At 70.0% G+C, this 54179-nt stretch carries 69 protein-coding genes (2 of these 69 running past the window's edge); 46 read left to right on the forward strand and 23 right to left on the reverse strand.

Annotated features, from left to right (window positions below; genetic code table 11):
• Positions 1-48, forward strand: the 3' end of a protein-coding gene (locus H4696_RS42085) for a Uma2 family endonuclease (RefSeq protein WP_225958024.1). Its footprint begins 411 nt before the window's first position; 48 of the gene's 459 nt are visible here — the last part of the coding sequence; its start codon lies beyond the left edge, outside the window; it ends in the stop codon at positions 46-48.
• 1 nt (position 49) lies between these two features.
• On the opposite strand, the gene H4696_RS42090 is transcribed toward H4696_RS42085, so the two are convergent.
• Positions 50-643, reverse strand: a complete 594-nt coding sequence (locus H4696_RS42090) for a TetR/AcrR family transcriptional regulator (RefSeq protein WP_086865191.1) — start codon at positions 641-643, stop codon at positions 50-52.
• A 45-nt stretch (positions 644-688) separates the two neighbouring features.
• On the opposite strand from H4696_RS42090, the gene H4696_RS42095 reads away from it, so the two are divergent.
• Genes H4696_RS42095 through H4696_RS42105 form a run of 3 tightly spaced genes read left to right on the forward strand, consistent with a single transcriptional unit; the run spans position 689 to position 3166 of the window.
• Positions 689-1168 (forward strand): nuclear transport factor 2 family protein, encoded by a 480-nt coding sequence (locus tag H4696_RS42095; RefSeq protein WP_338078738.1) that lies wholly within the window; start codon positions 689-691, stop codon positions 1166-1168.
• Entirely contained in the window at positions 1161-1979 is an 819-nt protein-coding gene (locus tag H4696_RS42100; protein WP_192782821.1) for an NmrA family NAD(P)-binding protein, read from the forward strand. The genes H4696_RS42095 and H4696_RS42100 overlap by 8 nt, the downstream gene beginning before the upstream one ends.
• Positions 1976-3166 carry an alpha/beta hydrolase family protein gene (locus H4696_RS42105; RefSeq protein ID WP_086862016.1) on the forward strand — a complete coding sequence of 397 codons (1191 nt, stop codon included), beginning with the start codon at positions 1976-1978 and terminating at the stop codon, positions 3164-3166. Before H4696_RS42100 ends, H4696_RS42105 begins: the two co-directional genes overlap by 4 nt.
• On the opposite strand, the gene H4696_RS42110 is transcribed toward H4696_RS42105, so the two are convergent.
• From H4696_RS42110 to H4696_RS42120, 3 genes are all read right to left on the reverse strand, one after another.
• A complete protein-coding gene (locus H4696_RS42110) occupies positions 3163-3501 on the reverse strand; it encodes a LysE family translocator (protein WP_086862034.1) in 339 nt (112 codons plus the stop codon). The genes H4696_RS42105 and H4696_RS42110 overlap by 4 nt on opposite strands.
• Before the next feature lie 198 nt (positions 3502-3699).
• Positions 3700-4323 carry a LysE family translocator gene (locus tag H4696_RS42115; protein WP_086862017.1) on the reverse strand — a complete coding sequence of 208 codons (624 nt, stop codon included), beginning with the start codon at positions 4321-4323 and terminating at the stop codon, positions 3700-3702.
• Positions 4323-4949 (reverse strand): LysE family translocator, encoded by a 627-nt coding sequence (locus H4696_RS42120; RefSeq protein WP_086862035.1) that lies wholly within the window; start codon positions 4947-4949, stop codon positions 4323-4325. The genes H4696_RS42115 and H4696_RS42120 overlap by 1 nt, the downstream gene beginning before the upstream one ends.
• Positions 4950-5089: 140 nt before the next feature.
• On the opposite strand from H4696_RS42120, the gene H4696_RS42125 reads away from it, so the two are divergent.
• The 3 genes from H4696_RS42125 (at position 5090) to H4696_RS42135 (ending at position 8294) form a co-directional block, all read left to right on the forward strand.
• Positions 5090-5611, forward strand: a complete 522-nt coding sequence (locus tag H4696_RS42125) for a YdbT family protein (protein ID WP_086862018.1) — start codon at positions 5090-5092, stop codon at positions 5609-5611.
• A gap of 58 nt (positions 5612-5669) precedes the next feature.
• Positions 5670-6194, forward strand: coding sequence for a hypothetical protein (locus tag H4696_RS42130; protein ID WP_086862019.1), 525 nt, complete (start codon positions 5670-5672; stop codon positions 6192-6194).
• A gap of 84 nt (positions 6195-6278) precedes the next feature.
• Entirely contained in the window at positions 6279-8294 is a 2016-nt protein-coding gene (locus H4696_RS42135) for a protein meaA (RefSeq protein ID WP_086862020.1), read from the forward strand.
• Here the strand turns inward: H4696_RS42135 and H4696_RS42140 are convergent.
• Positions 8287-8829, reverse strand: a complete 543-nt coding sequence (locus tag H4696_RS42140) for a cysteine hydrolase family protein (protein ID WP_086862021.1) — start codon at positions 8827-8829, stop codon at positions 8287-8289. The genes H4696_RS42135 and H4696_RS42140 overlap by 8 nt on opposite strands.
• Positions 8830-8900: 71 nt before the next feature.
• On the opposite strand from H4696_RS42140, the gene H4696_RS42145 reads away from it, so the two are divergent.
• From H4696_RS42145 to H4696_RS42160, 4 genes are all read left to right on the forward strand, one after another.
• Complete coding sequence (locus H4696_RS42145) at positions 8901-9881, forward strand: GlxA family transcriptional regulator (RefSeq protein WP_086862022.1); 981 nt, start codon at positions 8901-8903, stop codon at positions 9879-9881.
• The gene (locus H4696_RS42150) at positions 9863-10630 is read left to right on the forward strand and encodes an enoyl-CoA hydratase-related protein (protein WP_086862023.1); all 768 of its coding nucleotides are present in this window, start codon (positions 9863-9865) and stop codon (positions 10628-10630) included. Before H4696_RS42145 ends, H4696_RS42150 begins: the two co-directional genes overlap by 19 nt.
• Before the next feature lie 68 nt (positions 10631-10698).
• Positions 10699-11199 (forward strand): TetR/AcrR family transcriptional regulator, encoded by a 501-nt coding sequence (locus tag H4696_RS42155; RefSeq protein ID WP_225955957.1) that lies wholly within the window; start codon positions 10699-10701, stop codon positions 11197-11199.
• A complete protein-coding gene (locus tag H4696_RS42160) occupies positions 11196-11660 on the forward strand; it encodes a DUF2867 domain-containing protein (protein WP_086862025.1) in 465 nt (154 codons plus the stop codon). Before H4696_RS42155 ends, H4696_RS42160 begins: the two co-directional genes overlap by 4 nt.
• Here the strand turns inward: H4696_RS42160 and H4696_RS42165 are convergent.
• Positions 11632-12177, reverse strand: coding sequence for an NUDIX domain-containing protein (locus tag H4696_RS42165; protein ID WP_086862026.1), 546 nt, complete (start codon positions 12175-12177; stop codon positions 11632-11634). The genes H4696_RS42160 and H4696_RS42165 overlap by 29 nt on opposite strands.
• Before the next feature lie 36 nt (positions 12178-12213).
• Here H4696_RS42165 and nucS point away from each other — a divergent pair, with 36 nt between their 5' ends.
• The gene (gene nucS, locus H4696_RS42170; protein ID WP_163046839.1) at positions 12214-12873 is read left to right on the forward strand and encodes an endonuclease NucS; all 660 of its coding nucleotides are present in this window, start codon (positions 12214-12216) and stop codon (positions 12871-12873) included.
• Here the strand turns inward: nucS and H4696_RS42175 are convergent.
• Together H4696_RS42175 and H4696_RS42180 are read right to left on the reverse strand one after the other, a co-directional pair.
• Entirely contained in the window at positions 12825-14213 is a 1389-nt protein-coding gene (locus H4696_RS42175; RefSeq protein ID WP_211299740.1) for a site-specific integrase, read from the reverse strand. The two genes, nucS and H4696_RS42175, sit on opposite strands and share 49 nt — an antisense overlap.
• The gene (locus tag H4696_RS42180; protein ID WP_143265182.1) at positions 14206-14796 is read right to left on the reverse strand and encodes a hypothetical protein; all 591 of its coding nucleotides are present in this window, start codon (positions 14794-14796) and stop codon (positions 14206-14208) included. Before H4696_RS42180 ends, H4696_RS42175 begins: the two co-directional genes overlap by 8 nt.
• Positions 14797-14867: 71 nt before the next feature.
• On the opposite strand from H4696_RS42180, the gene H4696_RS42185 reads away from it, so the two are divergent.
• The 13 genes from H4696_RS42185 to H4696_RS42245 all read left to right on the forward strand — a co-directional run bounded on the left by H4696_RS42185 (position 14868) and on the right by H4696_RS42245 (position 24205).
• The gene (locus H4696_RS42185; protein ID WP_211299741.1) at positions 14868-15071 is read left to right on the forward strand and encodes a helix-turn-helix transcriptional regulator; all 204 of its coding nucleotides are present in this window, start codon (positions 14868-14870) and stop codon (positions 15069-15071) included.
• Between the two features lie 74 nt (positions 15072-15145).
• Complete coding sequence (locus tag H4696_RS42190) at positions 15146-15508, forward strand: hypothetical protein (RefSeq protein ID WP_086862029.1); 363 nt, start codon at positions 15146-15148, stop codon at positions 15506-15508.
• The gene (locus H4696_RS42195; protein WP_086862030.1) at positions 15505-15759 is read left to right on the forward strand and encodes a hypothetical protein; all 255 of its coding nucleotides are present in this window, start codon (positions 15505-15507) and stop codon (positions 15757-15759) included. The genes H4696_RS42190 and H4696_RS42195 overlap by 4 nt, the downstream gene beginning before the upstream one ends.
• Positions 15756-15971: a hypothetical protein gene (locus tag H4696_RS42200; RefSeq protein WP_086862031.1), complete on the forward strand. Its 216-nt coding sequence runs from the start codon at positions 15756-15758 to the stop codon at positions 15969-15971. Before H4696_RS42195 ends, H4696_RS42200 begins: the two co-directional genes overlap by 4 nt.
• Positions 15968-16318, forward strand: coding sequence for a hypothetical protein (locus H4696_RS42205; RefSeq protein ID WP_086862032.1), 351 nt, complete (start codon positions 15968-15970; stop codon positions 16316-16318). Before H4696_RS42200 ends, H4696_RS42205 begins: the two co-directional genes overlap by 4 nt.
• Positions 16319-16508: 190 nt before the next feature.
• A complete protein-coding gene (locus H4696_RS42210) occupies positions 16509-17639 on the forward strand; it encodes a hypothetical protein (RefSeq protein WP_143265184.1) in 1131 nt (376 codons plus the stop codon).
• Positions 17636-17842, forward strand: coding sequence for a hypothetical protein (locus tag H4696_RS42215; RefSeq protein WP_143265185.1), 207 nt, complete (start codon positions 17636-17638; stop codon positions 17840-17842). The genes H4696_RS42210 and H4696_RS42215 overlap by 4 nt, the downstream gene beginning before the upstream one ends.
• A 265-nt stretch (positions 17843-18107) precedes the next feature.
• Positions 18108-18332 (forward strand): hypothetical protein, encoded by a 225-nt coding sequence (locus H4696_RS42220; RefSeq protein ID WP_192782822.1) that lies wholly within the window; start codon positions 18108-18110, stop codon positions 18330-18332.
• A gap of 16 nt (positions 18333-18348) precedes the next feature.
• Entirely contained in the window at positions 18349-18672 is a 324-nt protein-coding gene (locus H4696_RS42225; RefSeq protein WP_086862630.1) for a hypothetical protein, read from the forward strand.
• Positions 18673-18692: 20 nt separating this feature from the next.
• The gene (locus tag H4696_RS42230) at positions 18693-19271 is read left to right on the forward strand and encodes a hypothetical protein (protein WP_086862631.1); all 579 of its coding nucleotides are present in this window, start codon (positions 18693-18695) and stop codon (positions 19269-19271) included.
• Positions 19272-19566: 295 nt separating this feature from the next.
• Positions 19567-19932, forward strand: a complete 366-nt coding sequence (locus H4696_RS42235; protein WP_143265227.1) for a hypothetical protein — start codon at positions 19567-19569, stop codon at positions 19930-19932.
• Positions 19929-20219 (forward strand): hypothetical protein, encoded by a 291-nt coding sequence (locus H4696_RS42240; RefSeq protein WP_086862633.1) that lies wholly within the window; start codon positions 19929-19931, stop codon positions 20217-20219. The genes H4696_RS42235 and H4696_RS42240 overlap by 4 nt, the downstream gene beginning before the upstream one ends.
• Positions 20220-21007: 788 nt before the next feature.
• Entirely contained in the window at positions 21008-24205 is a 3198-nt protein-coding gene (locus H4696_RS42245) for a hypothetical protein (RefSeq protein WP_143265228.1), read from the forward strand.
• Between the two features lie 578 nt (positions 24206-24783).
• Here H4696_RS42245 and H4696_RS42250 read toward each other — a convergent pair.
• From H4696_RS42250 to H4696_RS42265, 4 genes are all read right to left on the reverse strand, one after another.
• Positions 24784-25092, reverse strand: a complete 309-nt coding sequence (locus H4696_RS42250; RefSeq protein ID WP_192782823.1) for a hypothetical protein — start codon at positions 25090-25092, stop codon at positions 24784-24786.
• A gap of 384 nt (positions 25093-25476) precedes the next feature.
• Positions 25477-26193: a DUF2637 domain-containing protein gene (locus H4696_RS42255; protein WP_143265229.1), complete on the reverse strand. Its 717-nt coding sequence runs from the start codon at positions 26191-26193 to the stop codon at positions 25477-25479.
• Positions 26194-26257: 64 nt separating this feature from the next.
• Positions 26258-26467 (reverse strand): hypothetical protein, encoded by a 210-nt coding sequence (locus H4696_RS42260; RefSeq protein WP_086862637.1) that lies wholly within the window; start codon positions 26465-26467, stop codon positions 26258-26260.
• On the reverse strand, positions 26464-26643 hold the full coding sequence (locus H4696_RS42265) for a hypothetical protein (RefSeq protein WP_143265230.1): 180 nt from the start codon (positions 26641-26643) through the stop codon (positions 26464-26466). Before H4696_RS42265 ends, H4696_RS42260 begins: the two co-directional genes overlap by 4 nt.
• A gap of 150 nt (positions 26644-26793) precedes the next feature.
• On the opposite strand from H4696_RS42265, the gene H4696_RS42270 reads away from it, so the two are divergent.
• Positions 26794-27024: a DUF1653 domain-containing protein gene (locus H4696_RS42270; protein WP_192782824.1), complete on the forward strand. Its 231-nt coding sequence runs from the start codon at positions 26794-26796 to the stop codon at positions 27022-27024.
• A gap of 3 nt (positions 27025-27027) precedes the next feature.
• Here the strand turns inward: H4696_RS42270 and H4696_RS42275 are convergent, their stop codons facing one another.
• On the reverse strand, positions 27028-27696 hold the full coding sequence (locus tag H4696_RS42275; RefSeq protein ID WP_086862639.1) for a ribosomal protein L7/L12: 669 nt from the start codon (positions 27694-27696) through the stop codon (positions 27028-27030).
• Positions 27697-28112: 416 nt separating this feature from the next.
• On the opposite strand from H4696_RS42275, the gene H4696_RS42280 reads away from it, so the two are divergent.
• The 8 genes from H4696_RS42280 to H4696_RS42315 all read left to right on the forward strand — a co-directional run bounded on the left by H4696_RS42280 (position 28113) and on the right by H4696_RS42315 (position 36387).
• On the forward strand, positions 28113-28889 hold the full coding sequence (locus H4696_RS42280) for a hypothetical protein (RefSeq protein WP_086862653.1): 777 nt from the start codon (positions 28113-28115) through the stop codon (positions 28887-28889).
• 199 nt (positions 28890-29088) lie between these two features.
• On the forward strand, positions 29089-30786 hold the full coding sequence (locus H4696_RS42285; protein WP_086862640.1) for a sodium:solute symporter family protein: 1698 nt from the start codon (positions 29089-29091) through the stop codon (positions 30784-30786).
• Positions 30787-30796: 10 nt separating this feature from the next.
• Positions 30797-31081, forward strand: a complete 285-nt coding sequence (locus H4696_RS42290) for a hypothetical protein (RefSeq protein ID WP_086862641.1) — start codon at positions 30797-30799, stop codon at positions 31079-31081.
• 47 nt (positions 31082-31128) lie between these two features.
• The gene (locus H4696_RS42295) at positions 31129-32136 is read left to right on the forward strand and encodes a DUF3558 domain-containing protein (protein ID WP_249027099.1); all 1008 of its coding nucleotides are present in this window, start codon (positions 31129-31131) and stop codon (positions 32134-32136) included.
• A gap of 67 nt (positions 32137-32203) precedes the next feature.
• Positions 32204-33205, forward strand: coding sequence for a dihydroxyacetone kinase subunit DhaK (dhaK, locus tag H4696_RS42300; RefSeq protein WP_086862643.1), 1002 nt, complete (start codon positions 32204-32206; stop codon positions 33203-33205).
• Positions 33205-33834: a dihydroxyacetone kinase subunit DhaL gene (dhaL, locus tag H4696_RS42305; RefSeq protein WP_086862654.1), complete on the forward strand. Its 630-nt coding sequence runs from the start codon at positions 33205-33207 to the stop codon at positions 33832-33834. The genes dhaK and dhaL overlap by 1 nt, the downstream gene beginning before the upstream one ends.
• The gene (gene dhaM / locus H4696_RS42310) at positions 33831-34502 is read left to right on the forward strand and encodes a dihydroxyacetone kinase phosphoryl donor subunit DhaM (RefSeq protein ID WP_086862644.1); all 672 of its coding nucleotides are present in this window, start codon (positions 33831-33833) and stop codon (positions 34500-34502) included. Before dhaL ends, dhaM begins: the two co-directional genes overlap by 4 nt.
• A gap of 118 nt (positions 34503-34620) precedes the next feature.
• The gene (locus H4696_RS42315; protein WP_086862645.1) at positions 34621-36387 is read left to right on the forward strand and encodes a 3-hydroxyacyl-CoA dehydrogenase family protein; all 1767 of its coding nucleotides are present in this window, start codon (positions 34621-34623) and stop codon (positions 36385-36387) included.
• On the opposite strand, the gene tsaA is transcribed toward H4696_RS42315, so the two are convergent.
• Genes tsaA through H4696_RS42330 form a run of 3 tightly spaced genes read right to left on the reverse strand, consistent with a single transcriptional unit; the run spans position 36388 to position 38056 of the window.
• Positions 36388-36798 carry a tRNA (N6-threonylcarbamoyladenosine(37)-N6)-methyltransferase TrmO gene (gene tsaA / locus H4696_RS42320; protein WP_086862646.1) on the reverse strand — a complete coding sequence of 137 codons (411 nt, stop codon included), beginning with the start codon at positions 36796-36798 and terminating at the stop codon, positions 36388-36390.
• On the reverse strand, positions 36795-37220 hold the full coding sequence (locus tag H4696_RS42325; RefSeq protein ID WP_086862647.1) for a nucleoside deaminase: 426 nt from the start codon (positions 37218-37220) through the stop codon (positions 36795-36797). Before H4696_RS42325 ends, tsaA begins: the two co-directional genes overlap by 4 nt.
• On the reverse strand, positions 37217-38056 hold the full coding sequence (locus H4696_RS42330) for an LLM class flavin-dependent oxidoreductase (RefSeq protein ID WP_086862648.1): 840 nt from the start codon (positions 38054-38056) through the stop codon (positions 37217-37219). Before H4696_RS42330 ends, H4696_RS42325 begins: the two co-directional genes overlap by 4 nt.
• Before the next feature lie 93 nt (positions 38057-38149).
• On the opposite strand from H4696_RS42330, the gene H4696_RS42335 reads away from it, so the two are divergent.
• On the forward strand, positions 38150-38614 hold the full coding sequence (locus tag H4696_RS42335; protein ID WP_086862649.1) for an Lrp/AsnC family transcriptional regulator: 465 nt from the start codon (positions 38150-38152) through the stop codon (positions 38612-38614).
• Complete coding sequence (locus H4696_RS42340) at positions 38598-39122, forward strand: P-loop NTPase family protein (RefSeq protein WP_086862650.1); 525 nt, start codon at positions 38598-38600, stop codon at positions 39120-39122. The genes H4696_RS42335 and H4696_RS42340 overlap by 17 nt, the downstream gene beginning before the upstream one ends.
• A 2-nt stretch (positions 39123-39124) precedes the next feature.
• On the opposite strand, the gene H4696_RS42345 is transcribed toward H4696_RS42340, so the two are convergent.
• Positions 39125-39601 carry an Lrp/AsnC family transcriptional regulator gene (locus H4696_RS42345; RefSeq protein ID WP_086862651.1) on the reverse strand — a complete coding sequence of 159 codons (477 nt, stop codon included), beginning with the start codon at positions 39599-39601 and terminating at the stop codon, positions 39125-39127.
• 58 nt (positions 39602-39659) lie between these two features.
• On the opposite strand from H4696_RS42345, the gene H4696_RS42350 reads away from it, so the two are divergent.
• Positions 39660-40778: a trans-sulfuration enzyme family protein gene (locus H4696_RS42350; protein WP_192782825.1), complete on the forward strand. Its 1119-nt coding sequence runs from the start codon at positions 39660-39662 to the stop codon at positions 40776-40778.
• Here the strand turns inward: H4696_RS42350 and H4696_RS42355 are convergent.
• Positions 40775-40984: an FmdB family zinc ribbon protein gene (locus tag H4696_RS42355; RefSeq protein ID WP_086864953.1), complete on the reverse strand. Its 210-nt coding sequence runs from the start codon at positions 40982-40984 to the stop codon at positions 40775-40777. The two genes, H4696_RS42350 and H4696_RS42355, sit on opposite strands and share 4 nt — an antisense overlap.
• Before the next feature lie 103 nt (positions 40985-41087).
• Here H4696_RS42355 and H4696_RS42360 point away from each other — a divergent pair, with 103 nt between their 5' ends.
• From H4696_RS42360 to H4696_RS42370, 3 genes are all read left to right on the forward strand, one after another.
• Complete coding sequence (locus tag H4696_RS42360; RefSeq protein WP_086864952.1) at positions 41088-42212, forward strand: alkaline phosphatase family protein; 1125 nt, start codon at positions 41088-41090, stop codon at positions 42210-42212.
• Between the two features lie 96 nt (positions 42213-42308).
• The gene (locus H4696_RS42365) at positions 42309-43409 is read left to right on the forward strand and encodes an NAD/NADP-dependent octopine/nopaline dehydrogenase family protein (protein ID WP_192782826.1); all 1101 of its coding nucleotides are present in this window, start codon (positions 42309-42311) and stop codon (positions 43407-43409) included.
• A gap of 290 nt (positions 43410-43699) precedes the next feature.
• Positions 43700-44008, forward strand: a complete 309-nt coding sequence (locus H4696_RS42370) for a hypothetical protein (protein WP_192782827.1) — start codon at positions 43700-43702, stop codon at positions 44006-44008.
• Between the two features lie 36 nt (positions 44009-44044).
• On the opposite strand, the gene H4696_RS42375 is transcribed toward H4696_RS42370, so the two are convergent.
• The gene (locus tag H4696_RS42375) at positions 44045-44584 is read right to left on the reverse strand and encodes a GNAT family N-acetyltransferase (protein ID WP_086864589.1); all 540 of its coding nucleotides are present in this window, start codon (positions 44582-44584) and stop codon (positions 44045-44047) included.
• On the opposite strand from H4696_RS42375, the gene H4696_RS42380 reads away from it, so the two are divergent.
• From H4696_RS42380 to H4696_RS42400, 5 genes are all read left to right on the forward strand, one after another.
• Complete coding sequence (locus H4696_RS42380; RefSeq protein WP_086864591.1) at positions 44583-45344, forward strand: alpha/beta fold hydrolase; 762 nt, start codon at positions 44583-44585, stop codon at positions 45342-45344. The genes H4696_RS42375 and H4696_RS42380 overlap by 2 nt on opposite strands.
• Before the next feature lie 429 nt (positions 45345-45773).
• Positions 45774-47561 (forward strand): aa3-type cytochrome oxidase subunit I, encoded by a 1788-nt coding sequence (gene ctaD / locus H4696_RS42385; protein ID WP_086864588.1) that lies wholly within the window; start codon positions 45774-45776, stop codon positions 47559-47561.
• A gap of 116 nt (positions 47562-47677) precedes the next feature.
• Positions 47678-48907 carry a phosphoserine phosphatase SerB gene (gene serB / locus H4696_RS42390; protein ID WP_086864587.1) on the forward strand — a complete coding sequence of 410 codons (1230 nt, stop codon included), beginning with the start codon at positions 47678-47680 and terminating at the stop codon, positions 48905-48907.
• Positions 48904-49683: a peptidyl-tRNA hydrolase gene (locus H4696_RS42395; protein ID WP_192782828.1), complete on the forward strand. Its 780-nt coding sequence runs from the start codon at positions 48904-48906 to the stop codon at positions 49681-49683. Before serB ends, H4696_RS42395 begins: the two co-directional genes overlap by 4 nt.
• Positions 49684-49699: 16 nt before the next feature.
• Positions 49700-50104: an OsmC family protein gene (locus H4696_RS42400; protein WP_086864222.1), complete on the forward strand. Its 405-nt coding sequence runs from the start codon at positions 49700-49702 to the stop codon at positions 50102-50104.
• On the opposite strand, the gene H4696_RS42405 is transcribed toward H4696_RS42400, so the two are convergent.
• From H4696_RS42405 to H4696_RS42415, 3 genes are all read right to left on the reverse strand, one after another.
• Positions 50101-50442: a hypothetical protein gene (locus H4696_RS42405; protein WP_086864223.1), complete on the reverse strand. Its 342-nt coding sequence runs from the start codon at positions 50440-50442 to the stop codon at positions 50101-50103. The two genes, H4696_RS42400 and H4696_RS42405, sit on opposite strands and share 4 nt — an antisense overlap.
• Positions 50443-50501: 59 nt before the next feature.
• Complete coding sequence (locus H4696_RS42410) at positions 50502-52553, reverse strand: ATP-dependent DNA helicase (protein ID WP_086864224.1); 2052 nt, start codon at positions 52551-52553, stop codon at positions 50502-50504.
• An 81-nt stretch (positions 52554-52634) separates the two neighbouring features.
• Positions 52635-53222 (reverse strand): biotin transporter BioY, encoded by a 588-nt coding sequence (locus tag H4696_RS42415; protein WP_086864225.1) that lies wholly within the window; start codon positions 53220-53222, stop codon positions 52635-52637.
• A gap of 207 nt (positions 53223-53429) precedes the next feature.
• Here H4696_RS42415 and H4696_RS42420 point away from each other — a divergent pair, with 207 nt between their 5' ends.
• Positions 53430-54047 carry a choice-of-anchor P family protein gene (locus tag H4696_RS42420; protein WP_086864226.1) on the forward strand — a complete coding sequence of 206 codons (618 nt, stop codon included), beginning with the start codon at positions 53430-53432 and terminating at the stop codon, positions 54045-54047.
• Between the two features lie 67 nt (positions 54048-54114).
• On the opposite strand, the gene H4696_RS42425 is transcribed toward H4696_RS42420, so the two are convergent.
• Positions 54115-54179, reverse strand: partial view of a bifunctional 4-hydroxy-2-oxoglutarate aldolase/2-dehydro-3-deoxy-phosphogluconate aldolase gene (locus H4696_RS42425; protein WP_086864227.1) — the 3' portion only. 580 nt of this gene lie beyond the right edge of the window; 65 of the gene's 645 nt are visible here — the last part of the coding sequence; its start codon lies beyond the right edge, outside the window; it ends in the stop codon at positions 54115-54117.

The raw sequence follows: 54179 nt of genomic DNA on the forward strand, positions 1-54179 counted from the left end.
GTCTCGGATCCGTTCGACTTCGCGATCGATCTGGCCGACCTGCTCTGACTCACGTGTCCCGGGCGCCCAGTGCGCGCAGGGCGTACGCCACCAGACGGTCCACGTAGTCCGGTTCCGCCTCGGCCTGCCGGACCACCAGCCGCCAGTAGATCGGGGCGGCCAGGACGTCGAGCGCCATTTCCATGTCCAGGTCGGCGGGGAGCTCGCCGCGGGTGATCGCGCGGCGCAGCATCTTCTCGCCGACCTCGCGGCGGGGGCCGCCGATGGCCTCGCGCAGGCCGCGGCCGTACTCCGGGGCGCGGGCGTCCTCCGCGACCAGGTCCGGGAGGATCCGCGAGAACAGCGGGTGCGTGAGCCAGTCGATCAGGGCCTGCATCGTTTCGCGCAGGTCGCCGCGCAGGGTGCCCGTGTCGGTCTCCGCCGCGCGGGTCACGCTGAACTCCGTCACGACGGAGGCGATCATGTGCTCCTTCGACGTCCACCGCCGGTAGAGCGCGCTCTTGCCGACGCCGGCGCGTTTCGCCACCGCTTCCATCGACAGCCGCCCGAAGCCCTGTTCGGCCAATTCCCACATGACGGCTTCACTGATGGCCCGCGTGACCTCGGGCTGGAGGACCGCGGCGCCGGTCGGGGTGCGTGCCATGGCGGCAGTGTAGCGGGTGGACGGAACGGTACCGTCCCGTCTACTCTGACGTCGGGACGGTACCGTTCCGTCCAAACGTCGAAGGAGGCTGCGATGCACGACTTCGTCGAGCGCGCGCTCGATCTGCTGCTGAAGCACGATATGGCCGGGTTCGCCGGGCTCTGGGCCGAGGACGGCGTCCTCGAGTTCCCGTTCGCCGCCCCGGGCTACCCGGCGCGCGTCGAAGGCCGGGACGCCATCCGCGAGTACCTGCGCGACTACCCGAACCTCCTGGACATCCGGGAGGTCACGGCGATGACCGTGCACGAGACCACCGACCCGGCGGTGGTCGTCGCCGAGTTCACCGTCGCCGGCGTCGTCGTCGCGACGCAGCGGCCGTACGAGCTGTCGTACATCGCGGTGATCACCCTCGAGAACGGCGAGATCCGCCGCTACCGCGACTACTGGAGCCCGCAGGCCGCGGCGGACCTGCTCGGCGGCGCGGACGCGCTGACCGCGGCCTTCACCGGCGGCGACCGTGGCTGACGTCCTGGTCGTCGGCGGCACCGGCACCACCGGCCGCCGGGTCGTCGCGGGCCTGCGCGCGCACGGCGCGGGGGTGCGCGCGGCCACCCGCAAGCCGGGCGAGGCCGGCCAGGTCCGGTTCGACTGGGCCGACCGCGCCACCCACGCCGGCGCCCTGCGCGGCGCTTCCGCCGTCTACCTGGTCGCGCCGATCGGCGAGGCCGCGCCGGCGGGCCTGGTGGCGCCGTTCGTGGCGGACGCGCTCGAGGCCGGGGTCCGCCGGATCGTGTTGCTGAGCTCGTCCGCCGTCACCGACGACACGCCCGGCCTCGGCGAGCTGCCCCGGCTGGTGCGGACGGCGCCGGAGTGGGCCGTGCTGCGGCCGTCGTGGTTCATGCAGAACTTCACCGGCGAACACCTGGTGGCGCAGGGCGTGCGGGACGGCGAGGTCGTCACCGCCACCGGGGACGGCCGGGTCGCGTTCGTCGACGCCACCGACATCGCGGCGGTCGCCGTCCGCGCGCTGACCGACCCCGAACCGCACAACACCGAACACGTCCTGACCGGTCCTGGTGCTTTGAGCTATTCCGAAGCCACATCGATCATCGCCGCCCGCACCGGCCGCCCGGTGCGCCACCGCCCGGTCGGCACCGCCGAGTTCGCGGCGCGCCTGACCGCGGCCGGCATCCCCGCCGAGTTCGCGCGCGTGCTCGCCGTGCTCGACGAAGACATCCGGCACGGCGCGGAAGACCGCGTCACCGCCGTCGTGGAGCAGGTCACCGGGCGGCCCGCCCGGTCGTTCGAAACCTTCGTGGAGGAAGAAATCCGATGAAGCAGCTCATGTTCGAAGAAGACGCGCAGTTCTGGTTCGAGACGCTGCGCCTGTTCGGCCACGCGGCCTACGGCGGTTCGGACTTCGGCGAGGTCCTCGCGGCGGCGTCGACGGTGAAGCCGGGCGACTACGACAGCTGGCACGACGCCTACCGCGGCCTGGCCGATCGCCTGTACGCCGAAGCGGCCGACGCGAGCCCGGTGACCGCGCGCGACCTGCTGCTGCGCGCGTCGACGTACTACTTCTCGTCGGAGTTCTTCCTGCACGGCGACCCGGCGGATCCGCGCATCGCGGCGGCCTACGACCGCAGCGTCGAGTGCTTCCGGCGCGCCGCCGTCGCCGAGCCGGTCGAAATCCCCTACGAGGGAACGGTTCTGCGCGGCTACTTCTACCGGGCGCCGGGCGACGGCCCGAAGCCGGTGCTGGTGATGCACAACGGTTTCGACGGCAGCGCCGAAGAGTGCCACTACCTGGGCGCGGCGGGCGGCGCCGAGCGCGGCTACCACGTGCTGACGTTCGACGGCCCCGGCCAGCCGAGCGCGATCCGGCACGACAACCTGGTGTTCCGGCCGGACTGGGAACACGTCGTCACGCCGGTGCTGGACTTCGTCCTCGGCCTCGACGGCGTCGACCCGGACCGCGTCGCGCTGCTGGGCGTCAGCCTCGGCGGCATGCTGGCCCCGCGCGCGGCGGCGTTCGAACCCCGCCTGGCGGCGGTCGTCGCACTGGACGGCGTGTACGACGCGGGCGCGGCCGTGGTCGGCGCCCTGCCCTGGGACCGCGCGGAGATCGTCCGCCGGGCGAACGCGGCGGACGACCCGGAGTTCGACGCGCTCCTCACCGCGGGCCGCCAGGCCAACCCGACCCTGCGCTGGGCCTGCGACCACGGCCGCTACGTCCTGGGCGCGGCGACCGACCGCGAGTTCGTCGCGAAGTACCTCGAGTACACGCTGGAAGACGGCGTCGCGGAGAAGATCACTTGCCCGACGCTGGTCTGCGAGGCGGCGGACGACCTGTTCTTCGGCGGCGAGCAGGAGACCGAACCCCGGCGGCTGTACGCGCACCTGAACGCGCCGAAGACGTTGCTGACGTTCACCGCGGAGGAGGGCGCGGACGCGCACTGCCACGTCGGCGCCCAGCGCCTCGCGACCGGGCGGGTCTACGACTGGCTGGACCGGACGCTCTAGCTTTCGAGCGCGAGTGCCGCGCCGAAGCCGACGAGCGCGGTGCCGGTGACGCCGTCCAGGGTGCGGCGGATCCGGCGCTGCCGCAGCCACGCGCGGATCCGGTGCACCCCGGCCACGATCACGAGCTGCCAGAGCGTCGCGAGCACGCCGACCGTCCCGGCGAGCAGCAGCGACTCCGCGATCGTCGAGTCCGGCGTCAGGAACTGCGGCAGCATCGACAAGGAGAAGACGAGGACCTTCGGGTTGGTGAGGTTGCACAGGAATCCCTCGCGCCAGGCAGCGAACAGGGCCTTGAAGCCGAGGTAGGTCGCACCCGCGGATTTCGGCCGGGCCATGCGGGCCGCCCCGGCCACCGACCCCAGGGCAGCCCCCGCCCTCCTCGGGGGGCGTGCCCTGGTCCAGTTTACCGGCGGCGGCGGACAAAACCGGCCGGAATGCTGTCCGGCGGCCGACTTGTCCACAGCGTGCTCCGGCTGTGGACTGCCTGGCGGACTGCATGTCCAGCCGCGGAAACCCGGCCGTGCAGGACGAGGTCAGGACTCCAGGGCGAGCGCCGCGCCGAATCCCAAAAGGGCCGTGCCGGTCACGCCGTCCAGCACCCGGCGGACGCGGCGGCGCTGCAGCCAGCCGCGGACGCGGTGCACGAAGAACAGCAGCAGCACCTGCCACACCAGTCCCAGCGCCGCGACCGTGTACGCCAGCAGCAGCGAGTCGGCGAAAGTCGACGACGGGGTCAGGAACTGCGGCAGCACCGACAGGTACAGCACGATCACCTTGGGGTTGGTGATGTTCGAGAGGAACCCCTCCCGGAACCGCCGGCCGCGGGAGGCACGGGCGCGGCGGACGTCGTCCAGTGCGGCGTAATCGCCGCGCCAAGCGCCGCGCAGGGCCTGGATGCCCAGGAAGACCAGGTAGGCCGCGCCGAGCCACTTCACCGTTTCGAACACCGGCTGGGAGCGGGTGAGCACCGCGCCCAGGCCGAGGGCCGCCGCCGTGCCCTGGAGGAAGTTCGCGGCCGTGATGCCGCCGCACGCCCACGCGCCGCCGCGGGCGCCGCCGGTCAGCGCGTTCTTCAGCACGACCATCGTGTCCGGGCCGGGCATCATCGCCAGGAACGCCATCATCGCGGCGAACCCCGCGTACGTGCTCAGGGACATCAGGACTCCAGTGCGAGGGCGGCGCCGAAGCCGAGCAGCGCGGTGCCGGTGACGCCGTCCAGCGCGCGGCGCACCCGGCGGCGTTCGAGCCACGCGCGCACGCGGTGCACGAACACCAGCAGCACCAGCAGCCACACCACGCCGAGCACGGCGACGGTGTAGGCCAGCGCCAGCGCGTCCCACGTCGTCGTGCGCACCGGGTCGAGGAACTGCGGCAGCACGGACAGGTACAGCACCAGCACCTTCGGGTTGGTGATGTTGGAGAGGAAGCCTTCGCGGAACCGCCGGAACCCGCCGCCCTTGCGGCGTTGGGCCTGCTCCACGACGTCGTAGTTGCCGCGCCAAGCCCCGCGCAGCGCCTGGAAACCGAGGAAGACGAGGTAGGCCGCGCCGGCCCACTTCAGCGCGAGGAACACCGGCTGCGACCGCGCGATGAGGACGCCGAGCCCGAGCGCCGCGGCGCTGCCCTGCACGGCGTTGCCGGTGAAGATGCCGAGCGACGCGAGCAGCCCGCCGCGGAACCCGCCGGACAGCGCGTTCTTCAGCATCACCATCGTGTCGGGCCCCGGCGCGAGCACGATCAGGATCACGATGACCAGGTAACTCCCGTACACGCTCCACGTCACGGCCGTCACGCTAATCGACGGGAACGCCGTGGTCTCGCGGATTTCCGTCACAGCGGCCCGCTCGGCCACAGAGCGTGTACGAGCAGGTGCAGCGCGCTCGGAACTCGGCGGGAGGGGTCCCGGCAGAGTAGTGTTCGGCCATGTCAGCAGGGGAAATCGAGCTTCTGCCCGGTGAGCGCGTGCTCTGGGCGGGAGAACCGGTCCAGCGCCCGCTCTACGTCGCCGCGGACGGGGTGATCGCCCCTGCCGGACTCGTCGTCACCGCCGCCGCGCTCTGGTTCCTGCTCGCGAAGGACCCGGCCGGCGTCACCATGGTCTTGGCCGCCGTGGTGCTGGTCCTCGGTCTCTACGGACTGGTCGGCCGCTCACTCGTCCGCTACCTCGCGCTCGGCCGCACGACGTACGCGGTGACGGACAGCCGGATCATCGCGCGCTCGGGCCTGTTCCGGCAGCAGGAACGCGCCAGCGAACTGGCCGGCCTGTCGGCGCCGGTCCTCAAGCCCGGCCCGTCGCGCACCGGCACGCTCACGTTCGGCACGCCCGGCGCGGTGACGCTGATCGGCGTCGGCGAGCCGAAGCGCGTGCGCGACCTGCTGACCAAGGCCATCGACGAGGCGAAGGCCCGCCAGGCCCCGCCGGAATCGGGCGAGCCCGCCGCCTGAGGGCAACCGGCACGGCCTTCCCGCGCGTCTGCACCGAAAGAAGCGCCGGGAGGTCGCCGTGGATGTGCCTTCGATCGTTCTGTCGCCGGGTGAGCGGTTGCTGTGGTCGGGGCGGCCGCAGCGGATCGCCCCGGTCGGTCTCGAGTGGTTCCGCCCCGTCTTCGGTTCGCTCTTGGTGGCGGGTTCCGCCGCGGTGGTTCCCCTGCTGTTCCCGGGGTATCCGTTCGCCTTCGTGGTCGCGCTGGTGGCCGGCGGCCTCGCGGGGTGCTGGTGGCCGGTGCTCTCCCGGCCGTGGGTGCTGGGCCGCGCGGGGTACACGGTGACCGACCGGCGGGTCGTGGTGGCCGATCGCGTTTCGGGCCGCATCCGCAAGCAGGCGGAGCTGGGCACGGTCCCGCCGACGGTCACCTGGCTGGGCCGCGACGGTCTCGGCACGCTCGGCTTCGGGACGCCGGACCTCGTGGCGGACGTTTCCGGCTACCTGGTGGGCCGGCACCGTGAGCGCGACGCAATCAAACTGGTCGCCGTACCGGAGCCCGACCGGATCCACGACCTGGTCGTGGCGGCGCAGGACGCGGACTGAGTCACTCGGACGTGTTCGATTCCACTGCCACCACAAGTTACCGGTCGGTACACTCTACGAAACGTCCACCGCCGGAGGTGCCCAGTGCCGTACCCAACGGACCGCGAGCGAGACCGACCGTGGGTGATGCGCACGTACGCGGGGCACTCGTCCGCCGCGGCGTCGAACGAGCTCTACCGGCGCAACCTCGCCAAGGGGCAGACCGGGCTCTCGGTTGCCTTCGACCTGCCCACCCAGACCGGCTACGACCCGGACCACCAGCTCTCGCGCGGTGAGGTCGGCAAGGTCGGCGTGCCGGTGTCGCACATCGGCGACATGCGGCGCCTCTTCGACGGCATCCCGCTCGCCGAGGCGAACACGTCGATGACGATCAACGCGCCGGCCATGTGGCTGCTCGCGCTGTACGTCTCCGTGGCGCGCGAGCAGGCCGAAGCCGAGGGCCGCGACGTCGACGAGGTGCTGGCGAAGCTCACCGGCACCACGCAGAACGACATCATCAAGGAGTACCTGTCCCGCGGGACCTACATCTTCCCGCCGGGGCCGAGCCTGCGGCTGATCACCGACATGATCGCGTGGACCGTGCACCACGTGCCGAAGTGGAACCCGATCAACATCTGCAGCTACCACCTGCAGGAAGCCGGTGCGACGCCGACGCAGGAGGTCGCCTACGCGCTGTGCACCGCGATCGCCGTGCTCGACGCCGTCCGCGACTCCGGGCAGGTCGACGCGGCCGACATGGCCAAGGTCGTCGCGCGGATCTCGTTCTTCGTCAACGCCGGCGTCCGGTTCGTCGAGGAGATGTCCAAGATGCGCGCGTTCACCGCGCTCTGGGACGAGATCACGCGGGACCGTTACGGCGTAACGGATCCCAAGGCGCGCCGGCTGCGCTACGGCGTCCAGGTCAACTCGCTCGGGCTCACCGAAGCCCAGCCGGAGAACAACGTCCAGCGGATCGTGCTGGAGATGCTCGCGGTGTCGCTCTCCCGCGGCGCCCGCGCCCGCGCGATCCAGCTGCCCGCCTGGAACGAGGCGCTCGGCCTGCCCCGGCCGTGGGACCAGCAGTGGGCGCTGCGGATGCAGCAGGTGCTCGCGTTCGAGACCGACCTGCTGGAGTACGAGGACATCTTCGACGGCTCGCACGTCATCCAGGCCAAGGTCGACGAGATCATGACCGGCGCGCGCGAGGAGATCGCGCGCGTGCAGGACCTCGGCGGCGCGGTCGCCGCGGTCGAGAGCGGCTACATGAAGTCGCAGCTGGTCACCTCGCTCGCCGAATACCGGCGCGGGATGGAGAACGGCGAGCGGATCCTGGTCGGGGTCAACAAGTTCGAGACGACCGAGCCGTCGCCGCTGCAGGCCGAGGGCGCGAAGGCGATCGAGACCATCGACCCCGCCGTCGAAAAGGCGGCTGTCACCGCGATCGAGGAGTGGCGCACCGGGCGCGACAACGAGGCCGTCGAGCGGTCGCTGGCCGCGCTCAAGGAACGCGCGCAGACCACGGAAAACCTCTTCGAGGCCACTGTGGACTGTGCGCGGGCCGGCGTCACCACCGGCGAGTGGGCCGGCGCGCTGCGCGAGGTGTTCGGCGAATACCGGGCGCCCACCGGAGTTTCCGCGGCGGCCGCGGGCAATGGCGACCCGGGGATCGAGCGGGTGCGCGAACGCGTCCGCGCCACCGAAGCGGAACTGGGCGAGCGGCTGCGGATCCTGGTCGGCAAGCCGGGACTCGACGGGCACTCCAACGGCGCCGAGCAGGTCGCCGTCCGGGCGCGTGACGTCGGTTTCGAGGTCGTCTACCAGGGCATCCGGCTGACACCCGAGCAGATCGTCGCGGCCGCCGTGCAGGAGGGCGTGCACGTCGTCGGGCTGTCCGTGCTGTCCGGCTCGCACCTGGAAGTCGTCCCGAACGTCGTCGACGGCCTGCGCGCGGCGGGCGCCGGTGACGTGCCGGTGATCGTCGGCGGGATCATCCCGCCGGACGACGCCGCGCTGCTCACCGAACGCGGCATCGCCCGGGTGTTCACGCCCAAGGACTACGAGCTGACCGACATCATGGACGGCATCGTCTCGCTGGTCCGGGAGCGCAACGGGCTCAGCTGAGCCCGGCCAGGATGTCCTTTGTGGACTTCACGGTGGCGAACTGGTTGGCCAGGTTCGCCGCCGTGACGCGGTACAGCTCGTCGGCGGTCACCTCCGGGAGGTCGAACGTGAACGTGGCGTCGAGCGCGAAAGTCACGTCGTAGCCGAGGTTCCCGCCCATCCGTGCGGTGGTTTCGCAGCAGAAGTTCGTCTGGATCCCCGCCAGGACGAAGCTCGTGATGCCGCGCTTGCGCAGCCACGCGTCGAGGTCGACGTCGCCGATGAAGGCCGAGTTGACCTTCTTGCCGAACACCAGGTCCGGCCGTGCGCCGTCGAGTTCGGGCTTGAAGTCGTTGCCCGGCTGGCCGGGCAGCAGCGGCGAGTCCGGTTTCACGGAGTCGTGGTGCACGAGCACGACGGGCAGTCGCCGTTCCTGCCACGCGTCGAGCAGCGCCTTCATGTTCGCTTCGGCGCCAGGGTTGTTGCGCGGGCCCCAGAAAGCCGCGTCGTCGAACCCGCGCTGGACGTCGATCAGGATGAGTGCCGATTCGGTCATGGCGTCGAGTTTCGCGGGCTTCTCGCGCTCAGGGGAGTGGCAGAAGACGCGCGATGCAGTACTTTCCTGCCATGCGCACGATCGGCGTTCTGCTGCTGCCCGGCACCCGGCTGTTCGACCTCGCGGTGATCGGCGAGGTCTGGGGCCAGGACCGGACCGACAGCGGGATCGGCCCGTTCACCGTCCGGCTGTGCAGTGCGGGCCGGGCGCGCACCGCCGTGTCGCCGTTCGGTGACGTCGCGGCGACGCACGGTCTGGCCGGGCTCGACGGCTGCGACCTCGTGCTGGCGCCGGGCCGCGACGACCCCCTCGCGCCGGTGCCGTCCTCCGCCGTCGCGGCGCTGCGCCGGGCCCACCGGGACGGGCGCACGGTCGCGGGACTGTGTTCCGGCGCGTTCACCCTGGCCGCCGCGGGCCTGCTCGACGGCCTCCCGGCGACCACGCACTGGCGGGATCTCGACGCGTTGGCCCGGGTCGCGCCGCGGGCGGACCTCCAGCGGGACGTGCTCTACACCGACGACGGCGGCGTCCTGACGTCCGCGGGGGTCGTCGGCGGCCTCGACCTCTGCCTGTACCTGGTCCGCCGCGACCACGGCGCGGACGTCGCCGCCGCACTGGCGCGCCGCCTGGTGATGCCGCCGGCGCGGGAAGGCGGGCAGCGGCAGTACGTCGACAGTCCCGTGCCTTCCGCGACTCAGCCGGGTCTGTCGTCCACAATGGACTGGGCGCTGGCCCGGCTCGGCTCCGGGATCGGCGTGGAGGACCTGGTCGGGCACGCGCGGATGAGCGAGCGGACGTTCCACCGCGAGTTCGCCGCGGCCACCGGCGTGACGCCGGGGCGCTGGCTGCGCGTGCAGCGCGTCCGGTACGCGCAGCGGCTGCTGGAGACGACGGCACTGCCGGTCGAGCGCGTCGCGGAGCGGTCCGGGCTGGGCACGGCGGCCAACCTGCGGCGGCGGATGCACGCCGAGGTCGGCGTCGGCCCGGACAGTTACCGGCGCACATTCCGGTCCGGAGGGGCTACGGTCGGGGAATGTACGAGCACCTGCTGATGAGCCGGGACGGCGACACCGTCACGATCACCATGAACCGGCCGGAGCGGCGCAACTCGCTGTCCGCGGACCACCTCGCCGAGCTGCTCTCCGCGTTCCAGGCGGCGGGGACGTCCGACGCGACCGGCGTCGTGCTGGCCGGCGCGGGACCGGTGTTCTCCGCGGGGCACGACTTCGGCGACGTGGCCAAGCGCGACCTGATGGGCGTGCGCGAGCTGCTGACGTTGTGCACCGACCTGATGAAGACCATGCAGTCGATCCCGCAGGTGGTCATCGCGCGGGTGCACGGCCTGGCCACCGCGGCCGGCTGTCAGCTCGTGGCGTCGTGCGACCTGGCCGTGGCCGCCGAGTCGGCAGGCTTCGCGCTCCCGGGCGGCAAGGGCGGCTGGTTCTGCCACACGCCGGCGGTGCCGGTGGCGCGTTCGATCGGCCGCAAGCGGCTGATGGAGCTGGCGCTGACCGGCGACGCCATCGACGCGGCGACCGCGCTCGACTGGGGCCTGGTCAACCGGGTGGTGCCCGACGAACACCTCGACGACGCCGTCGGTGACCTGCTGTCGCGGGCGACGCGCGGCAGCCGCGCCAGCAAGTCGATGGGCAAGGTGACGCTCTACGCCCAGCTCGACCGGCCCGAGGCCGACGCGTACGCGATCGCGTTGGAGGTCATGGCCGCGGCGTCGCAGCTGCCGGGCGCCCGCGAAGGCATGGCGGCGTTCCTGGAGAAGCGCAAGCCCTCCTGGCCCGACTGAGCGCCACTTTCACGTGAAAGTGGCGCTTTGCGCTGTCAGCGAACCATACCATACGGTATGGTATGGCCATGGTGGGGAAACGGGACTGGCTGGACGCGGGGTTGGTTTTGCTGGCGGAGCAGGGGGCGCCGGCGGTGACGATCGAGCGGCTGGCCGAGCGGCTCGGTCTGTCGAAGGGGTCGTTCTACCACCACTTCAAGGGCATGGGTGGCTTCCGCACCGCCCTGCTGGCGCACTTCGAGGCCGAACGCACGACCCGGTTCGTGGAGCAGGCCGAAGCGGCGGAGGGCGACCGGCTGGGCGCGCTGCTGAAGCTCGTCCTCGCGCCGGGACCCGGGCCGGAGCTGGAGATCGCCGTCCGGGCGTGGGCCCTGCAGGACACCGAAGCGCGGGCGGTCCAGGAGCGCGTCGACCGGACCCGCGTGGCCTACCTGACCGAGATCAGCGGCGACGCCGACCTCGCGCAGGCGCTGTACCTGGTGGTCGTCGGCGCCGGGCAGGTCGTGCCCCCGCTGTCCGGCCGTCAGCTCAAGAGCGCGCTGGAACTCGTACTGGGGAGAAGAAAATGACCGGACCGTTCGCCGAGGCCGCGGACTACGTCGAGTTCAAGGAGATCGAAAGCGAGAACAGCCTGCGCGAGTTCGTCGCGGGCGTGTTCGGCTGGTCGCCGTGGTGGGTGAAGGGGCTGTTCGGCGTCCGCTACCTGCTCGCCAAGGCCCTGCGGCTGGACACCGCGGCGGTCCCGCGGACCGGCCGGCTCCGGCCCGAGGACGTCGGGTTCGCGCCCGGCGACCGGGTCGCGTTCTTCACCGTCCGCGCCGGGGATCCGGAGCGCTACCTGGTCGCGGGTGTGGACGACAGCCACCTGACCGGGTACCTGACGGTCGAAGCGGTGCCCCGCGGGTTCCGGCTCGGCACGATCGTGCACTTCCACAACCGCGTCGGCCCGGCCTACTTCGCGGTGATCAAGCCGTTCCACCACCTCGTCATCCGCGGGATGCTCAAGGCCGGAGCCGCTCGTACAGCATGAGCTGGGCCCACGCGGCGATCGATTGCGAGTCGGTGATTTCGCCGGCGACGATCATCTTCTCGATGTCCGCGCGCGGGAACCACGCGCTGCGCATGTCCTGCTCTTCGAGCTCGCGCTCGGGCTCGCCCTCGGTGACGTCCGTGGCGAGGAACACCCAGCCGCGCTGGCTGCTCATGCCGGGCGCGACGTCGAGCTTGCCGAGCGCGACCATCGAACCGGCCCGCAGCCCGGTTTCCTCGCGCAGCTCGCGCGCGGCGAGCTCGGCGGGCGGCACGTCGGCGCGGTCGGGCGCGGTGCCCTGCGGGAACTCCCAGCGGCGCTCGCCGACCGGGTAGCGGAACTGCTCGACCAGCCGGAACCGGTCGCCGTCCTGGGCGATGACGAGGGCGTACGCGGGCTTGTCGATCACGCCGAAGATGCCCGGCGAGCCGTCCGGACGGCGGATTTCGTCCTCCCGGACGGTCATCCAGTTGTTCCGGTACACCTCGCGGGACGCGACACGCTGAATGGGGTCCACCCGCCCAGTATCCCGGACCTGTCCTACCCTCCTCGGGTGCGTCTCGTGATCGCGCGGTGCCAGGTCGACTACGCCGGCCGGCTCACCGCCCACCTGCCGATGGCCACCCGCCTGCTGCTCGTGAAGTCCGACGGCTCGGTGTCGGTCCACTCCGACGACCGCGCGTACAAGCCGTTGAACTGGATGAGCCCGCCCTGCTGGCTGATCGAGGACGGCAAGCTCTGGATCGTCGAGAACAAGCAGGGTGAAAAGCTGGTGATCTCGATCGACGAGGTCTTCCACGACTACACCCAGGCCCTCGGCGCGGAACCGGGCCTGCAGAAGGACGGCGTCGAGGCGCACCTGCAGGAACTGCTGGCCGAGCACATCAAGACCCTCGGCGACGGCTACACGCTGGTCCGCCGCGAATTCCCGACGGCGATCGGCCCGGTCGACATCATGGCCCGCGACGCCGACGGCCGTTCGGTGGCGGTGGAGATCAAGCGCCGCGGCGAAATCGACGGCGTCGAGCAGCTGACGCGGTACCTGGAGCTGCTCAACCGCGACCCGCTGCTGGCCCCGGTGCAGGGCGTGTTCGCGGCCCAGATCATCAAGCCGCAGGCCCGGACGCTGGCTGAGGACCGCGGGATCCGGTGCCTGACCCTGGACTACGACGAGCTGCGCGGCATCGAGTCCGACGAGTTCAGGCTGTTCTGAATGGACGGGCTGGTCAGAGGGTGCCCCGGGCTGCCCTGGGGCACGTCGGGGGCGCATGGGGCCTCCCCGACCGCAGTCACAAGGTATGAACCATCGGCGTTGCGAGGGGCCCACATGGCGTCGATGGCCCCCTTCGTCCGGTCCTCGGATTCAGGCATGAGGTGTGCGTAGTACCGCAGGGTGACGCTGGGGTTGTGGTGTCCGAGGTGCGCGGCCACGGCGACGATCGACTCTCGAGCATCCAGCAGCGTCGAGGCGTAGAAGTGCCTCAACGCGTGCTGACCGTTCATGCGATCCGCCGGGATCCCCGCAACCTCTTGGGCCCGCCGCCACGCGTAGGTGTTGAAGTTGTTGCGGTTGCAGGCTGTGCGCTCCCGCGTGGTGACGAAAAGCTTCACCTTGACCGGCTTGCCGTTGGGCTCTTCCCACGGCAAGGTCACCTCGACCGCCGGGAACTGCGCCAGGTACGCGGCCAGCTCATCGCGCACACGCGGCGGCAAGGGCACCTCACGGACCTTGCCGCCCTTCGGCAGTGCGAAGCACAGCCTGTTTCCGACGATCTTCACCTGACGCTGGACGTTGACCTTCCCGCGTAGCCAGTCGATGTCATCGGGAGACAGCCCGAACGACTCGCCCTGGCGCAGCCCCAGACCGGAACCCATCGGAATGAACGGCTTGTAGCGGTCCGGTAGGGCCGCGTGCATCCCCATCACCCAGTCCCGCGACCACGGGACGATCTTCCGTGAGTCGGGCTTAGGTGCCTTGACCGAGCGCAGCCGGCACGGGTTCTTACTGATCACCTCGTTGTCGACCGCGCAGTTCAGCATGGCCGACACGTGAGAGAACACAACGGCCTTAGTGGACTCGGCAAGCGGATCACCCTTGGCTGTCTTCACGTGAGACAGCGACTTCAGCCAGTTCTGAATAGCGGCGGGTTTCTGCGCAGCCTTCAGTTGCAACCGCCACAGCGGGTACGGCTCGACGTACCGGCGGAGACGGTCCTCGATGTTCTGGAGCGTCAGCGGGTCAAGGGTCAGGTTCGCCAGCCACTCACTCTTGGCATAGGTGCTGAACAGGACTTCGCCGGCCCGCTGGTCGATGTAGGTACCGCGGAGCTTGTCCGCCTCGACCAGGTTGACGTGTGCTTCAGCGTCGCCCTTCTTGCGATAGGACTTCTTTCGCTCAGCGCCGTCTGGCTCGCGCCAGCGGCACAGCCAGCGGAGGCCCTTGCCGTACCGGTCGGTCTTGATCATGACCGGCTTGTCGTCTTCGTCAAGCAGCGGCTTGCCGGTGGCTTCGTCCTTCGCCTGTGTCCACCAGCGATCTTCGACGCTAGCCATCGGTCTCCCCTTCTGCCGGCGCTCTGAGTTGGCTCTCGGCGATCCACTGGAGGATGGGCACAACTCGCCCGGGTGAGAGGTCGTTCCTTCGGCAGAACGCGGAGAGCGCGGACCCAAGCCTGACCAGCTGATCCCAGTGCGGCCCGCCTTCGCGGGCGGTCAACTCGGGTTCGACGAGTGGGTTGTTGTCGGCCCTGAAGGTCAGCTTCCGCTGACGGTCGCGGTGACTGCGGGTCTCGTATGTGAGCGGCTCAAGGCCGTTGGCCCACACCCATGCCTGCCGGGCGGTAGCGCTGATGTTGGGGGAGAGCTGCACCTCCGTGTCGTCTGCCTCTGGGGGGAGCAGGAGACGGTTAGGGGTCGCGTCCAGCGCTAGCGCAAGGGCAACCAGGTCGCTCACGTCTACGCGACGGGCTCCCTGCTCGACCTTGGTCACACCACTCGGTAGGAGTTTCTGTCCAACCCAGTCGGACATGCTCGCCGCGAGGTCGCGCACCTTCAGGCCGCGGATCTCCCGCAACTCCTTGACGTTGCGGGCCACCCGCTGGTCAGTTGTTTCCACATCGGAAACCTTATCACGCATCTTGCGAACGACGGAGACATGAGCTAATCTAGTTCCCAAGATGGAAACGGACCGACCCGAAAGGCGAACAGGTGGACAAGACGCTGATGCCGGACCTGGCTACGCGGCGGGAGGTCGCTGACTACCTCAAGCTCAGCGCCAACACGCTGTCTCAGATGGCTTACGAGGGCCGCGGGCCCCGCTACATCCTGGTCGGGAACCGGGCGCGCTACGCCTGGGAAGACGTGAAGACCTGGCTCGAAAGCCAGACGGTTGGCGGACCGATCGCCGCCTGAAATCAAGGAACCGCCCCGGGATTGCGGCCCGAGGCGGCTCAGCCACCCCCTAGGTCTGCAAGGAGACCACGAAGATGACGATCACCGAGTTTACCCCCAACGTCACCCCCGAGGCCATCGGCTGGAAGGTCGAACCGACCCTCCCGGACTACGTCTGCGCCACCGACTGGTGCGACCACTCCGACTGCACCCCCTACCTGGACATCGACGGCAAGTGGTACTCCCACAAGCGCCTCGTGATCGCCCCGTTCCCGGAGCAGGACTTCGACCTCGAGATCTTCCGTATGGACACCCGGTCCGGGGACACCTGGACCGAAGGGGACATGAAGTTCGCCGCCGCGTCGGCTGAGGCCATGTCCGCCGAGGGCCCCCAGCACTTCGCCCACCTGCTCTACTCGATCTTCTGCGCGGGCCGCAAGGTCGGGGGTGCCGCGTGACCACCGCGACCTACCCGGAGTTGGACCCAAACTGGGTGCTCGACACCCTTTCCCGCCTGCTAGTCGAGGACTACGCCGATGAGGCTGTCACCTTGGCGGCCGGTCGTCCGGCGATGACGGACACGGACCGACTGGTCGGCACCGGTCGGGCGCTGAGCTATCTGTACGTGCTGACTGCGGGCCGTCTGGGGCGGACCTACGAACAGCAGGCTGCGATGCGCGACGCCGCAGAGTCGGAGGTGGCCAAGTGACCGCCCCCGTTGAACACGCCGACGTAGCCCACTTCGTCGACCTCGCCACCGCGTGGGCGCGAAAGGTCGGTCTGGAATACGACCTCGTCGAACTCCGCGCCCAGATCGGCGCGGCTCTCGACGCCACCCAACTCCACAACCCGAAGTCCGTCCGCGTGGCGGGGTACGTGCGGATCGCGGAGCTGATCTACGGACCCGAGGAAAAGCTGTGAGTCTGCAAGAGGGCCGCAAGGACCGTGACGCCGGTGTGGACGCTGTTCTGTCCGCCGACGTTGCGGCCCACCGCGGCGACCGCGACCGGGTCGAGAAGCCGTTCTACTTCTTGGTCCGGTCGGGCTCGCCTTTCACCGCCGACCACGTCGACAAGCTGGTGTCGACCGATGGTGGGGGCCCGTACAACCGCCTGCTGATCGCCGTCGTGATGCTCACGGCGGCCCGCAGGGGCGAGATCACCGAGGTATTCGACCGCCGTCCGGTTGCGTCCACCAGGCGCAGCCGGCATGGCGCGAAACTCCGTTGGTGGCGCGGCATCACAGCCGAGAACGAGGCTGCCGCGTGATCAACTGTAAGCCCCCGGTTGACTCCGCCATGTGCGCGTCCTTCTCCTGCGCAGCACTGGCGGTTGAGTCCCGGGTTAGCGGCGGGCGGTGGCCTTCGGGCGATCATCTCCCCGCCCGCCGCGTCTACTTCCCCACGCCCCCGGTGCGATCGCGTCCGCACCGGGGGCTGTGGGGTCCCTGGGAGTGCGCATGAGTTACCAAGCGGTTGAGTGGGCGTTCTTGCACGCCCCGATCCCTGATGACGAGAAGGGCGTCAGCCCGAAGGCGGCGACTCTCGTTGCCGTGCTAGCCGCGCTCGCTCACCATGCTGAGGTCGACGGCTCGGCGGCGTTCCCCTCCGTCAAGCGGATGGCTGGGATGACCCATCTATCTGAACGAGTTATCCCAGGCGCCGTCGAGCGCCTGAGAACTCTTGGGTTGATCAAGCCCGGTCGTGAGGTGGCGAAGTGGAAGAAGCTCCGGGCCGACAACCGACCGAAGATCTGGGATCTCCAGGTGAAGCGGCACTACCAGAATTGCGCCGAGTGCATTCGCCAGGAGGAACGAGCGAAGGAACGGGGTGAACGGGATGCACCCCGCGACCTGAACCCAGTGCACCCCGTTGGGGAACGACCTGAACCCGATGCACCTCGCGGGATGAACGGGGTTCCGGAACGGGGTGAACCCGATGCACCCGAAGAGTCCTTAAAGAGTCCTAAGAAAAGTCCTCTCGACGACGCACCTCAGGAGTCGGAGGAACGACAGAAGCTGAAGACAGCCTTCGCCATGCTCTGTCAGGCATATGGAGGCCTTAAGGGGCCATACGACGACGCAGCTCGAGAGTTCGTCCGTGCCCTCCAAGAGGTGGATGCTCCGACGCTGGTCGAGGCCGCTCGCACATACCGACTTGAGCTGAGCGATCCGAAGCACCGAGTGTTCCTGCACAAGTGGTTGCGTCAAGGCTTCTGGAAGAACCAGAAAGTGGCCCAGACTGGGCCAGACCTCGGCGGCTACCACGGAGCCGAGGAACTTCCCCGCAGTCTCGTCGTAGACATCCTGGGGCCAGACCACTGGACCCCACCAACGCCGCCACGTGAGATCACCGACGGCCCGCATGAGGGTCTGGTGCAGTACGGCGAGCGCCAGAACGATCTCCGCTTCCAGGCACGCCAGGAACAGGCGTGGTTTGAGATGAACGCCCGCGCTCACCGTGGTCTTGATCCGATCACCGGGGAGCCGAGCAGCACAGCGAAGCCAATAAGGGGGTCGTCGTGGCGGGAACCCGTCCGTGACCCCGGTACGGGAAGGGCTATCGACCGGTACGAGGAGTACGCAGCATGATCAACGAAGACGCTTGGTACCACCAAGCCTGGCTGCGGTTCCTGAAGCTGCCTGCTAAGCAGATGTGGCTGAAGGCCCGCGGCTACACCATGTCGGAGAACGAAGCCCGACTCCGACAGGCGTTCAACTCCTCGTGGCCAGCCGGCTGCGTCACCTGTCGCCGACGGCGTTGCCGCTGCGGCGAAGCTCAGGAGGCGAAGTGACGCCGGAACCACTCGAGGCAGACCGGGTCACACCCGGATCAGACGAGTGGGTAGCCGCTGTCCAGGAGTTCGAACAGGACAACGGCTACCCGCCCTGGGCAGTCGTCGGCCCTGACGGCTGGTGCGTTAGCCGCTTCCCTGAAGGACCCGGCGTCGCCTGGACTGCCGCCGGCCTCCGCCAACTCCGCCAACACACAGCCGACATCCCCGGAGCCTTCCGCGCATGGGGGAGCCTGCTCAACCAAATCAGCCGCAAGGAGAACCAGTGACCACAGCTGAACAGCCGGAGCACCGGTGCTCCGCAGACATCCGCCGCGATGTCGACGCCTACCGAGCGGCCCTCACCGAAACTGCCCGTGGCGGGGACCGCGACGAGTACAGCGACGCACTGGCCAGCCTCCGCGCAGCAGAAGCCGAGCTGAAGGAAGCCGAGCTTCGCGAATTCAACACCCTCACTGAGGGACTCAACCGCGGCAACGCCGCCGCCTAACACAGGAAGTCAGCAGATGACTCGCTCTCGCCCCTCCAACGGCAGCTACCAGATCACGCAGATGCTCGCTGCCACCAACTACCGCAGCCACGGCCTGTACCTCCACGCCGTGGGCGACCCCAACAACCCGCAGATCGTGCACCAGTCCGACAACTCCACCATCACCGGCGTCATGACCCTCACCCCGAACGGCCAGTACTGCGATGTCAAGACCGCCGGCGGTCTGACCGCCCGGTTCCTCGCGAACCGCTTGGAGTGGTTCGACTCCGCCGGCGTCGCCTCCCCCAGCTCGAACACGACGGACCCGGATTACTACGGGACCCCCGTCACCGCCTCCTGACCCGAAAGGACACAAGCCTCATGACCAGCACCCCTGGCACCCACTCCATCGGCGAACGCCTCGCCGCGCACCACCAGCAGCGCGCAACCGAACGCGCAGCCGCTCAGGCCGCCGTGCAGCCGGAGCAGCCCGCGGACCGCCAGCCCGGCATCGAAGCCTTCCGTGCCCTTCAGGCTCAGGTGGACGGTGCACACACCGCCCTGTCCGAGGCCCTCCGTGAGGGCGCGATGAAGTCCGTCATCGCAGACCGGGAACAGAAGCTCGCCATCGCGAAGGAGAACGTCAGCCGCGCTGTCGACGCTGCCCCCGACCCGATGGCCGCCCGCGCCCTGGCAGCGTTCACCGCGAACGAGCAGGACCGCCCGACCCGACCCATCACCGCCGGCGACATGATCCTCGAGGCTGCGTCCGTCTCCCGCGGGCGGGAACGCTACCTGGAGAACCAGGTCAAGGTCATGGGGGACTGGGAGCAGTTCCGCGACGAGCGGGACCACCCCGAGCGGCAGGCAGCAGCCAACCGGGAACTCCTGATCGGGCAGCTACAGGCCCTTCGCGAAGCCAAGGCAGAAGCAAACCCCGAAGCGCCGGCGGAGGCCTGAACCCTTTGGACGGTCCGGGTGGGGTCTGACCCCATGGAACGCGTTGATCTAGGCGCCACCCGGGCGTCCTGACTTGCGATAAGTGTCAATATCCGAACTCAGGGAAGGGGTGGTCACGGTGCAGTGCACGGCCACCAGCAAGCAGTCAGGGGAGCGGTGCAAGAAGCCCCCGCGTCGTGGCGCCACGGTGTGCCACTTCCACGGCGGGAGCGCCCCTCAGGTCCAGGCCAAGGCCGCCGTGAACCTGGCCGAACAGGACCTCCGCCGGTGGTGGGCAGCGCAGGAACACCCGCCAGTGGACGACCCGTTGCGGGAGCTTCAGCTCCTGACCGGCGAGCTACTGGCGTGGAAGGACCTGCTCCGTACCCGCATCGGGGAGCTGACCACCATCGGATACCGGGGTATGACCTCGGAGCAGGTCCGGGCTGAGGTCCAGCTCTACCGCGACGCCGTCACTCAGCTGGGCTCCCTGCTCACCTCCATCGCCAAGCTCCGCATCGACGAGCGGCTGTGCGAGATCGAACACACCAAGGCTGTGGCTCTCGCAGCTGCCGTTGAGGCCGCCGTCGCTGAGGTCGGACTGCCGGCCGCCGACGCACGCCGTGCCCGCCTCGCTGTGGTACGCCACCTGCGGGCCGTAGAGGACGGAGAGGCCGCGTGACTGACTGGATCGACCGACTGGCCGGGGAGCTTGATCCACTGCCCCCACGGCCCACTGAGGCCGATGTGCTGGGACCTCTGACGGTCATGAACCTGATCCGCCGCGCCAAGGGGGAGCGGGAGCTGACGCCGGACGAGGCGATGGCTGACGCTGTGCGCTTCTGGGAGCGCCTGTGCGCGGACCCGGAAGTGCGGGAGCGTCACGACGCCTGGCTTGCAGACCTGATCGCGAAGGCGCGAGCAGCGTCGGAAGCGGACGAGGCCGCCATGCGCCGTGGGAACGTCTAGCGTTTGCGTCCGCGGGTTGGTGCCTTGCCAGCTGCCCACCGCTCCAGGTCGTCGCGGTGGATTTTCCGGCGGCCGTTGCGGACACGCTGCTCGCTCTTCAGGCCCGACTTGCCGTTCGTCTCGTCCCACTCGCGGCAGGCTCGGAGGATGGTGTCCTTATGACACCGGATCCAGTCGGCCGCTTCCCGCGGAGTCAGCCACGGCGTGCTCGTCTCAGCGTCCATGAGTTGATCACGCCTCGACTGACGGAAGTCTGCTCGCCGTATCACCCCTTTGGTGGGTGAACCTGTCTGTGCACGCACAGCAAGAAGCCCCCAGGGTGTCCATTCCCCGGGGGCTTCTTTGGGCGCTTCACCACAAAGCATCGACCACCCCCATTATAGCACGTCAAATGGTATAATCAGGGAGCATTGACCACACAACTGAATGCTAGCTAGCGGTTCCGGCCGACGAGTCGGGAAGCCCTCGGGACAGAGGGTAGACCCGGCCTTGAAATGCGAGTGTCCGGGAAGCCGCGAATGGTGTGACGCCCGCCTCAGCGGGTGCCTCGGGAGAGAAGCCAAGCCGACACGAGAAAGACCCATGGGTCTGTGTCGCCGGCGTTCCCGAACGAGGGAGTCCACCTCGAATGGCAACCGCTGACGCGCCGCTACGGCGCCTCTCCGGGGACACGTCAGTCCCCACACCCGCCGAGCTGGCAGCAATGTTCCAGCTCGCCCTCTTCCGCCGACGCCTCGCGGCACAACGCCCCCGCCTTGCGTGGACCACCGTGACTGGTGGTGGTCGCAATGCCTGAGGGCTTCCGCATCGCCTCGGCCTATGTCTCCGTGCACCTCGAAGACAACACCGAGGCTGACGAGCGCCGCATCCGCCAGCGCCTTGAGCGCGGCAACGGCATTCACATCAAGACCGTCCTCGACGACCCCGATGGGATCGAGAAGGTCAAAGAGCGCGTCCGCCGGTCCTCCCCGGCGAAGCTCCCGGTCGAGGCTGATAACCCGATCGACGACGCCTGGCGATCCAAAATCCGCGCCAGCATCAAGCGCACCGCCGCTGACTCGCTGAAGATCCCCGTCGACCCGGAAACGGAAGGGTTCCGCCGCAACCTCAACGCGGTCCTCCAAGAGGTCGAGAAAGGCCTCAAAGCGGAGATCCCGGCCGACCTGGACAAGGCAGCCGAATTCAAGGCTGAAGTGCAGATGCTGGCTCATCTCGCCAGCGAAGAGGTCAAGGTCCGCATCCCCGTCGAGATCGACGGCGACACGGCCGACTCGGAGGCTGAGAAGGTCGCACGCCGCATCAACGGCCGGTTTAACGCCCTTGCCTTCGCTGGCCTGTCCGCTGGGCTACCTGCCGCTGCCGCGGTTGGGGCGGCGGCCACGGTTGCGGCGCTGTCCATCGTGCCGGCCGCGTTCGCTGCCATCGGCGCTGCCGCGCTCAAGAACGACGACGCCGTCAGTGACTCGTTCAAGAGCCTCAAGTCGTCGGTGGTCGCCGACACACAGTCAATGGCCACTGTCCTCCGTGGTCCGTTACTTGAGGCGTCTGCCGACCTGAAGGCCGCCTTCAACCGTCTACGACCGGAGATCCAGCAAGCCTTCACAGGGTCCGGTCCCGCGGTCGAGGAACTGACGGGGTCGGTGACTGACCTTGCCGAGAACGCGATGCCTGGCATGGTCACCGCGATCTCGAAGAGCCAGGGGGCGCTAGAAGGGTTCCGGTCGTTCACCGGCCAGGTCGGGGCAGGCGTCTCCGACATGCTGATCAACATGTCGCGGGGCGCCGACGACGCCGGCCGATCCATGACGATCTTCGGGAACATCTCCCGCGACCTACTCGGCTTCGTTGGGGCTCTGGCTGCCCAGCTTGCCACTGCCCAAGGACCGTTGACGAACCTGCAAGCTGGCTTGCAGCAGGCTGAAAGCGCGGTCCTGAAGCTCACCTCGACTGGCGGGGCCGCAACATCGTTCCTGACCGGATTCGGGTCCGCTGCGACGGGGGCGCTCACCCTGGTGAACGCGCTCGCCAGCGCCATCAACGTGCTGCCCGCAGACGTGGTGAAACTGGGTGGGGCTTTCGCGGCTAGCGCGATGATCCTCAACAAGTTCGGTGTCGACGCCGGCGCCGGATTCAAGGGCCTCGGAGAGAAGATCAAGGCAGCCGATGGCGCAGGGGGCAAGTTCAAGACGACCATGTCGGGCCTCGCCGGAGGTGTGTTCAACCCTGCTACCGCCGCGACGGCCGGCCTTGGGGTTGCACTGGCTCTGATGGGGCAGGATGCGGAGCGGGCAGCCCACGCCTCTGCCACGCTGGCCGCGTCGCAGCAGACCTTCACGCAGGCCCTGCGGGAGTCCAAGGGCGCCATCGACGACAACGTTCGTGCTTCGGTCGCTCAGGACCTCGCTCAGAAGACCATCAACGGCAACTCCAAGTCGTTGCTGGACTTCGCCAAGCAGTTCGGTGTCGCGCTCCCGCAGGTGACATCCGCGGTGCTGGGTGAGTCTGGTGCGCTCGAGGGTGTTAACCAGCAACTCGACGCCTACGCGAAGGCCAACCCAGACGCCGCAACGACCGTCGCCGCGCTGAAAGCCGCCATTGCTTCGAAGGGCATCGCGTTCCGGGACAGCACGGATGCTGTGTCCGCGGAGGCTTCTGCGACCGATCAGTCGACTGCCGCGCAGAACCGCAGTCGAGACGCGGTCAACAAGCTCACGCAGGCGATCTACGAACAGCAGAACGCGCAGCTTGGGTACCGCGGTGCGGTGCTCAACTCTAAGCAGGCCGTAGACGACTTCGGCAAGGTTTCGAAGGACGCGAAGGCCACTGAGGACGATAAGGCGCAGGCGCTGTTGCGGGTAGAGCAGGCGTTCGCCTCGCAGGAGCAGGCCGCGTATCAGGCTGCTTACGCGAACTCGACATCGAAGGACGCTGCGGTCCGCACGTCTGAGGCGTTGGCCGCTCAGCGGCAGGAGACGGTCAACCTGGCGAACGCGTTCCAGGGCGTGCTACCGCAGAGCCTTCAGCAGACGATCGGGAAGATGTCGGCCACTGAGGCGCAGGCCGCTGGCCTGAAGCTCAAGGTCAACAACCTGGGTACCGCGGTGTACGAGCTGCCCAATGGCAAGCAGATCGTGATCACGTCCAATGCGGATCAGCAGGCCGCTGCGATGGCGAACCTCCGCGACAAGATCAACCAGATTCCGACGAACAAGAAGTCGACCGTCGAGATCGTCACGATTTACAAGACCGTTGGCACTGCCGCGGTACGCACTGGCGCCAACTCGCCGGACGTGTACCTGTACGGCCCGCACAGCGCTGGTGGTGGCCTGCCCAGTCAGGGCAAGATGAAGCGCTTTGCTTCGGGTGGTCCGACCGTTGTGGACGCCAGTGCCGGCGGCCTGCTCAAGGGTCCGGGGACGGGCACGTCGGATGACATCCTGACCCTGTTCTCGAACGGCATGATCGGGAAGACCTCCGATGAGGAGTTCGTGGTCAACGCTGAGCAGACCGCGAAGTGGTATCCGCTGCTCGTGGCGATCAACAAGGGGCTCCGCGGGTTCGCCGATGGTGGTCTCGTCCGGGCTGAGGACGGCACGATGGTTCCCCCGTCGTTCTACGACAAGGCCCCGTCTGGTCCGCACGCGATCTACTCGGCTCAGGGGTTCGCGAAGCTGAAGGCTCGCGCTGCCGCTAACGGCTTCGGGTCGTTGTCGGCGTTCGACCAAGCCCAGCTGCGGACCTACGGCGGCTACGCCGTTGCCAGCTCGACAAGTGCGGTCACGGCGGTTGCCCCGACGCTCTTCCGGAAGTTCAAGGGTGAGCTTCCGCTCAACGTCAACTCGGTTACACCCGTTGGCAGCGGGACAACGAGCCAAACCCGGGAACCGACGGTGGTCAACATCTACCAGTCCATCTACACGATGGACCCGACCGCCGCCGCGCACAAGGCCGCCAGCGATATCGCTTGGCAGCTCCGCAACCGGTAGCCAACGAAGAGGCCGGACGCGCCGACCGGGGTAGGGGGTGGGCGCGTCCGGCTCATCTCAGCGTACGCCGAATGCATCATTTACGCACAGTTGCGTCAATCGTCTTCGGGTGGCGTCTGGCGCCCTCGGAGCTGGCTCCGAAGCTCCTGTAAGTCCCACCGTGCGTGTCCACCAGGCGTCACGACGGCTGGTGTCACGAAGCCGGCCTGCCACCACCTGACCAGTGTGCCGCGATCGATGCCGAACTCCTTCGCGGCGACTCCGGTGGACACAAGCTTGGCCATGATCGACACGTTTCCACACGAACGCGTCAGATGCCGCTGACCTGCGACGTTTGCCACGAACAGCTACGAATGCAACGATTACTCGCATGGCAGCGGCCGAACACGTACAGCAAGATCTAGAACGAGTGAAGGCCCCGGAGTCGCTGAAGCGCTTCCGAGCGACCGAAGAAGAGGCCGCGAAGTGGCCGAGTGGCCTGGTCGAGATCCGGACATGCCAGAGCTGCAACGTCGTCTACAAGACGGCCGGACACGCCTGGCGGTGCGAGCACTGGCACGCCGGTCCGTGAGCGTTCACTACTCCTGGTTGGTCCCGTAGTCGTAGCCGCGCTCGTTCTTGCGCGGCTCCAGGATCCGTCGCCAGTCCTCCCCGTTGGCCATGCGCTGCGCCATCCGGATCTCCTCGGCGAGCGTCGCAACGCCAGACATGTAGCCAGCAAGACCGGCCAACCTCTCGTGTAGGCCTCCCTCGTCGGGCATGTCCTGCTCGAACATCGCCCGCATCGCCCGCACCCCTCGCACCACGACCTCGAGGCTGCCGCCGAAGTCGCTCAGGGCCCGGTCCATGCCGACGAGGGTTGTGGTGTCCACGTCCGGCTTCGCCATGGCTGCCGCGTACTGCTCAGCGCCAGCGGTCATCGATCCGGTGTGTGTGCCGGCGCCCCGGGCGGCTAGGTCAGCCGTGCGCGGAGTTCGAGGGGACGGCGGCTTCTGGGTGCGTGCACGTGTCGGTGTAGACGGGGTGGTCATGCCTAGCCTTTCGTCACTCTTTGTCGTTGTTCTGTCGTGTGTGGTCATGGTGGGCACCGTGACCATGATTCCCCGGCGTCTAGGTGTCTCCGCAGGTCACGGAGACATTCGGTGTGTCCGGTCCGGGTGGCTGGTCACCGTGGGCATTTGATCGTCGTTGGCCTGTTTCCGCAGGTCATGGGACGTGGTCACCATGGGCACGCATCGTGGGCACATCGTGACCAGTGCCCACGATGCTGGTCACGATGGCTGCCCACCATGACCAGCTACAGAGCGTGACTTCTTTCGCGGCGTGTTCAGCAGCGCGAAGCCGCACACCGTCATGAGCCCGTCGATCACCAGCGGGCCCACGCCGGCCCCTGCGCCGTCGTAGCCCCAGCTGACCAGGACAGCGTGAATGTGGCCGTAGGAGATGACCGCGGATCCCAGCGCTACGACGGCGACGGCGAGAGTGCCGAATACGCGGCCGTAGGTGTGGCGCCAGCGGACCCGGGAGATGACCTCCACGGAGATGAGCAGAGCGACCGGCCAGACCGCGGCACCGAGCTGTTGGGCGAGCGTTGGTGACCAGTTGGCGCCAGCGCCGCCAGGGTGGATCCAGGCGGCTAGGACGTTGGCGGCGACGCTCACCACGCTGCCGAACACGAACCCCAGGGTAGCCACGAGAAGGCCTCCGCTGGGCTCCTCAAGCGTCAGGGCTGGTGAGTCGCTGGTGGGTGCCTGACCTGCACTGGTGCCGTCCTGGTGGGCCTCTGGTGGCTCGCTGGTGCCCGCTGGTGGTACGGGCTTCTCCAGTGCCGCCAGCGCCTGCTTTACCTGGTGATCAGTCGCGCCAGTGCGGCTCACCAGCGTGGGTCGGCCGGGCGGCTTCTCGCCCCGGCTCTCTGCCTCAGCGAAGATCTGGCGAATCGCCTCCGCCAGTTCCTCGCCAGCTGGTGCGGCCGTAGCCTGTGTCATGGGTCGGAGTCCCTTTCCGATCAAGGTCCCCGCCGGGGTGTGCAACCACCCCTCGGGGACCGCCTTACTTTTCTCGAGGGGTGTATTGCCCTAGTGGCTCGCCGTGGTCCCCGAGCGTGCTCAGGAACAGTTCGTGTAGAGCCACCGAGAAGGCCGCTACGTAGGCGCGGTCAGCCTCGCCACTGGTCTGGTCGTACAGCCGCTGGTGCCCCTCCCGCTGCTGCCGCAGCTTCTCTGCGAAGTCAGCCAGGTCGTATACGTCTGAGTCGGTCACGACTTCACCTTTCGTGCTTCCAGGGCGACAAGGACAGAGCCTGCGAGGGCGACGAGGGCAACCACCCCGAAGGTGACCTTCTCGACGAGGTCGGGTCGAACGAAGGCGCCGATGACGCAGAGGACAGCCGTGATGGCCAGCAACACAGCTGCAAGGGCGACGAGAGATCGCTTCATGACCGGCGGTCGCAGTTGATCACTGGGCTGTTACTGGGGCACGCCGGGGGCGCGATAGCGCCATATGCCCCGGTAATCTCGCATACGCTCCCGTATGATCGAAATAGCCCCTGACCTGGGGTGGACGCGCTGAAGACAGGTAGGGTTTTCATGGGCCTCAGTTCAGGCTGTTCTGAGGTGCGGCCCGGCCGGTACGTCCACTACAAGGGCGGGGAGTACGAGGTGCTGGGCGTGGCCCGGCACAGCGAGACCGAGGAAGAGCTCGTGGTGTACCGGGCCCTTTACGGTGAGCGCGGGTTGTGGGTGCGGCCGAAGGTGATGTTCACCGAGACGGTGGAGACCGGCGACGGCGTGGTGCCGCGGTTCCGCCGGGTGGACTGAGGTTCACAGCAGCTCGACGGCGGCCCCGGCTTTCTCGAGCTCTTCGCGGGCCGCTTCGGCTTGGGAGCCGGGCACCTGCGCCAGCAGGATCGACGGCGTACCGGTCACCAGTTCCTTGGCGTCGAGCAAGCCGATTCCCCGCACGAGACGGCGGACCGCCCGGACGACTTCGACCTGGTGCGCGCCGGCGTCGAGCAGCGCGACGTCGAACCGGTCGCGGCTACGGGCGCGTGCGGGGGCCGCGTCGAGGTGGTTGAGCCGCTCGGCGAACTCCTGGGCCGCCGCGGCTCCGTCCGGGTGCCTGCGGAGGCTGACCGCCCGTTCGAGCGTCGTCCCGGGCCCTTCGACGACGAGGTGCGCTTCGCTCTCGTAGCCCCTCTTCTTGACGGCCAGCGCAAGGAGCCCGAGCAGCAGCACCCGCGGCACGGTGACCCGGCTGTGTTCGGCGCTGCGGATTTCGACCCGCGCGGACAAACCGGCCACCGGGTGGTGCAGCGCCCGGTCTCCGGTGCCCTCGACGACGGCGGTCCGGGTCAGCCGCAGGCCTTCGAAGACCGCGATGACTCCCTCTTCGAGGTCCGCGCCCGCCAGCGTCGCGGAACGCATCACCTTCACCCCCACCGCGCCGGCGATGATCGCGAGGAGGAGTACTACGACGGCCCACGGTGACATCCGGGCTCCCTTCGGCGGCGGCCTACGGCACCCGGAGTCGCCGTGCCGTGCTCCGGCGTTACGGCGGGCGCGGTAATCGTTCTCCGCGCCGATACCGGATCGATGCCGAATTCCGGTATCTGATTCCGGCTCGATTACTCCGCAAGGAAATCATTGACGCGATCGGCCGCGGCGCTGTGACCAGGTCTTTTATTCGCCTGATTCCTGCGCTGTTCGGGTGAGTCCGGGATCTTATTCCCCGTGCGCGTGGGACACTCGATTCGAGGGGTTCCGCCGGTGCGTCCGGCGTGGCCGGAGGGTGGTGCGCTCGGCCGTCTTTCTTTGTCGTGCCAACGTTTGAGTCCGCCTTCGAGCTCGTCGTGCGCATGCTCGCCGGCCGGTGTGCGCGCGTTTTCGCCCGCACGGAGGAGGAAGTCATGCGTTATCGCCCACTCGGTTCCGATCCGGCCGACCCGCGGCTGGGCCGGTTCATTCCGGACGACTGGCGGCACGTGGAAAGGTACCCGCTGTCCGCGCTCGCCGCCGACGACCGGCCGACCCGGGCGCCCGTCGTGATCGGGGTCAACTGGTACTCCGCGTTCGACAAGCCGGAGAAGGACGAGACCTCCGGCGAGTTCTTCATCGCGAGGGCCGGCGTGAAGCACCTCGGCCGGGTCCGCGGCGGGCACTGCGTGTGCCTCGAGCCGGGCGGGACGCCGGACACCGACGCCTGGTACGCGTTCTACGACCAGGGCCGCGAGGGTGCCTGTGTCGGGTTCGGTTGGTCGCGGTGCATGTCGATCTTCAACGGCAGCGAGTACACCGCCCGCTGGCTGTGGGACGCGGCCAAGAAGCGCGACGACTGGCCCGAGACCAACCCCGGCGACGACAACGGCACGTCCGTCCGCGCCGCGGCCGAGGTGCTCGCCGAGGCGGGGCACGTCCTGTGGGACGACTCCTACGCGAGCGACGACTGGCAGCAGCGCGAGCAGTACACCCCGGAAGCCAAGCAGGGCATCAAGGCGTTCCGCTGGGCCAAGTCGGTCGACGACGTGCACGCCGTGCTCGGCAACCCGCGTGCCGACGAGCTCGGCGCCGTGCCGATCCTCAACTCCTGGGGCCCGGGCTACCCGCACCGGACCTACCTGCCCGACGCCGTGCTCGCGCGGCTGATCGACGAAGAAGGTGAGATCGCCGTCCCGACCGACCGGTGATCGGCTGCCGCTCCCGCGGTGCGTGAAACAGAGGGCGCGTTTTCCCTGGTAGTGACCAGGGGGGACGCGCCCTCCGGCCACTTTGGACAGGTCAGCGTGCCGACCCTGAATCCATGCAGTACTGTCCGGATCCGACGGGACCGTGGTGATTCCTGTCGGATATTGTCCACTTTTTGGAAGACAGTGCGGGAGGTGGGTCGTGCTCGTCCTAGCCGATGCGAACCTGCGACTCGATGCGAGCGCGATCGACTACATCGAGCTGGCGTTCTACTTCGTGCTGGTGCTCGGCATCGGGTACCTGGCGCGGCGGCAGGTGTCCAGCAGCCTCGACTTCTTCCTGTCCGGCCGGTCGCTGCCCGCGTGGGTCACCGGCCTGGCGTTCATTTCGGCGAACCTCGGCGCGGTCGAGGTGATGGGCATGTCGGCCAACGGCGCCCAGTACGGCCTGCCGACCGTGCACTACTTCTGGATCGGCGCGATCCCGGCGATGCTGTTCCTCGGCATCGTGATGATGCCGTTCTACTACGGCTCCAAGGTGCGCAGCGTCCCCGAGTTCATGCGCCGGCGCTTCGGCAAACCGGCCCACCTGCTCAACGGCATCAGCTTCGCCGCCGCTCAGATCCTGATCGCGGGCGCGAACCTGTTCCTGCTGGCCAGCGTCGTGAACCTGCTGCTCGGCTGGCCGCTGTGGGTGTCGATCATCGTCGCCGCCGCGATCGTGCTCTCCTACACCGCGCTCGGCGGCCTCTCCGCCGCGATCTACAACGAGGTCCTGCAGTTCTTCGTCATCGTCATCGCGCTGGTGCCGCTGACGATCATCGGCCTGGTCAAGGTCGGCGGCTGGGAAGGCCTGGTCGACAAGGTCACCAACAGCCCCGGCGGGTCCGCGCAGCTGCACTCCTGGCCCGGCGACAACCTGACCGGCTTCGGCAACAGCATCCTGTCGGTGCTGGGCATCGTGTTCGGTCTCGGCTTCGTCCTCTCGTTCGGCTACTGGACGACGAACTTCGTCGAGGTCCAGCGCGCGATGGCGTCGAAGAGCATGTCCGCCGCCCGCCGGACGCCGATCATCGGCGCCTTCCCGAAGATGCTGGTCCCGTTCATCGTCATCATCCCCGGCATGATCGCCGCGGTCAGCGTGTCCGAGTACGTCAAGGACAAGCAGGTGCTGCTCGACGGCGGCAAGGCCGAAAGCGGCGTCACGTTCAACAACGCCCTGTTGCTGCTCATGCGCGACCTGCTGCCGAACGGCATGCTCGGCATCGCCATCGCCGGTCTGCTGGCGTCGTTCATGGCGGGCATGGCGGCGAACCTGAGCTCGTTCAACACCGTCTTCACGTACGACATCTGGCAGACGTACGTGAAGAAGGACAAGCCGGACCACTACTACCTGAACCTGGGCCGCGTGGTGACCTCGGGCGGCACGATCCTGGCGATCGGCACCGCGTTCATCGCGTCGAACTCCGGCAACATCCTGAACTACCTGCAGGACCTGTTCTCGTTCTTCAACGCGCCGCTGTTCGCGACGTTCATCCTGGGCATGTTCTGGAAGCGGATGACCCCGCACGCCGGCTGGAGCGGCCTGCTCCTCGGCACCGCGTCGGCCGTCACCGTCTGGGGCCTCTCCCAGGCCGGGGTGCTGGGCCTGACCGGCCAGGGCATCAGCTTCGTCGCCGCCGGGACCGCGTTCGTCGTCGACATCGTGGTGAGCGTCGTGGTGTCGCTGGCCACCAAGCCGAAGCCGGACGAGGAGCTCGTCGGGCTGGTCTACTCGCTCACCCCGCGCGACTCGCTCAAGCACGACGACACCGGCGAGAACGCGGGCTGGTACCGCAAGCCGGGCCTGCTCGCGGGCATCGTGCTCATCCTGACCATCGCCCTCAACGCCATCTTCTAGGGAGGCACGCATGGCTACCGAGTCCGGCGCACGGCCGCACAAGGCAGGCGCCTTCGACATCCGGCTGATCATCGCCCTGCTGATCGGTGTCTACGGCGTGATCCTCACGGTGATGGGCATCGGGTTCACCACCGACGCGGAGATCCAGAAGGCGGCGGGCGTCAACATCAACCTGTGGGCCGGCATCGGCATGCTGGTCGTCTCCGCGCTCTTCATCATCTGGGCGAAGGTGCGGCCGCTCGTCGTCCCGGCTTCGACCGAGACGGAAGACACGGCGCCCGCCGCGGGCGAATAGCCGGGTTGTCCGGACAACGGCGCGAAGGTACGGCTACCGTGCATCGCGTGTTCCTTGACGCTCGGCGCCGCCGTCTCCCGAAGCTGTTCCTGCTGGTCATCGCCCTCGCGCTGCCGCTGACCGCGTGCGGGCAGGACCTCGGCCGGTCCAACTTCGGCCGCACCACGGTGCCCGCGTCGGCCGCCGCTACCGGCCAGACCACCGATGGGCCGATCACCGACGCCGCCGTGGCGGCGAACGCGCTGCGCACGATCAAGCCGTGCCAGTTCCTGACCAAGGACACCCTCGGCGGGCTCGGCCTCGGCACGGTCGAGGAGGATCCGTCGCCGTCGTCGATCGCCTTCGACACCTGCAGCAACAAGGTGAAGGACCCCGGCGGCAAGGACATGCGGCTCGAGGTCAAGGTCGGGAGCACCCTGCTGCCCCGCGCCGACAAGACGACCGGCCAGGTCGGCGGGCTGCCGCTGCGCGTCGACAAGGCCGACGACAGCGACTGCCTGGTCGCGGCGATGACGGCGCTGAACCCGGACCTGGCGATCACCGTGTCGGTCAGCTACGCCGGCGACCCGTGCCGCCCCGGGCAGGCGCTGCTGGAGGCGGCCGTCCAAAAGGTGCACGACTCGCCGGAGAAGTACTCGACGCCGACGGGCACCGTGCTGACCGCCGACCCGTGCGCGATGGCCGACACCTCGGTGGTGGCCTCCGCCGTGCCGTCGGCGAAGTCCGCGCCCGCGGGGCTGCACTCCTGCGAGTGGAAGAGCAACGGCACGGATCCGACGATCACCGTGAAGTTCCTGCCGGGGCTGCCCCCGATCGTCGGCGACGGTTACTCCAAGGTGGACATCGGGGGCGGCGTCACCGCCTACCAGAAGCAGACGAGCACGAGCTCGTCGCGGTGCACGGTGGAGTGGCAGCACCGGCCGTGGCAGGGCGACGACGTCGAACTGGCCCAAGTGGACTACAGCAGCTACGCCGCCGAAGCGAGCAGCGACAACCCGTGCGGCAAAGCGGTGGACGTCGCCAAGAACGTCGTCACGAAGCTCCCCAAACCCTGACCTGGCGGTGCGCCGCGCGGCGAGGTAGGAAGGGGGCACCCCACCCGCCGATGTGCCGGAGGTTGCCGTGAAGAAGATCATCAACGATCCGGCGAACGTGGTCGCGGAGTCGCTGCGGGGGCTCGCCGCCGCGCACTCCGACGTCCTGCGCGTCCAGTACGACCCCGATGTCGTGGTCCGGGCCGACGCGCCGGTCGCGGGCAAGGTCGCCGTGATCTCCGGCGGCGGGTCCGGGCACGAACCGCTGCACGGCGGGTTCGTCGGACCCGGCATGCTCGCCGCCGCCGTCCCGGGCGCCGTGTTCACCTCCCCGACGCCGGACGCCGTGCAGGCCGCCGTCACCGCGACCACCGGCGACGCGGGCGCGCTGCTGATCGTGAAGAACTACACCGGTGACGTGCTGAACTTCGAGACCGCCGCCGAGCTGGCCGCGGCCGAGGGCCTCGAGGTGCGCAGCGTCGTGATCGACGACGACGTCGCGGTCAAGGACTCGACCTACACCGCCGGCCGCCGCGGGGTCGGCGGGACGGTGCTGCTGGAGAAGATCACCGGCGCCGCCGCCGAACGCGGTGACTCGCTCGACGCCGTGACCGCGCTGGCGGAGAAGGTGATCGGCCAGGTGCGGTCGATCGGCGTCGCGCTGACCGCGCCGACCGTGCCGCACGCCGGCACCCCGAGCTTCGACCTCGACGACGGCGAAATCGAGTTCGGCATCGGCATCCACGGCGAGCCCGGCCGCGAGCGGATCCCGCTCGAACCGGCCGACGCCCTGGTGGCGCGGATGGTCGAGGCCGTCGTCACGGACCTGCCGTTCGCCTCCGGCGACCGCGTCCTGCTGTTCACCAACTCGATGGGCGGCACCCCGCTCGTCGAGCTGTACCTGGCGCACGGCATCGCCGAGCGGCTGCTGGCCGAGCGTGGGATCGTGGTCGAACGCCGGCTGGTCGGCCCGTACATCACCAGCCTCGAGATGCAGGGGATGAGTCTGACGTTGCTCAAACTGGACGACGAGCTGACCGAGCTCTGGGACGCCCCGGTCGAAACCGCGGCGCTGCGGTGGGGGCGCTGATGACCTGCAAGGCAGAGGGGGTCGCGGCGGCCGTGCGCGCCGCCGCCGCGGTGGTCGCCGAACACCGCGTGGAACTGATCGACCTCGACCGCGCGATCGGCGACGGCGACCACGGCGAGAACATGAACCGCGGGTTCGCGGCCGTCGTCGCGGCGCTCGACGCGGGCGCGCCGGACACCCCGGGCGGGGTGCTGAAGCTCGTCGCGACGACGCTGATCTCCAAGGTCGGCGGCGCCGCGGGCCCGTTGTACGGCACGGCTTTCCTGCGGGCGTCGGCCAAGCTGGGCACCGCCACCGACCTCGACGTCCCGGCGCTGCTGGAGGCGCTGCGCGCCGGCCTGGAAGGCGTCCAGGCCCGCGGGAAGGCCGTCTGCGGCGACGCGACCATGGTCGACGCCCTGATCCCCGCGGTTTCGGCCGCGGAGAAGGCGGCCGAAGAGGGCGGCGACATCGCCGCCGTGCTGACCGCCGCGGCCGACGCGGCCGACCGCGGGGCGGAGTCCACAGTGGACCTGGTGCCGCGCAAGGGACGGGCGTCCTACCTCGGTGAGCGCGCGGTGGGACATATGGACCCCGGTGCCCGGTCGTCGGCGCTGCTGCTGCGCGCGTTCGCGGAGGCCGCCCGGTGAGCGTGGGGATCGTGCTCGTTTCGCACAGCGCCAAACTCGCCGAAGGCCTGGCCGAACTGGCCGCCCAGATGGCGCCGGACGTCACCATCGTGCCGGCCGGCGGCCTCTCCGACGGCTCGATCGGCACGGACTACGACGAGGTCGTCGCGGCCACCCAGCGCGCCGACCGCGGCGACGGCGTCGTGCTGCTCTACGACCTCGGCAGCGCGCAGATGACCGCCGAGCTCGCCGTCGAATCGCTGGCCGACCCCTCCGCGGCCATCGTCGCGGACGGCCCGCTGGTCGAGGGCGCCATCGCCGCGGCCGTGGCGGCCCAGGCGGGAGAAGGGCGCAAGGCGGTGGCCGCGGCCGCCGCGGCGGCCGGGATCCCCGAGGACCTCGAGCCCGCCGAGCCCACGGCGGGCGGCGCCGAGGTCGAGCTGGAGCTGCGCAACGACGTCGGGCTGCACGCGCGGCCCGCCGCGGTGCTGGTGCGCACGCTTAGCGCGTTCGACGCCGAAGTCACCGTCCGGCTCGGTGACCAGGAGGCCGACGGCCGCAGCGTGCTGGCCCTGATGTCGCTCGGCGCCCGGCAGGGTGACCGGATCCTCCTGCGGGCGAGCGGCCCGCAGGCTTCGGCGGCCTTGGCGAAGGCGAAAGAGCTGGTGGACGGCAATTTCGGCGAATAAGGCGGTTTCGCCGACCGGGTGACTTGAGCGCTACTGACTCGATTCCGTCTGGGCTTCGCGTGGTCCCGCGTGGCAGTATCGGGGCAATTACCAGCGAGTAACATCTCTGGAGGCCTCGATGGCGCGGGACATCTCGACGGTCGGAGTGATCGGCCTGGGCACGATGGGGGCCGGGATCGCCGAAGTGCTCGCGCGCAGCGGGCTCGACGTCGTCACGGTCGAGCTCGACGAGGCGGGGGTCGCGCGGGGCCGCGGGCACCTGCGGCACTCCACCGAGCGCGCGCTCTCCGGCGGCAAGCTGGACGCTCCGGGGCGCGACGCGCTGCTGGGCCGGATCCGGTACAGCACCTCGCTTTCCGATCTGTCCGATGTGGACTTGGTGATCGAGGCGATCCCGGAGAGCCTCGAGTTGAAGGCCGACGTCTTCACCGAGCTCGACAAGATCACCCGGCCCGAGGTCGTGTTCGCGTCCAACACGTCGTCGCTGTCGATCACCGAGATCGGGGTGCACACCACGCGGCCCGGCAAGGTCGTCGGCATGCACTTCTTCAACCCCGCGCCGGTGCAGAAGCTCGTCGAAATCGTCAAGACCGTGGTGACCGAACCGGAGGTCGTCACCGAAGTGGTCGAGTTCGCCGAGCGGCTCGGCAAGGTGCCGGTGGTGATCGGCGACCGGGCCGGGTTCATCGCGAACGCGCTGCTGTTCGGCTACCTCAACCACGCGGTGCGGATGTACGAGCAGCGCTACGCCACCCGCGAAGACCTCGACGCCGCGATGCGCTTCGGCTGCGGCTACCCGATGGGCCCGCTCGCGCTGCTCGACCTGATCGGGCTGGACACCGCGAACGAAATCCTCGACACGATGTACCACCAGTCCCGCAACCGCCTGCACGCACCGGCGCCGCTGCTCAAGCAGATGATCACGGCCGGCCTGCTCGGCCGCAAGACCGGCCGCGGCTTCTACACCTACGACGCCCCGGACTCGCCGAACGTGGTCGCTTCCGACGTCGTGTCCACTGTGGACGCGGTGCCGTCGCGTCCGGTGTCGCGGGTCGGCGTGGTCGGCACCGGGACGATGGCCACCGGCATCGCGGAGGTGTTCGCGAAGCGCGGCCTCGACGTCGTGCTGCGCGCCCGGAGCTTGGAGAAGGCCCAGGCGTCGGTGGCTCGCGTCAAGAAGTCGCTCGACAAGGCCGTGGTCCGGGGGAAGATGTCCGAAGAGGACGCTTCGGCCGCGCTGGCCCGGATCACCCCGGTGACGGACTTCGAGGCGCTGGCCGACGTCGACCTGGTCGTCGAGGCGGTCGCCGAGGAGCTTTCGGTGAAGCAGGCGGTGTTCTCGGCGCTGGACGAGGTCGTCCGCCCCGGCGCGGTGCTCGCCACGACGACGTCCTCCCTGCCGGTGATCGAGTGCGCGGCGGCGACCTCCCGGCCGTCCGATGTGGTCGGTCTCCACTTCTTCAACCCCGCGCCGGTGATGAAGCTCGTCGAGGTGGTCTCGACGATCGCGACCGCCCCGGACGTGGTCTCGACGGCGAGCGCTGTCTGCGCCGCGGTCGGCAAGCACGCCGTCCACTGCGGCGACCGCGCGGGCTTCATCGTCAACGCGCTGCTGTTCCCGTACCTCAACGACGCGGTCAAGATGCTGGAGGCCCACTACGCGGAGGCGGACGACATCGACACGGCCATGAAGGTCGGGTGCGGGTTGCCGATGGGCCCGTTCGAGCTGCTGGACGTCGTCGGGCTGGACGTTTCGCTGGCGATTCAGCGGACGTTGTTCAACGAGTTCCGCGAGGAGGGCTTCGCGCCGGCGCCGCTGCTGGAGCACCTCGTGACGGCTGGGAGGCTGGGGCGGAAGACCGGGAAGGGCTTCAAGACCTACTGATCAGCGCCCGGTCACCTCGCCGAGGACTGGTTTGACATCCAGGATCGGGGTGCCGTCGATCGCTTCCAGGCCGGTCACCGTGAGGGTGCCTTTGTCCGCTGCCGTCACGGTGACCGTGTGGAGGCCGATCGGGTTGGGGCGGTCCGGGGAGCGGGTCGAGAAGACCCCCGTCGTGGGGCGGGCCGGGTCGCTGCGGGGGTGTACCGATTGGACTTCGCGGTCGGCTTCGTGCAGCCAGGTGAGCAGGACCAGGCGGTCGCCCGGGCGCAGGTCGGCCGCCGCTGGGTGGAACTCGGGGGCGAAGACCACGCGGGCCGGTGGGGCGCCCTCGTCGCCCTGTTTCGGGGCCGTGCCGCGGTGGGTCAGGGGTGACTCCACGTGGGCTACCGGGCGGACCTCGTAGCTCGTCACGTGTAGTACCCCTCGACCGGTACGCGGGCCTCGTCGAACAGGGCGGGGCCGTCGAGTTCGTAGCCCCACTTCACCGGCGGGCGCAGGGTGAGGAACTGCTCGGTCGAGAGCGCGTACACCACGCGGCCCAGCCCGGACCGCTCGATCGCGCCCGTGCACATGCCGCAGGGCTGGGTGCTGGTGAACATCGTCGTCGCCGCCGCGGTTTCCGCGTCGAGGTTCTGCGCCGCCCAGCGGGCCAGCTTCAGCTCCGGGTGGGCGGTGATGTCGTTGTCGGTCAACGACGTGTTGCGGTCTTCGGCGATGATCTTGCCGTCGGCGTCGGCCAGCAGGGAGCCGAACGGCGGGTTGCCGTGTTCCTCGCGCGCTTCGCGGGCGAGCTCGATCGCCCGCCGCAGCAGGGCTTCTTCGGTTTCCTTCACCGGTTCTCCTTCCAGGACGCGGCGATCGCCGCGAGGTCTCGCCACGCCACCTCCGGGTGGAGGGTCTCGGCCGGGTCCGCGTCGAACGGGTCGAGCACGACGGTCTCCGCCCCCAGCGCCCGCAGCTGCGCCAGGTCGTCGACGACCTGCCCGAGGGTGCCTTCGCCGGCCCGCCGGTCGGGTCCGGTCACCGGCGATCCGGTCACCCGCAACAGGATTCGCGGCGCGAAGGCGGGCACCGGCCGGTCGCCGGCCAGCTTTTCCAGCCGGGCCAAGCCTTCCCGGAAGCCGGACATCGTCAGTCGCAGCGGGTGCCACGCGTCGCCGAGCTCGATCGCGCGGCGCAGGCCGGCATCGCTGTGGCCGCCCAGCCAGAGCGGGATCGGGCCCGTGCGGTAGTCGTCGTGGGCGGCCCAGGCCGCGCGGATCGTCCGGAGGTACTCGGTCGTGAGCTTCCCCCGCCGCTCGAACGGCACGCCCAGCGCGTCGAACTCCTGCTTCGCCCAGCCGATACCGGCGCCGAGCACCAGCCGGCCGCCGCTCAGCGCGTCGAGGTTCGCCGCCATCCGGGCCACCAGCAGGGGATGCCGGTACGGCACCACCAGCACGGTGGTGCCGAGCCGCACCCGCTCGGTGACCCCGGCCAGCCACGACAGCGTCGTGAACGGTTCGTAGAACGGCGCCGGGTACTGCTCGGCGACGTCCGGCGTGATGGCGACGTGGTCGGACACCATCAGCAGGTCGTAGCCGAGGCCTTCAACCGTCCGCGCCCACGCGCGCAGCACGCCCGGATCCGTGCCGGGGCCGAAGTTGGGAACGTTCACGCCGATCTTCACCGGGAAAGGCTATCGGCGCTCCGGCCCTGATCGGAAGGGAACAATCACGGCGTTGACCGGCTCGGACCGTGGATCTCGCGGTACATTCGGCGAATGACCGAGAGTCTCGACCAGACGGACTGGGCGATCCTCGTCGAGCTCCAGCGCGACGCCCGGCTGCCGCTCACCGAGCTGGGCCGCCGGGTGAACCTCAGCGCGTCCGCGACGACCGAACGGCTCCGCCGGCTCGAGGCCACCGGCGTGATCACCGGTTACCGCGCGCAGGTCGACCTCGGCAAGGTCGGCTACGCGGTGCTCGCCGTCGTCCGGCTCAAGTACCCCGGCAGCCGGCACGAGGCGCTGCACAAGCTGCTCGCCGAACGCCCCGAGATCCTCGAATGCCTGCGCACCACCGGCGACGACTGCTACACGCTCAAGGTCGCCGCCGCCTCGATGGCCCACCTCGAGCACACGATGGACGAACTCGCCCAGTTCGGCAGCACGACCACGAACGTCGTCTACAGCCAGACCCTGCCCTACCGCGGCCCGCAGGAGCCCGCCCGTGACCCCGGTGCCTGAGCGCGTCGTCGTCTACGGCGTGACCGGCTCGGGCAAGTCGACGCTCGCCGCCCGCATCGCCGAGCGCACCGGCCTGCCCTACGTTTCGGCGGACGACCTGAGCTGGCAACCCGGCTGGGTGCCGGTGCCCGACGACGAGCAGCGCCGCCGCATCGCCGAGGTCTGCGCGGGGGAGCGGTGGGTCCTCGACTCCGCCTACGGGAAGTGGCGCGACGTCGTGCTGGCGCGCACCCAGCTCGTGGTCGGGCTCGACTACCCACGCTGGCTTTCGCTGGGCAGGCTGGTGCGCCGGACGTTGTGGCGCTCGGTGACCCGCGAGCGGATCTGCAACGGCAACGTCGAGTCGTTCCGGCAGATGTTCTCGGCGGACTCGATCATCCGATGGCACTTCAGGTCGTTCGCGACGAAGCGGGCACGGATCCGGGCCTGGGCCGACGAGTCGCCCGGCCCGGTCGTGGTCCGGCTGACTTCCCCGCGCGCGACGCGCCGCTGGCTCGAGTCCCTCTGACGTCAGGAGCCCGGGGGTAGGAGCGGGCCGCCGCTCCAGTGCTGGAACACCAGGTTCGTGTGGACGCGGGCCACCTCGTCCCGCGCGGTCAGCTCGTCGAGTACCAGGCGTTGCAGCTCGCCGGCCGAGCTGGTGGCCACGTGCGCGAGGAAGTCGTCCGGGCCGGTCAGGTGGTAGACCGCGCGCACCTCCGGCAGGGACAGCAGGTGCTCGATGAACGGGTCGACCAGCGGCCGCCGGTGGGGGCGGACCTGGACGAACAGGAAGGCTTCCAGCGGGCGGCCCAGCTTGGCCGCGTCGACCGAGGCGTGCTGGCCGGTGATCACGCCCGTGTCGCGCAGCCGGGCCACGCGGTCGAGGCACGTCGAGGGCGCGATGCCGACCGCGGCCGCCAGGTCCTTGTTCGTGATCCGGGCATCGTTCTGCAGCAGGCGCAGAATCTCGAGGTCCACCGGACTCAGTTCGACGGAAGCGGACATCGGCGAATCATATCCGAGAGTGTTGCCCTCGATCCGGGGAAAGATCGAGCATGCTCGCATGACTTCCGCGCTGCGTACCCGAGCCGTCCACGCCGGCCGTGACGACCTCACGGACCTCGGCGTGCACGCCGCTCCGCTCGACCTGTCCACGACCTACCCGTCCCGCGACAGTGCCGCCGAAGCCGCCCGGATCGACGACTTCGCCGCGGGCGGCGAGCTCGACGGCCCGCCGATCTACGGCCGGGTGGGCAACCCGACCGTCGAACGGTTCGAGCGGGCGCTCGCCGAACTCGAGGGCTTCGACCACGGCGTCGCGTTCGCCAGTGGGATGGCCGCCGTCTCGGCCTGCCTGCTTTCCGCGGTGGCGCAAGGGAAACGGCACGTCGTCGCCGTGCGCCCGCTGTACGGCTGCAGCGACCACCTGCTCGAGTCCGGGCTGCTCGGCACCGAGGTCACCTGGGCCGCACCCGGCGCCGTCGCCGCCGCGCTCCGGCCGGACACCGGGCTGGTGTTCGTCGAGACGCCGGCCAACCCGACGCTGGCCGAGGTGGACCTCGCCGGGCTGGCGGCGGCCTGCGGGGACGTGCCGCTGGCCGTGGACAACACCTTCGCCACGCCCGTGCTGCAGCGCCCCGGCCGCCACGGGGCCCGGATGGTGCTGCACAGCGCGACGAAGTTCCTCGGCGGCCACGGCGACGTGATGGGCGGGGTCGTCGCGTGCGACGCCGAAGAAGCCGCGCGCCTGCGGCAGATCCGCTTCGCGACCGGCGGCGTGCTGCACCCGCTCGCCGGATACCTGTTGCTGCGCGGGCTTTCCACGCTGCCGCTGCGCGTCAACGCCGCCTCCGCGACCGCGGCGACGCTGGCTTCACGGCTCGCCGAGCACCCGGCCGTGACCGCCGTCCACTACCCGCGGATCGGCGGGCCGCTGGTGGCGTTCGAGGTCGACGGCGACCCGCACGCCCTGATCGGGGCGGTCCGGCTGATCACGCCGGCCGTCAGCCTCGGCAGCGTCGACACGCTGATCCAGCACCCCGGCTCGATCAGCCACCGGATCGTCGACGAGGACGACCGGCGCGGTGCCGGCGTGTCCGACCAGCTGATCCGGATGTCCGTCGGCCTCGAGGACGTCGAGGACCTGTGGGCCGACCTGGAGCAGGCGCTGAAGGCGCTCTAGCCGCAGCAGCCGCCACCACAGCAGCCGCCACCACCGGCCGAGGCCGCGGGACCGCTCGCGGCCCCGGTGAGGGCGACCGTGGTGAGCAGCTTGACGGTGTCGGAGTGCCCCTCCGGGCAGGGCGCCGGCGCACCGGATTCGCTCATCGGGCGCAGGAGCTCGAAGGTCTCGGTGCACTCGCGGCAGCGGTAGGCGTAGGTCGGCATGCCGCGATTATCGCCGGACGGCCGGGTGGAGGGGAAGCCGGGCAGCGGGGCGGGATCCGCCGCCCGGACCGCCGCGGGCGGTCATCGGTGGGAAGCTGGGCGCGTGCAGCCGCCTTCGCTCGCCGACGTCCCGCACCTCGGCCAGGTCGTCCCGTCCCTGCTCGCCGCGTTGGGGGTGCCCGGCTGCGCTAACACCCTGTCCCTGCCGGAGGTCCGCAGCGCCGGGGTGCTCCTCGTCGACGGGCTCGGCTGGGAACTGCTCGCCGAGCACGCCGCGGACGCCCCGGTGCTGACCGAGCTCGCCCGCGAGTCGCTGCGCGTGGGCTTCCCGTCGACGACGGCCGCCGGCGTGGCCGCGATCGGCACCGGGCTCGCGTCGGGCGAACACGGCATGGTCGGCTACACCTTCGAAATGCCCGGCACGGGTGTGCTCAACGCGTTGCGCTGGTGCAGCCACGAGGACGGTAGCGACCTGCGCGGCGCCCTCCCACCCCGCGAAGTGCAGCCGCTGCAGACGACGTTCGAGCGGGCCGCCGCGGCCGGGATCGACGCCGCGGTGGTGTCGGCCGGGAAGTTCGCCGACACCGCGCTGACCCGGGCCACCCAGAGCGGCGCGCGCTACGCCGGGGTGCACGCGCTGGGCGACCTCGCCGCGCGGACGGTGGACGTGCTCGGCGGGCGTGCCTTCTGCTACGCCTACCACAGCGAACTCGACCTGCTGGGCCACGTCTACGGGCCCGGCTCGACGGCCTGGCGGATGCAGCTGCGGCAGGTCGACCGGCTCGTTGAGTCCATTGTGGAGGGTCTGCCGTCCGGTGCGCTGCTCGCCGTCGTGGCCGACCACGGGATGGTGACCGTCGACGACAAGCTCGACCTCGAAGACGTCCCGGAGCTGCTGGAGGGCGTCCGGACGTTCGGGGGCGAGGTGCGGGCCCGGCACGTCTACACCGAGCCGGGCGCGGCCGCGGACGTCCTCGCGGCCTGGCGGGCGGTGCTCGGCGAGCGGGCCTGGGTGCGCTCGCGGGAGGAAGCCGTCGCCGAGGGCTGGTTCGGGCACACGGTCAGCGACCGGGTGCTGCCCCGCATCGGCGACGTCGTCGCCGCGGCCAGGGACCGGTTCGGGATGGTGCGCGGGCTCGCGGAGGCCATCGAGACTTCGCTGATCGGGCAGCACGGGTCGCTGACCACCGCCGAGCAGCTGGTCCCGCTCGCGCTCGCCCAGGGCTGACCGGCGCCCGGTTTCCGGGAACGTGCCCGGGCGGGAACTTTCCCCCGTCCGGTGCCGACCTGTCCACTGCGTACCGGACTGACGGGAGTGGGCGGAATGAGCGTGCTGGACGGGATCGGGGTCGTCGGGGCGGGCGGCGAGGGACGGGCCGTGGCCGCCCACCTCGCCGCGCTGGGCTTGCCCGTGCACCTCTACACGCGGGATCTCGCCGCCGTGGCGGGGATCGCGCGCCGCCGGGAGATCGTCGCGCGCGGCGCGCTCGAGGGCCGGTTCCCGCTGCGGGAGGTGACCTCGGACCCCGCCGGGCTGTGCGGGCGCGCCGTTGTGCTGGTCGCCACGGTGACCACCGCCTACCCGGAGGTCGCCGCCCGCCTCGCGCCGCACCTGAGCGCGGGACAGGTCGTGGTGCTGTTCTCCAGCAAGCTGTGCGGGAGCGTCGAGTTCGCGCACGCGCTCGCCGCCGCCGGGGCGCCGGCGGTCGACGTCGTCGAGACCGACGCGCTCTTCGCCGCCCGGCCGGCCGGGACCGACGGGGTGACCGTGCTGGGCGCCAAGGGCTGGAACCTGATCTCCGGCAGCACCCCGGCCGCCGTCGCCCGGCGGGCCGGGCTGCTGCGCGAGTGGTTCCCGATGCTGGAGATCGCGCGCAACCCGGTGGAACGCGGGCTGCACGACTTCGGGGCGGTCGCGCACGTGCCGATCGCGCTCGCCAACCTCGGGACCATCGACCGCGCGGAGGAGCTGCTCTTCTACGTCGACGGCGTCTCGGCGCGCACGATCGCGTTGCTGGAGCGGACCGAGGCCGAGTTCGCGCTGGTGGCGAGGGCTTACGGCGCCCGGCTGATGCCGATGACCGAGGTGCTCGACCGGTACTACGGCTGCCCGGCCACGACGCTGCTGGACGCGCTGCGGACGGTGGAGCCGTACCGGACGATCGCCGCGCCGACCAGCCTTGATCACAGGTTCTTGACGGAGGACATCCGGTCGACGCTGGTGCCGCTGCAGGCGCTCGCGCGGTGCGCCGGGGTGGCGACGCCGGTGGTGGATGCCGCGATCACGATCATGTCGGTGCTGGGCGGAGAGGATTTCCGGCGGACCGGGCGGACCCTGGGGCGGCTGGGGTGGGAGGGGCTCGGCCATGAGGGGATCGTGCGGCGGTTGGGGGTCGGTGGCGGGGCGGTGGGCCGGGCGGCTTGAGGTCTCGCTGGGTGGGTGCGCGGACCGGGGGCGTCGCCCGTGCGCGGATCGGAGTTCGGCGGACCGGGATGCCCGGGATCGCGTGGCCGGGAAGGCCATGAGGGGGACCGTGCGCTGGTGGTGAGCCGGGCGGCTTGAGGTCTTGCGGGCGGGTGCGTGCCTCGGCCGTGTGCGGAGCTGGGTGCCCAGGGCCGTGCGAGCGGGAGGCATGGAACTCCGCGTGGCGAGTGGTCCAGGAGCCCCTCGGACCGGTGGCGGGCGGCTGAACCCGTGGCCGTTACCGTGGGTCCGTGCCTCGACGCAACCGTCCCGGCCGCCGCTCGGACGGTGGGCCGTCGCCTGAGCGGGAGCTCGGTGCCGCTACCGGGTGGGCTCGGTCGGAGGTCGGGGCCGATGGGGACTGGCTCGTGCGGAGCGTGCCCGGGGCGCAGGCCACCAAGTTCTACCGCTGTCCCGGTTGCGACCACGAGATCCGGCCCGGGACGCCGCACGTCGTGGTCTGGCCCGCCGACGAGACCGGGTCCGTCGCCGACCGGCGGCACTGGCACCGGGCCTGCTGGGACGCGCGGGCCCGGCGGCGGCCGACCCGGCGCCGGTGATCCTTCGCTCTGGAGTTGTCAAACAACGAACCCGGCTCAGAGCCGGTAGTGCCGCGACATCGCGCCGTCGTACATCTCCTCCGTGTACTCCGTGAAGCCGAGGCGCTCGGCCACCCGCAGCGACGGCTTGTTCGCGATGCTCACGCTCGCCAGCACCGGCACGGACGGCAGCTCGCGGGCGCGCCACTCGAGGACCGCCTGCCCGGCCTCGACCGCGTACCCCTTCCCCCACGCCGACGGCCGGAAGCGGTAGCCGAGGTTCAGCACCTTCTCGCCGTGGAACTCCCGCAGCCGGACGCCGCACATGCCGAGCACCTCGGTGCCGCCGCGTTCGAGGACCGCGGGGTAGCCGAAGCCGTGGTCGGCCCAGTGCGCCAGCCAGTCCGAGAACATCGCCGACGCGCGCGGGACGTCGGGCGGGGCAGGGTTGAAACGGTTGGTGCGCGGGTCGGTGTGGATGTCGACCATCGCCTGCCGATCCGCCTCGTGGAGCGGACGCAGCAGCAGCCGGTCGGTTTCGATGTCGGTGAACACATCGGCGAAGCTAGCGCTGGGGTCCGACAAAATGGCCCGCATGACCGAACTGCCGCTGGTCCTCCTCCACGCCTTTCCCCTGGACGCCCGCATGTGGAACGCGGTGCGCGAGCCCCTCGCTTCACACCTTCGGGTGATCACGCCGGACCAGCGCGGGCTCGGTCGCTCGCCGCTGCCGAAGTCCGATCGCGAGCCGAGTCTCGAAGACGCCGCCCGGGACGTCGTCGCCCTGCTCGACCGGCTGGAGCTGGACCGCGTCGTGCTCGGCGGCTGCTCGATGGGCGGCTACCTCGCGATGGCCGTGCTGCGGCTGGCGCCGGAACGGGTCGGCGGCCTCGTGCTCGTCGACACCAAGGCCGCGCCCGACACGCCCGAAGCCGCGCAGAGCCGGCTCGACGTCGCCGAGCGCGTCGGCCGGGAAGGCATCGGAACCTGGCTGGCTGAGGCCAACCTGCCGAACCTGCTGGCCGAATCGACCCGGACCCGGCGGCCCGAGCTCGTCGAGACCGTGCGCGGGATCATCGAGTCGCAGCCGCCCGCCGGCATCGCGTGGACGGCGCTGGCGCTGCGTACCCGGCCCGGCTCCCTCGACCTGCTGCGGGAATCGCGGGTTCCGACGCTGGTCATCGTGGGCGAAGCGGACCCGATCACCCCGGTCGAGGCGGCGAGCGAGATGGCGGAAGCCGTCGATGGCGCCACGCTCGTCGTGCTCCCGGAAGCCGGGCACCTGACCCCGCTGGAAGACCCCGCGGGCGTCGTCGAGGCGATCCTGTCCTGGTACCCGGCTACTCACCAGGACTAGTGCCGGAGCGTGACCGGCGGCGGGGCCGCGGAATGGGGCGCCGTCCAGGAGATCCGTGGCGGGTGAGACGACGCGCACACCACGGTCCGTGAGGAACCGCCGGACCACGACGTCCCGGGGCGGCCAGGCCGGCGGCTCCGGCCGTGCGAGCGACGTCGCCGCCATTACCGGACCCGGTCTCACCAGCGCGTTCGGGCGCCGGCGGAGCCCTCCGGAACGTGCTCGGGCAGGCGCGGCCGGGCGGTCACGGCCGGTGCCGCGCGGACCGCGTTCCGCGTGTGTTCGCCGCCTCCGGCCCGATCTTGCCAGCCGGTGCGCGCGACTGTCGGTAGCGAGGGCTACGATCCCCCTAAGCCGCCGGGCCGGGTGTTCCCGAGCCCCGATGGCCGGAAGATGACCACCACAAGGTTTCAAGTGTTGGAGGCAGGAGTGACGGCCGTAGCCCCCAAGCCGATCGCGACGCGCCCGTACCCCGCGCGCGAGTCGGTCAAGGGTTCGTACCTGCTGCGGTTGTTCCGCACGACGGACCACAAGCAGATCGGGATCATGTACCTGGTCACGTCGTTCGCCTTCTTCATGGCGGGCGGCGCGATGGCGATGCTGATCCGTACCGAGCTGGCGCGGCCCGGGCAGCAGTTCCTCTCGCAGGAGCAGTACAACCAGCTGTTCACCATGCACGGCACGGTGATGCTGCTGCTGTACGCGACCCCGATCCTCTTCGGTTTCGCGAACTTCATCCTGCCGCTGCAGATCGGCTCGCCGGACGTCGCGTTCCCGCGGTTGAACGCGTTCTCGTACTGGCTGTACCTCTTCGGCGGCCTGATCGTGCTGTCGGGCTTCCTGACCCCGGGTGGCGCCGCCGACTTCGGCTGGTTCGCCTACACCCCGCTGTCGGACGCGATCCACTCGCCGGGTGTCGGCGCGGACCTGTGGATCTCCGGCCTGGTGGTCTCCGGTCTCGGCACCATCCTCGGCGCGGTCAACATGGTCACCACCGTGGTCTGCCTCCGCGCGCCCGGCATGACGATGTACCGGATGCCGATCTTCACCTGGAACATCCTGGTGACGTCGATCCTGATCCTGCTCGCCTTCCCGATCCTGACCGCGGCGCTGATGGGCCTGCTGGCGGACCGGCACCTCGGGGCGCACGTGTTCGACCCCGAAAACGGCGGCGTGATCCTCTGGCAGCACCTGTTCTGGTTCTTCGGCCATCCCGAGGTCTACATCGTCGCGCTACCGTTCTTCGGGATCGTGTCGGAGATCTTCCCGGTGTTCAGCCGCAAGCCGCTGTTCGGCTACAAGAGCCTGGTCTGGGCGACGCTGGCCATCGCGGCGCTGTCGGTCGCGGTGTGGGCGCACCACATGTACGCCACCGGCGCCGTGCTCCTGCCGTTCTTCTCCTTCATGACGTTCCTGATCGCCGTCCCGACCGGCATCAAGTTCTTCAACTGGATCGGCACGATGTGGAAGGGCCAGCTGTCCTTCGAGACGCCGATGATCTTCTCGATGGGCTTCATCGTCACGTTCCTCTTCGGCGGCCTGACCGGCATCCTGCTGGCCGCGCCGGCGATCGACTTCCACGTGTCGGACAGCTACTTCGTCGTCGCGCACTTCCACTACGTGCTCTACGGCACGATCGTGTTCGCCACCTTCGCCGGCATCTACTTCTGGTTCCCGAAGATCACCGGCCGGATGATGGACGAGAAGCTCGGCAAGTGGCACTTCTGGACCACGTTCATCGGCTTCCACGGCACGTTCCTCGTCCAGCACTGGCTGGGTGCCGAGGGCATGCCGCGGCGCTACGCGGACTACCTGACCAGCGACGGCTTCACGACGCTGAACACGATCTCCACGATCGGCGCGTACATCCTCGGTGCCTCGACGCTGCCGTTCATCTGGAACGTCTTCAAGAGCTACCGGTACGGCGAGATCGTCACGGTGGACGACCCGTGGGGCTACGGCAACTCGCTCGAGTGGGCGACGTCCTGCCCGCCGCCGCGGCACAACTTCACCGAGCTGCCCCGGATCCGCTCCGAGCGGCCCGCGTTCGAGCTGCACTACCCGCACATGATCGAGCGTCTCCACAAGGAGGGCGAGATCGGGTTCTTCGGCAAGCAGAAGGTCAACAGCCACGCGGCGCCGTCGCAGCTGCTGACCGAAGCGGTGATCCCAGGGGACCACTCGAACGACAACGCGAGCGAGCAGGGCGACAAGTAAGTACCTGATCGAGTGAGCGCGTGCCCGGCTTTTGTGAAGCCGGGCACGCGCTCTACTTATGTCCGACCCCGGACCGGCAGACTGACCGTGCAGCGTTGCCGAACGAGGGATGACCAGTGACCCAGACCCCCGTCCTGATCACGACGACCGGCCCCGACAAGCCGGGCGTCTCGTCCGTGCTGTTCGCCGTGCTGACCCGGCACGACGTCGACGTCCTCGACGTCGAGCAGGTCGTGATCCGCGGGCAGCTCGTGCTCGGCGTGCTCGCCGGCGTGTACCGCGACCCGGAGGGCCTGCAGGAGTACGTCGAGCAGGCGATGGCGTCCGTCGGCATGCAGGTCGACGTCAAGATCGGGTCGGCGATCGGGGAGGACCCGTTCGCGCTGGGCCGCCGCGACTCCACCCACGTGCTGGTCGTGCTCGGTCGTCCGGTCACCGCGCGGGGCTTCTCCGAGGTCGCGCGCCGGCTGGCGTCGCTGGGGGCCAACATCGACGCGATCCGCAGCGTCGCCGACTACCCCGTGACCGGGCTGGAGCTGTACGTCTCGGTCGACCAGGACACCCCCGAAGCCGACACCGCGCTGCGTTCGGAGCTCGCCGACGCCGCCGTCGAGGCGGGGGTCGACATCGCCGTCGAGCGGGCCGGGATCACGCGGCGGGCGAAGCGGCTGGTCGTCTTCGACGTCGACTCGACCCTCATCCAGGGTGAGGTCATCGAGATGCTGGGCGCGCACGCCGGGGTCGAGCCGGAGATCCGCGAGATCACCGAGGCGGCCATGCGCGGCGAACTCAACTTCACGGAGTCGCTGGAACGCCGGGTCGCGCTGCTGGAGGGCCTCCCCGCCACGGCGATCGACGAGGTCGCCGCGTCCATCGAGCTGACCCCCGGCGCCCGCACGACGATCCGCACGCTCAAGCGGATGGGGTTCAAGACCGGTGTGGTGTCCGGCGGGTTCACGCAGGTCATCGGTGCTCTGGTGGACGAACTCGGCCTCGACTTCTCGGCGGCGAACGAGCTCGAGATCGTGGACGGCAAGCTCACCGGGAAGGTCATCGGCGACGTCGTCGACCGGGCCGGCAAGGCGAAGGTGCTTCGCCGCGTCGCGGGCGAGTACGACATCCCGCTGGAGCAGTGCGTCGCGGTCGGGGACGGCGCCAACGACATCGACATGCTTTCGGCGGCGGGCATGGGCGTCGCGTTCAACGCCAAGCCCGCGCTGCGCGAGGTGGCCGACACCGCGCTGTCGCACCCCTACCTCGACGCCGTGCTGTTCGTCCTCGGGCTGACCCGCGGCGAGGTCGAAGCAGCCGACGCCGCCGACGGTCTCGAGCTGATGCGTCCGTGAGCAGCGTTCTCGACCCCCTGGGCGCCCGCTACGCCTTCTGGCTGGGGCTCCCGGCCGAAGACACGTCGGACACCTCCGACGAGCTCCCGGAGGAAGTCCGCGCGATGCCGGTCATCCTGCGCATCGAACGGGCTGAGCCGCCGGGCCGCACGCCCCTGCTGGAGGCCGCGGCGGCGGCCGCGCTGGCCGTGTGCCTCGACGAGCGCGCCCGGCCGGGCGGTGAGTGGGCCGAGCCGATGCACGCGTGGCTCGACAACCGGATCCGGAAGGTCGCGCGGCGGGCCCGTGGCGCGCACTGGGCGGCCGTCCAGGACCTGCCGGGCATCACCGTCGAGGTCGACGGCGCGCAGGCGCGGGCGCTCGTCCCGGGCCTGGTCACCGAGACGCCCAAGGACGTCGCGCGGCTGCAGATCTCGGGCAGCGAACTGCCGCCCGACGAGCCGGGCCCGGTCCCGGACGGGGTGCCGTTGCTGCTGCTCAACCCGCACGTGCCGATGACCGTCGGCAAGGCGTCCGCGCAGGTCGGCCACGCGACGATGATCCTCGCCGCGCTGCTGGACGACGCCGCGCTGGCCGGCTGGGCCGAGCGGGGCTACCGGACCGCCGTGCGCACCGCGAGCCCCGTGCAGTGGAAGGAACTGCACCCCGGGGACGACCCGGAGGGCGCGTGGCGGCGCGACCGCGTCATCGCCGTGCGGGACGCGGGGTTCACCGAGGTCGACCCGGGCACGATCACGGTTCTCGCCCAATGGGCGCCGGAACAAGCCGCTCACTGAGCCGGTTGGAGCGGGCATGGGACTCGAAGTTCAGCGCGACGGGCAGCACGCGTTCGTGGGGCGCAACGACCGGGGCGCGGAGGTCCGGCTGGGCCGGGCCGGCACCGAAGGGGCGTTCTCGCCCGCCGAGCTGCTGCAGATCGCGGCCGCGGGCTGCAGCGCGGTGACCGCCGAACAGCTGATCACCCGGCGGGTCGGCGAGGACGCGAAGTTCCGCGTCACCGTGACGGCGGACCGGCGCGAAGGGGCTTCGGAACTGGACGCCGTGCACGTCGCGTTCGACGTCGACGTGTCGACATTGGCGGCGGAGCAGCGGGAGGCGCTGGCGGGTGCGGTGGACCGCGCGATCGAGCGGCTGTGCACGGTGAGCCGGACCCTCAAGAAGGGCATCCCGGTGACGGAAAGCTTCCCGCGGGCTTAGTTCTGGCTGGATTCCCAAACGACGTACGCCTGGTCGGCGTCGGTCGTCATGGCTTCGATGAACTTCTCGTTGTCGAAGCCGGGCAGGGCCTGCAGGCGCTCGATCAACGCGTCGGCGGCCGGGTCGCCGCTCGGGACCGCGGTGCCCTTGCCGTCGGTGCCGACCAGCATGAAGAACACGTCTTCGTTCCACGGGCCGTCGGGGATCACCCGGACCATCACCGACGACAGGCCAGCCCACGTGACAGCTTCTTCGCTGCCGTCCGCGAGGCGCCGCCGCACGCCGGTGTCGTCGACACTGACGGTCCGGGACTGTGCGCTGGACGAATCCTGGGTCAACCGGTGCTCCCTTTATTGCTTCGGTTGCTTCACCGTACCGGTCGGTGCTGTGGACCGCGTCACGCGGGCGCGGCTGCGTCCAGCCGGCGCAATGCTTCGCGCACCACCTTCGGGTCCATCGTCGGCCAGAACGGCGGCAGTGAAGCACGGAGGAATCCGCCGTAGCGGGCGTTCGCCAGCCGCGAATCCAGCACCGCGACCACGCCGCGGTCGGTGACCGACCGGTGCAGCCGGCCGGTGCCCTGCGCCAGCAGCAGCGCCGCGTGCGTGGCCGCCACGGTGAGGAACCCGTTGCCGCCGCGGGCTTCCACCGCGCGCTGGCGGGCCGAGGACACCGGGTCGTCCGGGCGCGGGAACGGGATCCGGTCGACGACCACGAGCTGCAGCGACGGCCCCGGCACGTCCACGCCCTGCCACAGGCTGAGCGTGCCGAACAGGCACGTGCGGACGTCCTCGGAGAACTTCTGGACCAGCAGCGACGTCGCGTCCTCGCCCTGGCAGAGGATCGGGAAGTCGAGCCGCTCGCGCATCTCCTCGGTGGCCTGCTTGGCCGCCCGCATCGAGGAGAACAGCCCCAGCGTGCGCCCGCCCGCGGACTCGATCAGCTCGGCCAGCTCGTCCATTGTGGACGAAGCGAGGCCGTCGCGGCCCGGCGGCGGCAGGTGCTTGGCCAGGTAGAGGATGCCATTGCGCTTGTGGTCGAACGGCGAGCCGACGTCCAGCCCGGTCCACTTCGGGCCGGTGTCGGCGTCCGACGGCGCTTCCTTCTCCGTCGCGGCGCCCGGCGCCTGCTCGACGCGGGCCGCGGCCGGCGGCAGACCCCATTGGCGCGCCATGGTGTCGAACGTGCCGCCGAGGGTGAGCGTCGCCGAGGTCAGGATCGTCGTGTGCTGGTTGAACACGCGCTCGCGCAGCAGGCCGGCGACGCCGAGCGGCGCCACCTTCAGCGCCGGCGGGCGCGGGTTCGAGGAGAACTTGTCGCCGGACAGCCAGACGACGTCGCGCTGGTGCGCCTGGTCGTCGTCGAACGCCTCCAGGAGCCGGACGGCGGTGTCGTGCACCTCGTCGAGCAGCGACCGCGCCAGCTTGCGCGCCGTCGCGCCCTCGACGTCCTCCTTGCGGTCGGAGCCCAGCGCGGTGATGCACGCGTGCGCGGCGTCGCGGACCGCCGGGATCGCGCCCTGGAGCGGCCTCGGCAGCTCGTCCAGCCGGCCCGCGGGCAGGTCGTCCACGATCAGCGCCAGCCCGTCACCCGCCTCCAGCAGGCGGTCGGCGACGTCGGCGTCGATCAGCTTGCCGCAGCGGCGCGCGGCCGACGCGCACATCGCGCTGGTCAGCTCGCCGGTGGCGACCGAAGTGACCCGGTCGACCAGGTCGTGGGCCTCGTCGATGATCACCACGTCGTGATCCGGCAGCACCTGGTAGCCCTGCAGCGCGTCGATCGCCAGCAGCGCGTGGTTGGTCACGATGACGTCGGCGCGGCCGGCCTCGGCGCGGGCCTTCTCGGCGAAGCAGTCCGTGCCGATCGGGCAGCGCGAAGCGCCGAGACATTCCTTCGCCGTCACCGAAACCTGGCGCCACGCCTGGTCGGTGACGCCGGGGACGAGCTCGTCGCGGTCGCCGGTTTCGGTGTCCGACGCCCACTCCCGCAGCCGCGTGACCTCCTTGCCCAGCCGCGACACCGCGAACGGGTCGAAGAGCTGGGCGTCCTCCGGCTCGTCCGGCGCGCCGGAATCCAGCCGGTGCAGGCACATGTAGTTGCGGCGGCCCTTGAGGATCGCGAAGGTCGGTTCGCGGCCCAGCGGCTTCTTCAGCGCCTTCGCCAGGCGCGGGAGGTCGCGGTCGACCAGCTGGCGCTGCAGCGCGATGGTCGCCGTCGAGACGACGACCGTGGCTTCCTTCTGGACGGCGTGGCGGATCGCGGGGACGAGGTAGGCCAGCGACTTGCCGGTGCCGGTGCCCGCCTGCACGGCCAGGTGCTCGCCGGTGCGGATGGCGCGGCCGACGGCGTCCGCCATTTCGACCTGCCCTGGGCGTTCGGCACCGCCCACGGACTCCACCGCGTGGGTGAGGAGTTCGAGGACGCCGGGGAAATCAGTTCGGGCGGGCACAGCGACACACATTAGCCGCCGGGACCGACAGGATCGGTGATCCGGCGCGAACGGGCCGCTCGCGCCGGATCACCGAGGGTGTCAGTCCTGCTCGCGGCCTGAGACGAGCTTCCAGGTCAGCGGCAGCAGACCCGCCGCGACGACGATCTTGATCGCGTCCCCGACCAGGAACGGCGTGACGCCCTTGGCGAACGCCGTCGACAGGTCGAACCCGGTCGACGCCATCAGCCACGGCACGCCGAACGCGTAGATCACGATGTTGCCGAGCACCATGGTGCCCGCGGTGCGCACCGGCGTCCGGTCGCCGCCGCGGCCGGCGAGCGCGCCGACCAGCGCGCCGGCGAAGACGAACCCGACGATGTAGCCCGCGCTCGCGCCGGACAGGCCCGCGGTGCCGTGCTGGAACCACGGCACGCCGACGGCGCCGACCAGCAGGTACACCAGCATCGACGCGGCGCCGCGCGACATGCCCAGCGACGCGCCGACGAGCAGCGCGGCGAACGTCTGGCCGGTCATCGGCACCGGGCTGCCCGGGACCGGGATGGTCAGCTGCGCGGCGGCGCCGGTGAGCACGGCACCGCCGGCGACCAGCGCGATGTCCCGGACGAGCGAGCCGGGGACGAGGTCGGCCAGCACGGGCCGCTTGCCGGCGAAGGACAGCGAAGACACGAAACCTCCCTGGGTGTGCGGTAGATCGAGGTTAACGCTCGTTACCGCGGCAAAACCCGCGAAGTTGCGTTCCTCACCGGCCACTCGTCCGGGTGGACCCGATCAGGGACGGCGGCCGGGCTGCCGATGACGTAGTGGGTAACTACGAACTGTCACGACGACCGTGGAGGCCAGTGCATGCGAACCGCCAGGAAGAGGACATTCCGGTTGCTGGCGGTGACAACGCTGAGCGTGCCGCTCCTGGCCGCCGCGGCACCCGGGACGTCCACCGGATGGGCGTCTTCGGGCTCGCTGGACGTAATGCTCGACAACGAGCACGTCGTCACCGGTGAGCTGGCGAAATGCACCGCGGACGGGCCCTACAGCGCGCAGACGTCGGGCGGCGCGACGGGCGACGTCGCGGCGTTCGGGATGGGCGAGTCCGGCTGCGGGCGCTCCGGGGGCGTCTCCGTCGCGCAGGCGTCCGGGCACCGGTTCGCGGCGACCGTGCTCAAGCGCTACGGCGGTCCGGTGATCACCGTGCGCACCTTCTCGGCGAAGTGCGCGACGAGCGAGAACGGCAGCGGCGGCGAGGTGTCGATCGGCGCCGTCGAAGGGATCACCGTGCCCGCGGAGATCCCGCCGAACCACCGGGTCGTCATCCCCGGCGGGGCCGCGGGGACCGCGCTGGCGACGGTGGTCCTCAACGAGACCGTGACGCCGCAGCCGCCGGACGGCAGCCTGGTGACGCACGCGGTGCACATCCGGCTGTTCCCGCAGGGCGGCCCGGCCAGCGGCGACATCTACCTGGGCACGGCCGCCTGCGACCCCTTCGGCAAGAAGTAGCGCGGCACTTTCACGTGAAAGTGCCGCTTTGCGGCGCAAAGCGTAGCTTTCACGTGAAAGCGGCGCCTCAGACGGTCGTGAAGCGGCTCGCGGCCGCGACGAACTCGCCCGCGCGGGTGGCCAGGTCCGGGA

The sequence above is a fragment of the Amycolatopsis lexingtonensis genome (genome assembly GCF_014873755.1).
Classification (GTDB): Bacteria; Actinomycetota; Actinomycetes; order Mycobacteriales; family Pseudonocardiaceae; genus Amycolatopsis; species Amycolatopsis lexingtonensis.

Coding starts and splice junctions, on each gene's coding strand:
- H4696_RS42110 (WP_086862034.1), bottom strand. CDS start 3,501: ATGGCCCGGCCGAAATCCGCGGGTGCGACCTACCTCGGCTTCAAGGCC.
- H4696_RS42115 (WP_086862017.1), bottom strand. CDS start 4,323: ATGTCCCTGAGCACGTACGCGGGGTTCGCCGCGATGATGGCGTTCCTG.
- H4696_RS42225 (WP_086862630.1), top strand. CDS start 18,349: ATGACTCGCTCTCGCCCCTCCAACGGCAGCTACCAGATCACGCAGATG.
- H4696_RS42175 (WP_211299740.1), bottom strand. CDS start 14,213: ATGGCTAGCGTCGAAGATCGCTGGTGGACACAGGCGAAGGACGAAGCC.
- H4696_RS42375 (WP_086864589.1), bottom strand. CDS start 44,584: ATGCGGGCCATTTTGTCGGACCCCAGCGCTAGCTTCGCCGATGTGTTC.
- dhaL (WP_086862654.1), top strand. CDS start 33,205: ATGACCTGCAAGGCAGAGGGGGTCGCGGCGGCCGTGCGCGCCGCCGCC.
- H4696_RS42365 (WP_192782826.1), top strand. CDS start 42,309: ATGAGCGTGCTGGACGGGATCGGGGTCGTCGGGGCGGGCGGCGAGGGA.
- H4696_RS42280 (WP_086862653.1), top strand. CDS start 28,113: ATGCGTTATCGCCCACTCGGTTCCGATCCGGCCGACCCGCGGCTGGGC.
- H4696_RS42255 (WP_143265229.1), bottom strand. CDS start 26,193: ATGACACAGGCTACGGCCGCACCAGCTGGCGAGGAACTGGCGGAGGCG.
- H4696_RS42210 (WP_143265184.1), top strand. CDS start 16,509: ATGAGTTACCAAGCGGTTGAGTGGGCGTTCTTGCACGCCCCGATCCCT.
- H4696_RS42275 (WP_086862639.1), bottom strand. CDS start 27,696: ATGTCACCGTGGGCCGTCGTAGTACTCCTCCTCGCGATCATCGCCGGC.
- H4696_RS42090 (WP_086865191.1), bottom strand. CDS start 643: ATGGCACGCACCCCGACCGGCGCCGCGGTCCTCCAGCCCGAGGTCACG.
- H4696_RS42290 (WP_086862641.1), top strand. CDS start 30,797: ATGGCTACCGAGTCCGGCGCACGGCCGCACAAGGCAGGCGCCTTCGAC.
- H4696_RS42265 (WP_143265230.1), bottom strand. CDS start 26,643: ATGAAGCGATCTCTCGTCGCCCTTGCAGCTGTGTTGCTGGCCATCACG.
- H4696_RS42180 (WP_143265182.1), bottom strand. CDS start 14,796: ATGCGTGATAAGGTTTCCGATGTGGAAACAACTGACCAGCGGGTGGCC.
- H4696_RS42335 (WP_086862649.1), top strand. CDS start 38,150: ATGACCGAGAGTCTCGACCAGACGGACTGGGCGATCCTCGTCGAGCTC.
- H4696_RS42400 (WP_086864222.1), top strand. CDS start 49,700: ATGGGACTCGAAGTTCAGCGCGACGGGCAGCACGCGTTCGTGGGGCGC.
- H4696_RS42125 (WP_086862018.1), top strand. CDS start 5,090: ATGTCAGCAGGGGAAATCGAGCTTCTGCCCGGTGAGCGCGTGCTCTGG.
- H4696_RS42230 (WP_086862631.1), top strand. CDS start 18,693: ATGACCAGCACCCCTGGCACCCACTCCATCGGCGAACGCCTCGCCGCG.
- H4696_RS42270 (WP_192782824.1), top strand. CDS start 26,794: ATGGGCCTCAGTTCAGGCTGTTCTGAGGTGCGGCCCGGCCGGTACGTC.
- H4696_RS42245 (WP_143265228.1), top strand. CDS start 21,008: ATGCCTGAGGGCTTCCGCATCGCCTCGGCCTATGTCTCCGTGCACCTC.
- H4696_RS42140 (WP_086862021.1), bottom strand. CDS start 8,829: ATGACCGAATCGGCACTCATCCTGATCGACGTCCAGCGCGGGTTCGAC.
- H4696_RS42315 (WP_086862645.1), top strand. CDS start 34,621: ATGGCGCGGGACATCTCGACGGTCGGAGTGATCGGCCTGGGCACGATG.
- H4696_RS42355 (WP_086864953.1), bottom strand. CDS start 40,984: ATGCCGACCTACGCCTACCGCTGCCGCGAGTGCACCGAGACCTTCGAG.
- H4696_RS42250 (WP_192782823.1), bottom strand. CDS start 25,092: ATGGCGAAGCCGGACGTGGACACCACAACCCTCGTCGGCATGGACCGG.
- H4696_RS42190 (WP_086862029.1), top strand. CDS start 15,146: ATGACGATCACCGAGTTTACCCCCAACGTCACCCCCGAGGCCATCGGC.
- H4696_RS42350 (WP_192782825.1), top strand. CDS start 39,660: ATGACTTCCGCGCTGCGTACCCGAGCCGTCCACGCCGGCCGTGACGAC.
- H4696_RS42160 (WP_086862025.1), top strand. CDS start 11,196: ATGACCGGACCGTTCGCCGAGGCCGCGGACTACGTCGAGTTCAAGGAG.
- H4696_RS42155 (WP_225955957.1), top strand. CDS start 10,699: ATGGTGGGGAAACGGGACTGGCTGGACGCGGGGTTGGTTTTGCTGGCG.
- H4696_RS42380 (WP_086864591.1), top strand. CDS start 44,583: ATGACCGAACTGCCGCTGGTCCTCCTCCACGCCTTTCCCCTGGACGCC.
- H4696_RS42345 (WP_086862651.1), bottom strand. CDS start 39,601: ATGTCCGCTTCCGTCGAACTGAGTCCGGTGGACCTCGAGATTCTGCGC.
- H4696_RS42150 (WP_086862023.1), top strand. CDS start 9,863: ATGTACGAGCACCTGCTGATGAGCCGGGACGGCGACACCGTCACGATC.
- H4696_RS42145 (WP_086862022.1), top strand. CDS start 8,901: ATGCGCACGATCGGCGTTCTGCTGCTGCCCGGCACCCGGCTGTTCGAC.
- H4696_RS42215 (WP_143265185.1), top strand. CDS start 17,636: ATGATCAACGAAGACGCTTGGTACCACCAAGCCTGGCTGCGGTTCCTG.
- H4696_RS42105 (WP_086862016.1), top strand. CDS start 1,976: ATGAAGCAGCTCATGTTCGAAGAAGACGCGCAGTTCTGGTTCGAGACG.